The organism is Ruminococcus sp. 1001713B170207_170306_F1, from assembly GCF_015668065.1.
Taxonomy (GTDB): Bacteria; Bacillota; Clostridia; order Lachnospirales; family Lachnospiraceae; genus Blautia_A; species Blautia_A faecis.
The window spans coordinates 1-40,857 of record NZ_JADPEX010000037.1 but is presented as its reverse complement, the minus strand read 5'-3'; the positions used below and the strand labels follow the sequence as shown (position 1 = coordinate 40,857).

Annotated in this window: 48 protein-coding genes and 2 pseudogenes; 39 read left to right on the top strand and 11 right to left on the bottom strand. The window is 41.2% G+C overall.

Annotation, left to right across the window (positions count from 1 at the left end):
- Positions 1-75: 75 nt before the first annotated feature.
- From I4V84_RS18005 to I4V84_RS17995, 3 genes and pseudogenes are all read left to right on the top strand, one after another.
- Positions 76-1,353, top strand: a pseudogene (locus I4V84_RS18005) (MobA/MobL family protein); the annotation flags it as partial.
- On the top strand, positions 1,292-1,984 hold the full coding sequence (locus I4V84_RS18000; RefSeq protein ID WP_207748693.1) for a DUF6040 family protein: 693 nt from the start codon (positions 1,292-1,294) through the stop codon (positions 1,982-1,984). The pseudogene I4V84_RS18005 and the gene I4V84_RS18000, both read left to right, overlap by 62 nt.
- Positions 1,977-2,555 (top strand): ATP-binding cassette domain-containing protein, encoded by a 579-nt coding sequence (locus I4V84_RS17995; RefSeq protein ID WP_334286166.1) that lies wholly within the window; start codon positions 1,977-1,979, stop codon positions 2,553-2,555. Before I4V84_RS18000 ends, I4V84_RS17995 begins: the two co-directional genes overlap by 8 nt.
- 73 nt (positions 2,556-2,628) lie before the next feature.
- Here I4V84_RS17995 and I4V84_RS20935 read toward each other — a convergent pair.
- Both I4V84_RS20935 and I4V84_RS20930 read right to left on the bottom strand, forming a co-directional pair.
- A pseudogene (locus I4V84_RS20935) lies at positions 2,629-2,685 on the bottom strand (hypothetical protein); the annotation flags it as partial.
- Positions 2,682-2,921 carry a penicillin-binding transpeptidase domain-containing protein gene (locus tag I4V84_RS20930; protein ID WP_334285710.1) on the bottom strand — a complete coding sequence of 80 codons (240 nt, stop codon included), beginning with the start codon at positions 2,919-2,921 and terminating at the stop codon, positions 2,682-2,684. The gene I4V84_RS20930 and the pseudogene I4V84_RS20935, both read right to left, overlap by 4 nt.
- A 99-nt stretch (positions 2,922-3,020) precedes the next feature.
- On the opposite strand from I4V84_RS20930, the gene I4V84_RS17985 reads away from it, so the two are divergent.
- Positions 3,021-3,230 carry a DUF6219 family protein gene (locus tag I4V84_RS17985; RefSeq protein ID WP_005334849.1) on the top strand — a complete coding sequence of 70 codons (210 nt, stop codon included), beginning with the start codon at positions 3,021-3,023 and terminating at the stop codon, positions 3,228-3,230.
- Between the two features lie 102 nt (positions 3,231-3,332).
- Here the strand turns inward: I4V84_RS17985 and I4V84_RS17980 are convergent, their stop codons facing one another.
- The 3 genes from I4V84_RS17980 to I4V84_RS17970 form a co-directional block, all read right to left on the bottom strand.
- On the bottom strand, positions 3,333-3,986 hold the full coding sequence (locus tag I4V84_RS17980; protein ID WP_055057021.1) for a CpXC domain-containing protein: 654 nt from the start codon (positions 3,984-3,986) through the stop codon (positions 3,333-3,335).
- A gap of 65 nt (positions 3,987-4,051) precedes the next feature.
- A complete protein-coding gene (locus I4V84_RS17975; protein ID WP_005423556.1) occupies positions 4,052-4,492 on the bottom strand; it encodes an ImmA/IrrE family metallo-endopeptidase in 441 nt (146 codons plus the stop codon).
- A gap of 166 nt (positions 4,493-4,658) precedes the next feature.
- Positions 4,659-5,078 (bottom strand): helix-turn-helix transcriptional regulator, encoded by a 420-nt coding sequence (locus tag I4V84_RS17970; RefSeq protein ID WP_033126080.1) that lies wholly within the window; start codon positions 5,076-5,078, stop codon positions 4,659-4,661.
- Positions 5,079-5,331: 253 nt separating this feature from the next.
- Here I4V84_RS17970 and I4V84_RS17965 point away from each other — a divergent pair, with 253 nt between their 5' ends.
- The 29 genes from I4V84_RS17965 (at position 5,332) to I4V84_RS17825 (ending at position 34,490) form a co-directional block, all read left to right on the top strand.
- On the top strand, positions 5,332-6,654 hold the full coding sequence (locus tag I4V84_RS17965) for a DNA repair protein (RefSeq protein ID WP_195993072.1): 1,323 nt from the start codon (positions 5,332-5,334) through the stop codon (positions 6,652-6,654).
- A 14-nt stretch (positions 6,655-6,668) separates the two neighbouring features.
- Positions 6,669-7,085, top strand: a complete 417-nt coding sequence (locus I4V84_RS17960; protein ID WP_272113634.1) for a hypothetical protein — start codon at positions 6,669-6,671, stop codon at positions 7,083-7,085.
- A 234-nt stretch (positions 7,086-7,319) separates the two neighbouring features.
- Complete coding sequence (locus I4V84_RS17955; protein WP_005334838.1) at positions 7,320-7,547, top strand: hypothetical protein; 228 nt, start codon at positions 7,320-7,322, stop codon at positions 7,545-7,547.
- Positions 7,548-8,205: 658 nt separating this feature from the next.
- Complete coding sequence (locus I4V84_RS17950) at positions 8,206-8,826, top strand: sigma-70 family RNA polymerase sigma factor (protein WP_242999658.1); 621 nt, start codon at positions 8,206-8,208, stop codon at positions 8,824-8,826.
- A 473-nt stretch (positions 8,827-9,299) separates the two neighbouring features.
- The gene (locus tag I4V84_RS17945) at positions 9,300-14,561 is read left to right on the top strand and encodes a SpaA isopeptide-forming pilin-related protein (RefSeq protein ID WP_195993070.1); all 5,262 of its coding nucleotides are present in this window, start codon (positions 9,300-9,302) and stop codon (positions 14,559-14,561) included.
- Between the two features lie 68 nt (positions 14,562-14,629).
- On the top strand, positions 14,630-14,776 hold the full coding sequence (locus tag I4V84_RS17940) for a hypothetical protein (protein WP_182370853.1): 147 nt from the start codon (positions 14,630-14,632) through the stop codon (positions 14,774-14,776).
- Positions 14,763-15,041 (top strand): hypothetical protein, encoded by a 279-nt coding sequence (locus I4V84_RS17935; protein WP_117639995.1) that lies wholly within the window; start codon positions 14,763-14,765, stop codon positions 15,039-15,041. The genes I4V84_RS17940 and I4V84_RS17935 overlap by 14 nt, the downstream gene beginning before the upstream one ends.
- Complete coding sequence (locus I4V84_RS17930) at positions 15,042-15,605, top strand: PcfB family protein (protein WP_117639997.1); 564 nt, start codon at positions 15,042-15,044, stop codon at positions 15,603-15,605.
- On the top strand, positions 15,602-17,425 hold the full coding sequence (locus I4V84_RS17925) for a VirD4-like conjugal transfer protein, CD1115 family (RefSeq protein ID WP_117639999.1): 1,824 nt from the start codon (positions 15,602-15,604) through the stop codon (positions 17,423-17,425). Before I4V84_RS17930 ends, I4V84_RS17925 begins: the two co-directional genes overlap by 4 nt.
- 127 nt (positions 17,426-17,552) lie before the next feature.
- Complete coding sequence (locus I4V84_RS17920; protein ID WP_005334815.1) at positions 17,553-17,768, top strand: Maff2 family mobile element protein; 216 nt, start codon at positions 17,553-17,555, stop codon at positions 17,766-17,768.
- Between the two features lie 19 nt (positions 17,769-17,787).
- Positions 17,788-18,660: a VirB6/TrbL-like conjugal transfer protein, CD1112 family gene (locus I4V84_RS17915; protein WP_055055578.1), complete on the top strand. Its 873-nt coding sequence runs from the start codon at positions 17,788-17,790 to the stop codon at positions 18,658-18,660.
- Positions 18,661-18,682: 22 nt separating this feature from the next.
- On the top strand, positions 18,683-19,072 hold the full coding sequence (locus I4V84_RS17910; protein WP_118565751.1) for a PrgI family protein: 390 nt from the start codon (positions 18,683-18,685) through the stop codon (positions 19,070-19,072).
- Positions 18,987-21,494: a VirB4-like conjugal transfer ATPase, CD1110 family gene (locus I4V84_RS17905; protein ID WP_347709069.1), complete on the top strand. Its 2,508-nt coding sequence runs from the start codon at positions 18,987-18,989 to the stop codon at positions 21,492-21,494. Before I4V84_RS17910 ends, I4V84_RS17905 begins: the two co-directional genes overlap by 86 nt.
- The gene (locus I4V84_RS17900; RefSeq protein ID WP_003864573.1) at positions 21,478-21,936 is read left to right on the top strand and encodes a hypothetical protein; all 459 of its coding nucleotides are present in this window, start codon (positions 21,478-21,480) and stop codon (positions 21,934-21,936) included. The genes I4V84_RS17905 and I4V84_RS17900 overlap by 17 nt, the downstream gene beginning before the upstream one ends.
- Before the next feature lie 51 nt (positions 21,937-21,987).
- Positions 21,988-24,231, top strand: coding sequence for a CD1108 family mobile element protein (locus I4V84_RS17895; protein WP_118565753.1), 2,244 nt, complete (start codon positions 21,988-21,990; stop codon positions 24,229-24,231).
- 26 nt (positions 24,232-24,257) lie between these two features.
- Positions 24,258-24,566: a DUF4315 family protein gene (locus I4V84_RS17890; protein WP_117499802.1), complete on the top strand. Its 309-nt coding sequence runs from the start codon at positions 24,258-24,260 to the stop codon at positions 24,564-24,566.
- A complete protein-coding gene (locus tag I4V84_RS17885) occupies positions 24,541-25,272 on the top strand; it encodes a CD1107 family mobile element protein (protein ID WP_118565754.1) in 732 nt (243 codons plus the stop codon). Before I4V84_RS17890 ends, I4V84_RS17885 begins: the two co-directional genes overlap by 26 nt.
- A gap of 75 nt (positions 25,273-25,347) precedes the next feature.
- Complete coding sequence (locus tag I4V84_RS17880) at positions 25,348-27,459, top strand: DNA topoisomerase 3 (RefSeq protein ID WP_118565755.1); 2,112 nt, start codon at positions 25,348-25,350, stop codon at positions 27,457-27,459.
- Positions 27,460-27,487: 28 nt separating this feature from the next.
- Entirely contained in the window at positions 27,488-28,537 is a 1,050-nt protein-coding gene (locus tag I4V84_RS17875; RefSeq protein ID WP_118565756.1) for a DUF5688 family protein, read from the top strand.
- Between the two features lie 81 nt (positions 28,538-28,618).
- Positions 28,619-30,640 (top strand): YodL domain-containing protein, encoded by a 2,022-nt coding sequence (locus I4V84_RS17870; RefSeq protein WP_118565757.1) that lies wholly within the window; start codon positions 28,619-28,621, stop codon positions 30,638-30,640.
- Positions 30,637-30,897, top strand: coding sequence for a transposon-transfer assisting family protein (locus I4V84_RS17865; protein ID WP_005423594.1), 261 nt, complete (start codon positions 30,637-30,639; stop codon positions 30,895-30,897). The genes I4V84_RS17870 and I4V84_RS17865 overlap by 4 nt, the downstream gene beginning before the upstream one ends.
- Positions 30,887-31,771: a DUF4316 domain-containing protein gene (locus I4V84_RS17860; protein ID WP_118565758.1), complete on the top strand. Its 885-nt coding sequence runs from the start codon at positions 30,887-30,889 to the stop codon at positions 31,769-31,771. The genes I4V84_RS17865 and I4V84_RS17860 overlap by 11 nt, the downstream gene beginning before the upstream one ends.
- A 3-nt stretch (positions 31,772-31,774) precedes the next feature.
- Positions 31,775-32,065 (top strand): molecular chaperone, encoded by a 291-nt coding sequence (locus tag I4V84_RS17855; RefSeq protein ID WP_118004269.1) that lies wholly within the window; start codon positions 31,775-31,777, stop codon positions 32,063-32,065.
- A gap of 199 nt (positions 32,066-32,264) precedes the next feature.
- The gene (locus I4V84_RS20925; RefSeq protein WP_330420003.1) at positions 32,265-32,345 is read left to right on the top strand and encodes a TnpV protein; all 81 of its coding nucleotides are present in this window, start codon (positions 32,265-32,267) and stop codon (positions 32,343-32,345) included.
- Positions 32,346-32,558: 213 nt separating this feature from the next.
- Positions 32,559-32,888, top strand: a complete 330-nt coding sequence (locus tag I4V84_RS17845) for a DUF6442 family protein (RefSeq protein WP_005349825.1) — start codon at positions 32,559-32,561, stop codon at positions 32,886-32,888.
- Positions 32,885-33,091, top strand: coding sequence for a helix-turn-helix transcriptional regulator (locus tag I4V84_RS17840; protein WP_003865061.1), 207 nt, complete (start codon positions 32,885-32,887; stop codon positions 33,089-33,091). Before I4V84_RS17845 ends, I4V84_RS17840 begins: the two co-directional genes overlap by 4 nt.
- A 9-nt stretch (positions 33,092-33,100) precedes the next feature.
- Positions 33,101-33,403, top strand: coding sequence for a hypothetical protein (locus I4V84_RS17835; RefSeq protein ID WP_008121271.1), 303 nt, complete (start codon positions 33,101-33,103; stop codon positions 33,401-33,403).
- A 19-nt stretch (positions 33,404-33,422) separates the two neighbouring features.
- Complete coding sequence (locus tag I4V84_RS17830; RefSeq protein WP_243053256.1) at positions 33,423-34,220, top strand: YhfC family glutamic-type intramembrane protease; 798 nt, start codon at positions 33,423-33,425, stop codon at positions 34,218-34,220.
- 78 nt (positions 34,221-34,298) lie between these two features.
- On the top strand, positions 34,299-34,490 hold the full coding sequence (locus I4V84_RS17825; protein ID WP_055249572.1) for a PC4/YdbC family ssDNA-binding protein: 192 nt from the start codon (positions 34,299-34,301) through the stop codon (positions 34,488-34,490).
- Between the two features lie 77 nt (positions 34,491-34,567).
- Here I4V84_RS17825 and I4V84_RS17820 read toward each other — a convergent pair whose 3' ends face one another.
- From I4V84_RS17820 to mobC, 6 genes are read right to left on the bottom strand one after another with little or no spacing between them, the layout of a single operon-like run.
- A complete protein-coding gene (locus tag I4V84_RS17820; RefSeq protein WP_118143298.1) occupies positions 34,568-34,846 on the bottom strand; it encodes a helix-turn-helix transcriptional regulator in 279 nt (92 codons plus the stop codon).
- Between the two features lie 4 nt (positions 34,847-34,850).
- On the bottom strand, positions 34,851-35,264 hold the full coding sequence (locus tag I4V84_RS17815) for a deoxyuridine 5'-triphosphate nucleotidohydrolase (protein ID WP_040015613.1): 414 nt from the start codon (positions 35,262-35,264) through the stop codon (positions 34,851-34,853).
- Positions 35,254-36,033, bottom strand: coding sequence for an FAD-dependent thymidylate synthase (locus I4V84_RS17810; protein WP_118565760.1), 780 nt, complete (start codon positions 36,031-36,033; stop codon positions 35,254-35,256). The genes I4V84_RS17815 and I4V84_RS17810 overlap by 11 nt, the downstream gene beginning before the upstream one ends.
- Positions 36,020-36,346: a hypothetical protein gene (locus I4V84_RS17805; RefSeq protein WP_003864545.1), complete on the bottom strand. Its 327-nt coding sequence runs from the start codon at positions 36,344-36,346 to the stop codon at positions 36,020-36,022. The genes I4V84_RS17810 and I4V84_RS17805 overlap by 14 nt, the downstream gene beginning before the upstream one ends.
- 29 nt (positions 36,347-36,375) lie before the next feature.
- Positions 36,376-37,929, bottom strand: coding sequence for a relaxase/mobilization nuclease domain-containing protein (locus I4V84_RS17800; RefSeq protein WP_118565761.1), 1,554 nt, complete (start codon positions 37,927-37,929; stop codon positions 36,376-36,378).
- Positions 37,907-38,293, bottom strand: a complete 387-nt coding sequence (gene mobC / locus I4V84_RS17795; RefSeq protein WP_005334781.1) for a plasmid mobilization relaxosome protein MobC — start codon at positions 38,291-38,293, stop codon at positions 37,907-37,909. Before mobC ends, I4V84_RS17800 begins: the two co-directional genes overlap by 23 nt.
- Positions 38,294-38,675: 382 nt before the next feature.
- Here mobC and I4V84_RS17790 point away from each other — a divergent pair, with 382 nt between their 5' ends.
- From I4V84_RS17790 to I4V84_RS17765, 6 genes are all read left to right on the top strand, one after another.
- Entirely contained in the window at positions 38,676-39,101 is a 426-nt protein-coding gene (locus I4V84_RS17790) for a GNAT family N-acetyltransferase (RefSeq protein ID WP_117499790.1), read from the top strand.
- 25 nt (positions 39,102-39,126) lie between these two features.
- The gene (locus tag I4V84_RS17785) at positions 39,127-39,318 is read left to right on the top strand and encodes a DUF6019 family protein (protein ID WP_008373533.1); all 192 of its coding nucleotides are present in this window, start codon (positions 39,127-39,129) and stop codon (positions 39,316-39,318) included.
- A 51-nt stretch (positions 39,319-39,369) separates the two neighbouring features.
- Positions 39,370-39,705 carry a DUF3784 domain-containing protein gene (locus tag I4V84_RS17780; protein ID WP_023923463.1) on the top strand — a complete coding sequence of 112 codons (336 nt, stop codon included), beginning with the start codon at positions 39,370-39,372 and terminating at the stop codon, positions 39,703-39,705.
- A 27-nt stretch (positions 39,706-39,732) separates the two neighbouring features.
- Positions 39,733-39,921, top strand: a complete 189-nt coding sequence (locus tag I4V84_RS17775) for a hypothetical protein (RefSeq protein ID WP_005342828.1) — start codon at positions 39,733-39,735, stop codon at positions 39,919-39,921.
- 46 nt (positions 39,922-39,967) lie between these two features.
- Positions 39,968-40,363: a DUF6483 family protein gene (locus tag I4V84_RS17770; protein WP_117570147.1), complete on the top strand. Its 396-nt coding sequence runs from the start codon at positions 39,968-39,970 to the stop codon at positions 40,361-40,363.
- A gap of 69 nt (positions 40,364-40,432) precedes the next feature.
- Positions 40,433-40,747 (top strand): DUF3784 domain-containing protein, encoded by a 315-nt coding sequence (locus I4V84_RS17765; RefSeq protein ID WP_029471623.1) that lies wholly within the window; start codon positions 40,433-40,435, stop codon positions 40,745-40,747.
- Positions 40,748-40,857: the final 110 nt, after the last annotated feature.

Sequence of the window (40,857 nt, the reverse complement as noted above, 5' to 3'; positions counted from 1 at the left end):
GATTCGGCACCGTCAAATGGTTTCTTGCAATAAGGAATCCATTCCTTTGTATAGCAGGTATCTAACAATTCCTTGAAGGGAATGTGTGCGGATTGGAGTATCCACGATAAAGGAGATGGTAATCCCCATGTGCATTTATTGGTGACGTTGCGACCATTCAATTCAGACCACTCATGGGGTAACAAAGAAATCAAGGATTGGGAGTTTGTCAGAGATGAAAATGGAAATATTGTGGTGGATGAATCCCATCCGGACTGGTGGCAGGATAAAAAGAACCCTGACCGTCATGGAATCCGAATCCCCGTACTTGATGAAAATGGAGTCCAGAAAGTCGGGACAAGGAACCGCAAACAGTGGAAACGTGTATTAACCGATGCTACCGGGTGGAACAATCCGAAAAATTGTGAGCTATGGCGGAGCGAATGGGCAAACGTCTGTAATGCACATTTGAAAACGGAAAATCACATTGACCATCGTTCTTATGCAAGGCAGGGAAAATTAGAGATACCGACGATCCATGAGGGCGCAGATGCCAGAAAAATTGACGAGAAATTTCAAAACGGACAGACATCCTCTACTTCATGGAAAGTAGAGGAAAACCAGATCATAAAAAGACAAAATGCACTGCTGGATAAAATACAGATTTCTTTTGGAAAAGTATCCAGTGCATTAACACAATGGAAGGAGCGATTGCGTGACATTAGAAGAAAGCCGGGAAGTCATTCCCATGATGGAGACAATGATAAACCAGATCGAGGAACAGCAGAATCTTATGGCAGAGATGGTACAGGAATTGCAGGAACGGGACAGGCAGCTCCTGTCTTTTCAGGAGCAGAACCAGAGTTTAAAAAGCTTAAACAGCGAATTATCCAGGCTGCTAAATCTTTTGCCAGATACAGAAGAACTGCTCTCACAGATCGAGCAACAGAAAACCAGAATCGAACAGTTGGAAAACGAGAATCAGCAATGGCAGGAATTAACGCAGAAGCTGAACAACGAGAACAGCTTATTGCAGAAACAGAACAGCGAATTGCTGACCTTAAACAGCAGATAGAGAAAGCGAGGGAGATCGATGAGCGAATGCAGAAACTTAGAGAACGTCGGGCAGGTGGAAGAACTTCTGCTGATGACCGAACAGATGCAGGACGAACTGGATCAGAAAGACCAGACAATCCAGGAACTAAACAGGCAGCTAAGCGAATCGCTGACCTTGAACGAGAAATTGAACAGCGAAAACAGAGCCGAGAATATCGAAGCATTGCGGACAAGATTAAGGCAAACAGAGGAACGATTGACCAGCGAGACAGACAGCAGGAAAAGAGCCGACGCAGAAGCCGTGGCATGGAAATTTAAGTATGAAAAAGCAGAGCAGGAAAAACTTTATGCACAGACACACCAAAAGACGGTAGAGGTAGCTGTTGAGAAAAAAGTGCCTTATGAGAAATGTGAAAAATGTGACCGTACTGCTTACCGGAAAGCAAAAGAAAAATGCGATAGCCGTAAAAGCCAGTTAGAAAAGAAATATAAAAATATGACGATTGGTTATGAAAGTATCTTGTTTCTACTGGCATGGTACAGCATAACAACAACACTGTTTACTGCGATTCTTTCGCCGGTTTTCCTTAACGACTGTGTCGTCTTTTTCGGTGCGTTAGGAAAAGGAATGGGAAGTTTATTTCGGGAGTTTGTGACAGGTGCAGACTCTTTCGGACAGTTAAGCAGTGGAATACCTAACAGTATTCTTTCCGGGATTGTGTACTGGCTGATTGCCGGTACTGTCATGGCAATTTTATTCGTAATAACCGGGTGGCTGATAATCGGGATTGGTTATCAGGTAGGAAAAATCTACCGGAAATATTGTTGGGATATCATCAGTATCGTGGTAGCGATAACGAGTACAGCTGTTGTAATTTACTTTGGAGAATGGATTAAAAACGCTAATCCGATAAATCTTATTGTATTGCTATTACTGTCGCATGGGTGATTTGGCAGGTGTTCCAAAAGCAGAATGCAAGAAACGAATAGAATATTATTTGAAAAAGACCAGTCTTGCAGAACACCGGAAAAAGAAAATGAAACAGTTGTCAGGCGGGATGAAACGACGGGTAGGATTAGTGCAGGCGCTTTTAAATGAACCGGAATTTTTGATTGTGGATGAGCCGACTACCGGTTTAGATCCAGAGGAACGTATTCGCATCCGCAATTTGTTAGTAGATTTTTCTGAAAACAGAACGGTTTTGTTTTCAACTCATGTGGTGGAAGATTTGGCTGCTACCTGTAACCAACTTGCAATTATGCACAAAGGTAGTTTCTTATATGCGGGTTCTATGAAGAATTTGACAGAAGAAGCACAGGGGAAAATCTGGATTTGCAAAGTACCTGATGAGAGAAAAGCAAGAGAAGTGGAACAGAAGTATCGTATTACATCAAAACAGTATGTTGAGGGGGGATTGCAGTTAAGAGTGATTTCTGAAATACAGCCAGAATTGGAGTGTATGTCAATTCCTGCAACGTTGGAAGATGCTTATATTTATGTGACGAATCAATACGAGTAGATAAAGCACCATCTGATGCTTTACTACCAGTTGCACGTTGTTCGCTTTGAATATTTGTGGAGAAAAAGTATGTATTATTTTGGCTTTCTATAAAACCTATAAACCAGCCATTTATATCCTGCCCGTTCACTCGTCCGGTTCCGGTTTTTCCATAAATTCTCCATTTTCAGAGGCGGTAAGATGGATGGAATTTTTGACGGCATGAATATTAGCAGGAGTAAAGTTGAAGTTGTTTCGATATAAATTTTTCAAAAGTTCAACTTGTTCTACTGGTGAAATCTTTAAGGATGACTGCATCCAGTAGGAAGAGAAATCTCCGGATATATTTTCATTGCCATATCCTATTTGCTGAAGGTATGAATTTATAGTGGAAGCTCCGAGCTGCTTGTCGATTGATTCAAAATACCAGTTTGTATATATATTTTAAAAGGTATATGATTAAGAAAAACGGCAGGAGGTATCTGAATGAAAGCACATAAATATTGGTCTATCAGTGCACTGATTACAATGCTTGGAACTTTTTATACAGGTTATAAGGGATCAAAAGAAGGCCATAAGTACTTTGCAGCAAGTACTTTGCTTTGCATGATTATGGCTATTTATACAGGACACAAGATGATTTCTGGTAAAAGTAGGAAGAAAAAAGAAGTTTCAGTAGAGAGTGTTGAAGATTAAAAAACAAAATATTTTAATAAATAACGCCGGTGCGGGATTTTTGATATCCAGTACTGGCGTTATTTATTCTACAGGGGCTTGGGGGTGTAGCCACCAAATATACTATTCGTTTTCTGCTTCAGCAAGTTTGTTAAGAATCCACTCCCGATTGATAACAATATCCTCATCATCTCGGAGATCTTTGAAATCAGTGCAGTGTGAAGAAGCAAATTCATACATATCGTCAATGTCAACTGCACCAGTGGTCTCACCCTTATTAATGATTACAAGAATATTTGTTCCGTCATCGTCGACAGCAAAGCGCAGTTCATCAAATTCTTCATCAGGATTATTTTCGAGAAGAGAATCTGTCGCAAGTAATTTAACAAGTTCCATTATCCTGTCATCTTTACCTGCATCAAAAATCTGTATCTTTTCAACGAGCTGATTTGGTGACGTTACGATTCGGGATAAATATTTTTCAGTACGAAAATCAAACAAAGCATTTTCACCATAAAACATTTCATATGTCTTTTCTACTTCTGATTCAGAAACCAGATAAATCATGATAAGATCTTCCATCTGGTGATAGAGTGTAGGATAGTTTAAACGAAAGGTCTCTCCACAGCTCGGGCAAGTATAAAGGAAAATAGATTTATTAAGTACCTTCTCTTTCATTTCAGGATCCAGTGCAGTATTAATACTGTCCCAGAGCTCAAAATCCCCCTCATGATGGCAGGAAGGACAAGTTACTTTTTCAATATGATGTCTTGACATAAATGTTCCTCCTTTCAGTGAGATAAATCTATAGTTTTCTTATTGTAGAATGCGCTTATCCTTTATTATTTTGCCAGGAAATTACTCTGAATCTCCATCGGCATATGATAAGCCTGGCCTCGTTTTGTCAGGCTGTATAGTTTAAAGCTCATGAGTTCCGGAGTTGCATTCAGAGAACTGCAGAGTCCGAAGTAATCCAGGTCTTCGTTCTGAACCATATCTTCGATCTCCTCATCATCAATCAGAAGATCGGCAGCAAACAGATTGGCCTGGTATTCTGTATTATCCGTCATATTGTAGAGTGTATCATCTTGCATCGGAGCCATTTTCAGCTGGGAACGATGCAGGATGATATGCCCTAATTCATGGGCGGCAACGATCATCTTTTCTTCTTCTGAAAGGAAACTGCTGATCATGACATAGATCGTCTTGCAGCTCATAAAACAATATCCTTTCAGTGTCTTATATCTGGAAGTTTCCCCGACAACAATGTTCATCTGATCCATGATCTCAAATGGATCTCGGGTTCCATATTTCTTGATTAATTTCTTTGTTTCTGTATATATGTAAGTGTTTCTCAAATAAATCACCTCAAAAGTAAAAAATAAAAGGGCAGAAATATCCTTGTAACTATAAGGTAACAGATTAGGTGTACAATAATCCCGCCTTCTATTATTTTTCCTCTTGGTTTTTCAGATATTTTTTCGGTGTAAATTTCTTTGCACGTCTTTTGGAATCCAGATAAAGACTCTGGATCTCATCCATAAAAGCTATTTTATCTTCGTCGGTCAGTGATCCACCGGCAAACATAGCTGCAGCCTGTTCCAGAATCTGCTGAGCCTGTCTGGCACCACGGTTACCAAACTGTTCGGATGCTTCTGTGATAAAAGCTTCATTCTCACTCATGAGATAAGAAACGTCACACTGTAATGCATCTGCCAGTTTCTGATACAGAACATTTTGTTTTGGAAAACGTCCTTCTACTTCCCAGGATCGAATGGTCCTATATGAAACACCAACCATACTGGCCAGTTCCTGCTGACTCATCTTTTTTTCTTTTCTTAATGATCTTACTTTTTCACCGAATGTCATAAACATACCTCTTTCTAAGCCTTGTCTTATAAGTTTCATTAGCCGCTTCAAGGCAAAACGGGAAATGTGTCTCCTAAAAAATAAAAATTAATCTTGACAAAGGGAAATATCTCTCCTATAATGTGAATCACAGATAAGGGAAACATCTTTCCTATAAGATACACAATATTTCCTCTTTTGTCAATGAATATGTGAAATGAATTTCCTGTATTTTGAAGAAAACAGGAAAGATAGACAATCATTGATAGTTAAAATGGGATACATGTTACAAAAAGAGGAAAGACGTATGGGAGGTGGCAATGTGAGTCAAGATCAGACTTCTATTATCTGTATTGATCTGAAGTCCTTTTATGCTTCTGTAGAATGCGTAGAGCGTGGACTGGATCCATTTAAAGCAAACCTGGTGGTTGCAGATCCGACCAGATCAAAGTCAACAATCTGTCTGGCAATCACTCCGGCCATGAAGGCGCTTGGCATCAAGAACCGGTGCCGGATCCATGAGATACCGGATTGTGTGAAGTACATTACAGCCATGCCGAGGATGCAGCTGTACATGGATTATTCCGCAAAGATCTATGGAATCTATCTGCGGTATGTCTCAAAAGAAGATATTCATGTGTACAGTGTCGATGAATGTTTTATTGATGTGACAAACTATCTGCAGCTTTATCATCTCACTGCAAAAGAAATGGCGGTAAAGCTTATGCAGGCAGTCATGGAGGAAACTGGCATCACTGCAACTGCAGGTGTGGGAACCAATCTGTATCTTGCTAAGATCGCAATGGATATCGTAGCAAAGCATGTGGATGACCACATTGGAATCCTGGATGAATTCTCTTACAGAGAGAAGCTATGGGATCATAAACCATTAAGTGACTTCTGGAGGATTGGATCCCGGACTGAAAAAAAACTGGCCGGTTATGGAATCCATACGATGGGCGATATTGCAATGGCTTCTTTAAGATCCGAAGACTGGCTGTATAAGATGTTTGGGATTGATGCAGAGCTGTTGATCGATCATGCATGGGGCTATGAAACATGCCGGATGAGTGACATCAAGAACTATCATTCGGAGGAACACAGCCTTTCAAATGGTCAGGTGCTGATGCGAAATTATTCTTTTGACGAAGCACTTGTGATCGTAAGGGAAATGACAGATAATCTGGTCCTGGATCTGTTTGAAAAAGGACTGGTAACAAGCTCTCTCACCTTATGGATCGCCTATGACCACAGGTATGAGCATGAGGCATCCAAAGGAACCGTAAAACTCGAAAGAGAAAGTAACAGTTCCAAAAAGATCATAGATGCAGTGGAAGATTTATATCTCAGGATTGCAGACAGATATACCGGAATCCGAAGAATCGAGGTGTGTGCGAACAGGGTTGCTCCTGAAAGTTATGTGCAGTACAGCCTGTTTGATGATCCCAAACAGACTGATAAAGAACGGCATTTACAGGAAGCAGTATTGAATGTAAAGCAGCGTTATGGAAAGAATGCGATCATGCGTGGATCCAATCTGCTGGAGTGTTCCACCTATAGAGAACGCAATGAACAGGTTGGAGGACACCGTGCTTAGAGGAGGTGCGAATAGTGCTGGCAAGTGCATATCAACCGTATTTATATTTACCAAGACCGGTTTCCAGGAGACATCCCATGGATGTAGGACGCAGGGCAAAACAGTTTGCTCCATTTGCGGCACTTCGTGGACTGGATGAAACGATCCGGCAACAGGAAATCATTTACGAACCAAAAAGAGATTTATCTGAGGAAAAGAAAAATGAGCTGGATATGAAATTAAGGATCCTGGCATATGGAATGAAGATACAGGCAACTTATTTTCAAAAGTCATGGAAGAATCCATTAATTGGTCAGTACCATACATTATCTGGAACCGTAGAATTTTTTAATCCATCAGTCCACTTACGGATTGATGATACCGAGATCCAGATCCAGGACATCTGTGATCTGACTGGTGATGTATTTGAAACTATTGAAATATCATGTTAATTAATCACAGCGGAATTTTTTATACCGGAAAGAGTGTGTGGTAGCTGGTGGAAGGATAAAAAAGGATGCACAGATCGACAAAGCAGATCTGATCAGAATAGAAATCGTGCTGTTCGTGCAGCTTTGGCACTTACGGAATGGATGGCATGATGCTCATAAGGCGGATTTGATTTCCCTTTGGTCCGTTGAGTAATAAATGGAGAAATATCTTATTGCTTAAAGGAGGAAGCCTATATGGGATCAGGTGCTATTAAATGGCATGTACACTGCTCTGTATGCGGAGCATTTATTGAAAAGAGCGCACAAAGCGATTCAGAAGTGGAGTGCAAAAAATGTCGCAGTACATTGGAGATATTTGTAAAGGATGATATGGTGTCGGTTCGTCCGATCCACATCAGAGATGAACAATTAAAGTCCAGGATGCGGACGTATTCCCGAAAGATGATGAATCAGGGATCATAACAGAATAGAATGAGCTGTCTGTAGTAAGCGTTGGATTTGGCAGGAACCATCAAGAACGCACCAGACAGCAAGAGTTTGTCAAGGAGCTGAACCTGACTGGAATCACTAAGAGCCCGGCAAAACATTTACGGATACACTGCAAGATCAGAAGTATTTTCTGGTTTTGGAGATTGTTGAAGTATTTGTTTTGTCGGGCTTTTTTGACGTATTTCGAAAAATTTTTAAATTTTTTGTCGTACCCCACTGTAAAACAGGCTCTCAGCGTTTCGTTATATAGAGGTTGAATTCTTTTTTGCAAAAATAATTGTAAATAGAGATTTTGATAATATGACACAAAGGAGGAAGCAAAGATGACTGAAATCGAATACCAGGAATTTGTAAGGCGTTGTCCTTACGATGCTATGGGCGATTATTCCATGTTTCGCAAACAGCAAACAGAGAATAAATCAGAAGATGCACATAGCAACTGAATAAGCCCGGCAATCTGGCAAACTTAATCTAAACGCAGATACATGCGTTACAAAGGAGTCGCGGACTCCCGTTCAAAAAAAACGGGTGAGTTCGTGACCTCTTGTACTGCAGTTCTTTATGTCTGTGCAGGAATTTTATAAAAGATGGAATGGACCACCCGGAGCCGAAAGGCAGAAAGGTGGTCTTTATGTTGACATTAAAAGAACTGAAAAAAATCGTGAAAGTTGCTGATGTGGAGAAGAGAATCCCAAGCGTGAAATCCTTGAAGGAACACAAAGTTGTAGTAAAGGAAATGATCAATGCAGATACAACAATCTCTGTTTATGATCACGGATATGTACTTTATACAGCAGGAAATCAATCAACCGTATTTCCACTTCATAGTTGTGATGACTATGAATATGTGAGTGTAACTGGCGATAACAAGGAATTCAATAAAGAGTTCTTTGATAATGAAAACTGGTATATCCGTCTGCTGATAGAGGCTGAAGACCGTATGGCATACAGCCAGAGCAAAATCAGCACCAATCATGGTGTATTTTCTAACAGCGATGTTACAGATGATGCGGAGATTATGAGAGGATCTTCAAAAGATTTTGTTGACGATGTTATCGACAGAGAAATTCTGAATGCTTTGATCAAAGAGTTAACAGAGAGACAAAAGACGGTACTCAATCTGGTTTATTTCGAGGAAATGCGTCAGCAGGATGTTGCAGATTATCTGGGAATCAAACAGCAGAGTGTAAATGACCTCCTGAACAGGGCATTAAAAACGATGAAAAAAAAGGCGGAAAACGAAGAATTTTAAAAAAATTTCAAAAAAAATGAATTAGACCACTGTAAAACAGGCTCTGAGCGTTTCGTTATATGAAGGGTTTGCATAGAACACCTTCATGTACCTTGAAAAATGAATAGCCTGCCCGGAGTGATATTTGGTTTGAACATGCATAGAGCGAAAAGCTGCGTGTCTGCCAGAAGAAAACGTATCAGAGATGGAAACTGATATAGGAACGGATCCGGGAAAGAAAACAGGAAAACGCTTAAATCTTAAATCAAAATAAAATGTCTGAATCTAAAAAGAGGATGACAGTAGAAATCATGTGGCGGTATTTGTGACAAACAAGTACCGCCATATATTTGTGCTGTTATCTCAGCTTGTGCTGACTGTCCCAAATAGCGCAAATTTCAGGAAAGGAGGCGATCATCTTCGTATAAAAGATAATATGCAGACACGAACAGATAACCATACACAAAAGAATCAGAAAGGAAGGATTTAAGAGAATGAACGTGAAAAAGAAAGCACGCAGGGTGATGTCCGGTTTACTGACTGCAGTAACGGTTCTATCGACGGTACTCTCTCCCGCTGTTGCCTATGCTTCTGATGATGCTGGATCTGTAAAAAAAATTCCGTATTATGAGGAGATCAAGGATCAGCTGGATGAAGATGAAGTGGTAACTGCAAAAGATTATGAGATCAAGGTTGGAGACAATTTCGATGTAAAGAGTGATTATACCGGTCTTACGATCCAGGATGACAGCAAAGTAAAAGTTACATTTCAGGAAGCAAAAGATACGGACGGGAATGATTTTTCTACCGATTATGCCAATTCCTATAAGGCAGTCTATTATGTAGAACCACAGACAACGGATCACCCAACCTACCAGATCAATCGAAAGATCGTGGTAAAAGAAGCGGATCAACAGAAAGATTCGCAGTCAGAAAGTTCTTCTGATCAGGATGCTGGTTCTTCCGATAAGACAGAAACAGAGGATTCTGAGGCTGACTCGTCTACAGAGGAAACTGATGCTGCTGACACGGAGAGCAAAACAGAACTGACAGAAAAAGAATTTGATGCAGAAATCGAAGCAACGGAGGATCAGGAGACCGTTGATCCGGAAACAGGGATCACACTCTCAGAGGTTATGCAGGAAGCGGTTGACCAGGAAGTTGCTCTTGCAGATCTTGAAGCAGGCGAAAGTATTACTTTTGATATGCCAATGATGCTTGCTTCCGGTGAAACAGGAACAAAATCAGTCACAGTTACAGCCGGCTCCTGGTACTATTACGCAGACTATGGATTAGGTTCTTACCTGACTTGTCCATATTATGTGAAATGGGGAAGCATCAATGCGACAGCATACTGTGTTGAACCATCGAAAAAAGGACCGGGAAATGGAACTTATACGATCCAGAAACTTGCCGATGGAAAGACACTTGCAAAGGTCTGCTATTACGGAACAAAAGCAAGTGATGAGAATGGTTTCTTCGATGAGAAACATCCGGATTTTCCGGCAGGAAAGAGATTCATCATTACCCATCTTGCAGCAGCTTATGCAAATGGATCCAGTGACTGGGCATCCGGAACTAATGCAACAGGAAAGAACCTGGCAATGGAGCTTTACAATTATTGTGTAAATATGCCGGACATTCCGTCTGTAGATATGAGCTTTTCCGAATCTAATGTAAAGGCTTATGTGGAAGGAAACAGCCAGCGAACAAGTGTGATCACATTCAAAGCGGATAAACTGCAGACGATAACTTTCAAGCTGCCGAAAGGTGTAAAACTTGTAAATGTGACAACCGGAAAAACAAGTGCTGCAGGGGCTAATGTGGAGATTTCCGGTGGTACAAAGTTCTATCTGACAGCACCACTTAATCAGGCAGAAAATGTCAGTGCTACTTTCTCTTCTAAGATGAAAGGAAGTATTGATAAGGAATATTCAGCCTATAAGATCACAACAGGATCTGGAACACAGGACCTGGCTCTTGTTTTTGGTGAAGGTGTCGGAAATGAGAAATATGTGGATTTTAAAGTAACCTGGACAAAAGAATGCAAAGTATCCATTGTAAAGAAAGATCAGGATACAGGAAATGCACTGGCTGGTGCAGTGTACGGGATCTATTCCGATACTGCATGTACAAAGCTGATCGCAGAGATGCCTGCAACAGATCAGAATGGTGCTTCACAGCTCACAATGGAGAAGACACAGGAAGTTGTTTATCTGAAAGAAATCTCTGTTCCGACAGGATATCAGATCGATACAAAGTCTTATAATGTAACTCTTGCTATCGGAAAGACAACGACTAAAAACGTAACAGACAAACGTGTAAATGCAAAGATCAACATTGCAAAACAGGATGCTGAGACAGGCAATGAAGCCCAGGGTGATGCAACACTGGAAGGTGCGGTATATGGTCTTTATGCAAGGGAAGATATTGTTCATCCGGATGGAAGAACCGGAACAATCCATAAGAAAGACAGCCTGATCACATCCCTGACAACGGATAAGAATGGCGAAGCCTCTGTATCGGATCTGTATCTTGGAAAGTATTATCTGAAAGAGCTTAGTGCTCCGGTGGGATATGTACTGGATCCGACAGAACATGATGTGGACTGTACTTACGAAGGTGCTACTGTTCCGACAGTAGAAAGAACTTCTGTATGTAAAGAAACTGTCATCAAACAGCCATTTCAGATCATCAAGGCCGCAAACAACGGAAAGACCGATGCAGATCTTCTGCAGGGAGTTGGTTTTTCAGCATGGCTTGTCAGTGATCTGAAAGTAAAAGCAGATGGAAGTTATGATTTTGATTCAGCCAGATCAGTTGTACTGACTGCAGATGGTCAGACAGAAATGTTTACCGATGAAAAAGGATATGCAAGATCGATTCCGCTTCCATATGGAACTTATGTGGTAAGAGAAACCACAAGCAAACACAACTATGCACCGGTTGATGATTTTGTAGTGAAGATCACAGAGAATCATCCGGATACACCGCAGACATGGCGAGTGCTGCTGGATAAAGAATTCAAAGCAAAATTAAAGATCATCAAAAAGGATGCAGAAACACAGAAATCTGTACTCCTGGCTAATACTGAGTTCAAGGTATACGACCTGGATAATCAGAAATATGTGGAACAGACAACATCTTATCCGAAGCCAACGGTACACAAATCCTATTTCACAAATGAGGAAGGATACCTGGTACTGCCAAAGAATCTGAAACCTGGTAACTACCGGATTGAGGAAGTGACGGCACCCGATGGGTACACAATATCCAAAAACTATGTGACAGTTGCAGTTGATACAGATACTGCTTATCTGACCGATCCTGTCACAGGAGATGCAGTCATTGATGTGGAATATACCAATGCCCCGGTCAAAGGTCAGTTAAAGATCTATAAACAGGGTGAAGTGTTAAAGGGATTTGATAAGGACTTCCAGTATGAAATGGCTGGACTTGCAGGTGCTGAATTTGAAGTCTATGCGGCAGAGGATATCTATACTGCCGATCATCAGGTAGATGCAGATGGACAGAGAACTCTGTATTTTGCAAAGGATGCACTGGTAGCAACCGTCACAACGGATGCAGATGGCTATGCAACCGTAAAGAATCTTCCACTTGGCAGGTACTATGTTAAAGAGAAGAATGCACCGGACACTTATGTGTTAAATACCGTGCCGGAAAATGTCGAATTTGCTTATGCGGATCAGGATACTGCAGTGATCGAGAAAGAAATCTCTGTCACAGATGAACGACAGAAAGTGTCGATTACTGTCGAAAAACAGGATGCTGAGACAGGCAATACAGTAGCCGGAGCAGTGTTCGGTATTTACAATGCAAAAGACATTCAGACGAAAGATGGAAAAGTGATCGTCAAAGCAGATACTCTTTTACAGGAAATGACTTCTGATGAAAAAGGTCAGGCAGCATGTACACTGGATCTTCCACTTGGAAGCTATTATGTAAAAGAACTGAAAGCACCAGATGGATTCGTATCTTCGGATGAAGTACTGAGATTTGATGCTTCTTATCAGGGGCAGGATGTACAGACAGTAACATTAAAATCCGTAAAGAAGAACCAGCCGACAACTGTTGAGATCACAAAATCAGATGCAACAACCGGTGTAGAACTGGATGGAGCTTATCTGAAAGTAACGGATAAAGATGGAAATGTAGTAGATAGCTGGACATCTTCCAAAGATGCACCGCATGTGATCAAATATCTGAAAGTGGGTGAGACTTATACCCTCCATGAAGAATTTGCACCACATGGCTATCTGGTAGCTAATGATGTGACATTCACAGTCAAAGATACCGGAGAGGTTCAGAAAGTGGAAATGAAGGACGAGGTACCGGTTGGTGAACTGATCATCAACAAAAAAGGAGAATTTCTGGATTCTGTTACACTGGCCGATAAGGTCAAAGGTGTGGTGGAACACATTTTCAACTATGTAACCGGAAAGCTGACAGATGTTACATTTGAAGTCTATGCTGAGGAAGACATTAAGGCTGCCGATGGCGTCAGTGACGATTACTATAAAAAGGATGAACTGATTGCAACAATCAAGACAGATGAAACCGGTATTGCAAAACTGGAAAATCTTCCACTTGGGAAATACTACGTGAAGGAAACAGGAACTGCTTACGGTCATGTGCTGGATGGTGAGATCCGTCATGTAGATCTGACTTACGTGGATCAGAATACACCGGTTGTAGTCTATGACAAAGACTGGCAGAACAACCGTCAGAGAGTAGAAGTCAGTGTACTTAAGAAAGAAAAAGATTCTGACCGTACACTGGAAGGTGCTATCTTTGGATTATTTGCCAAAGAAGACATTAAGTCTGAGACAACAGGTAAAGTCCTGATTGAAGCCGATGAGATCATTGAACTGAAATCTACGGATGAAGAAGGAAAGATCACATTTGTTGCAGATCTTCCAATAGGAGCAACTTACTATGTAAAAGAGCTCTATGCACCGGACGGATTCGTAACCAACGATGAAGGAAAGGAATTTACCTTTGAGTATGCAGGTGAGGATCAGCCGACAGTCACTTATGATTTTACCTTTGATAATCAGCCAACCGTCGTTGAATTTACCAAATCCAGTCTGACAACCGGAAAAGAACTTCCAGGATGTAAGCTGAAAGTGGTAGATGCTGATGGAAATATCGTGGATGAATGGACTTCCGGTAAAGAAGCACATGTGATCCGTGAGCTGACTGTCGGAAAAGAATACACACTGGTTGAAACAAAACCTGCTGATGGTTACGTGACAGCTGAAAGCGTGAAGTTCACGATCAAAGATACTGCCGATGTGCAGAAAGTTGAGATGAAGGATGATGTAACGAAGGTGAAAATCTCCAAACAGGATATCGCCGGAAAAGAACTTCCGGGAGCAAAACTCACGATCCTTGATCAGGATGGAAAAGTTGTGGAAAGCTGGACCAGTACAGAGAAAGCACATTACATCGAAATGCTTCCGATCGGAAAATACACTCTCCGTGAAGAAACAGCACCGGATGGCTATCTGGTTGCAAAAGATGTGGAATTCGAAGTAAAGGATACCAGTGTAGTACAGCATGTAACCATGGTGGATGAGGAAAAACCGGCAGAAAAGACACCGGAAGGTGGAAAACCTGTCAGTGATTCACCAAAGACTGGGGATAACACCAATCTGTGGCTGTGGTTTATGCTTCTCGGCATTGGTGCGACTGGTACAGGAGCCCTTGCATTTATGAGAAAAAAGAAACACTAATTAAATAAGAATGAGCGTTCATGGAAACCGAAAGGAATCTGTGGACGCTTTTTTAGATGGGAGAAACCATGAGAAATATCATTATTTTTGTTGCTCTTCTGGGAGTAGCGGCAATATTTACAGTTTTGTATTGTCTCATTGCTGCCGGAAGTCAGGCAGAGAAAAAACTGACAGAAATCATGAAAAAAGAGGAAGAACGGAATGAAGACAAATAAAGATCTGATCATAGAACCAAATGCAGCTATTGAGGGAAGAAAGTACAGCGAAGAAAAGCCATGGTCCTGCAAGTACTGTTACTGGTGGGGAGGCAAAAAGAAAGGCTGTAGCTTGAAACAGTGCCACTATCTGCTTCCGGAAAAGAAAAAAGCAGTAAAAACGACACCATGTAGTGGCTGTCCGTATGGAAAACATGTTCCATGTATCGGATATTGTATTGCCCGTCTTTATTCTGAGATGAAAGGAAAGAAAGGACGTGGGTAATTGCAGGAAGAAGTAAATCAGAAAGTGATCAGCCTGAGCATCCAGGGAGTCAAGATCACTGCCAGTGTGCTAAAAGCAGCCCTTCGGAAGTTCCTGGAAATGGACAACCGTAGGAAACAGAAAGCAACGCAGGTGAAAATGGCTGAAAAGACCGGACGAGCTCAGGAGAAAGGAAGGGAAAAAGCCCGAAAAAAGATTGAAAAGAAAAAGCCACATGGAAAGCAGACCATCAAGCAGCTGAATGCACAGGGAGTACAGCTTTCCAACTTAAAGATCACAGATGAAAATATCAAATCTTTTGATCGTGTGGCAAGAAAATACGGCATTGATTACAGCCTGAAAAAAGAGGTTGGTGCGGATCCACCGAAATTTCTGGTCTTCTTTAAGGCCAAAGATGTGGATGTGATGACAGCGGCTTTCCGGGAATATGCCGGAGTAGAACTGAAAAAGAAACAGTCGAAGAAACCATCCGTCAGAAAGAAACTGCAGAAATCTGTAGAAAGAAAAGCAAAGCACCGCCAGCGTGTGAAGCAGAGACAAAAATCCAGAGGTCAGGAACGATGATCCGGGAAAAATTACAGAAGATCCAGGTCAAACGGCTGGTGATCTTAAATCTCCCATATTTCTTTATTTTCTATGTAGCAGATAAAGGATCCTGGCTGTACCGGCATTGCCTGGGAGAAAGCATGGTCCAGAGACTTGGCGTGATGTTAGTCAATTTCCGACTGGCATTTTTAAGCTGGCTGCCAAGTGTCGCTTTGCAGGACCTTGCAGTAGGTGTTCTGGTTGCAGGTGCATTAAAACTGGTGGTCTACTATCGTTCAAAAAATGCAAAGAAGTTCCGACAAGGTGTGGAGTATGGATCGGCCAGATGGGGAAATAGAAAAGATATCGAACCCTTCATGGATCCGGTCTTTGAAAACAATGTCATCCTCACAGAAACGGAACGTCTGACCATGAACAGCCGACCAAAAGCTCCGAAGTATGCCAGAAATAAGAATGTGATCGTTATCGGTGGTTCCGGATCTGGTAAGACAAGATTCTATGTGAAGCCCAACCTTATGCAGATGACGGATCACGTATCCTATGTGGTCACTGATCCGAAGGGTACGATCATCGTCGAATGCGGGAAGATGCTGGTAAATGGAGGATACCGGATCAAGGTATTAAATACGATCAACTTTAAAAAGTCCATGCATTACAATCCGTTCCATTATATCCGGAGTGAAAAAGACATCTTGAAGCTGGTCAATACCATTATCGCAAATACCAAGGGTGAAGGCGAAAAATCAACGGAAGATTTCTGGGTGAAGGCCGAACGTCTTTTGTATTCTGCACTGATCGGATACATCTGGTATGAGGCACCAGAGGAAGAACAGAACTTTTCTACTCTGTTGGAATTTATCAATGCCAGTGAGACCAGGGAGGATGATGAAGAATTTAAAAATGCAGTGGATGAATTGTTTGAAGAGCTGGAAGCAGAAAATCCAGAACACTTTGCAGTAAGGCAATATCGCAAGTACAAGCTTGCTGCCGGCAAAACTGCAAAATCGATTTTGATTTCCTGTGGTGCCAGACTTGCACCATTTGATATTCAGGAACTAAGAGAAATCATGTCCTATGACGAGATGGAACTGGATATGATCGGTGATCAGAGAACAGCTATGTTTGTCATCATCAGTGATACAGATGACACATTCAACTTTGTGGTAGCAATCATGTACACCCAGCTCTTTAACCTGCTTTGTGATAAAGCGGATGATGAGCATGGAGGCAGGCTTCCCTATCATGTACGACTGCTTCTTGATGAGTTCAGCAATATCGGACAGATCCCAAAATTCGACAAATTGATTGCTACGATCCGAAGCAGGGAAATCTCCGCTTCTATCATTCTGCAGTCACAATCTCAGCTGAAAACAATCTATAAGGATGCGGCTGAGACGATCACGGGTAACTGTGACACCGTTCTTTTCCTGGGTGGAAAGGAAAGTTCCACACTGAAAGAAATATCAGAAACCCTGGGAAAGGAAACCATAGATCTTTACAACACATCAGACACCAGAGGTAGCAACCGGTCCTATGGGCTGAATTATCAAAAGACTGGAAAAGAACTGATGAGTAGAGATGAGCTGGCGGTCATGGATGGAGAAAAATGTATCTTACAGCTTCGTGGAGTCCGGCCGTTTTTAAGCAACAAATATGACATCACAAAGCATAAACGGTACAAAGAGCTTGCCGATTTTAATAAGAATAATGCGTTTGATGTCGAAAAGTATCTGGCACACCGACTGGTGATGTCCGAAGATACAGAATTTGAAATGTATGAAGTAACTGTAACACAAGAAGACGTATCAGCGATTGAAGCTGAGGAAGGTGAGGACTGATATGAAAGAAAGAATTCGAGCACCCTGCTACTACTGATAAGGATACAAAAAGGTCTGAATAAAAGGGAAAGGAGTAGAGCCAAACGCTTACAGACCATAAGAAAAGCGTTTGTTCATACATTTGATTATGGCTTTTTTTAGCAGTGCAATCAATATCCTTCAGACACTGGTCGTTGCAATCGGTGCTGGTCTTGGTGTCTGGGGCGTAATCAACCTGATGGAAGGTTATGGAAACGACAACCCGGGTGCAAAATCCCAGGGAATTAAGCAGCTGATGAGCGGTGGTGGTGTTATCCTGATCGGAACACAGCTGATCCCGCTTCTGAGTGGATTATTTGGTTAAGAGAAAGGAGTAGAGATCCATGTTCAGTCAGATTTTTGATGCGATTGAGGAATGGATGAGGGAACTCTTAACCGGGATGATCACTTCCAACCTGGACACGATGTTTACTGATGTCAATCAAAAGACCGGTGAGATCGCTACCCAGGTTGGACAGACCCCGCAAGGGTGGAACGGCAGCATATTCAGTATGATCCGGAACCTATCGGATTCCGTGATCATGCCGATCGCAGGTATTATTATCACACTCGTACTCTGCTACGAATTGATTTCTATGCTGACCGAGCGTAACAACATGCATGATATTGATACCTGGATGTTTTTCAAGTACTTCGTAAAAATGTGGATCGCTGTGTATCTGGTGAGTAACACATTTACGATCACAATGGCGGTATTCGATGTGGGTCAGCACGTAGTTAATTCTGCGGCCGGTGTTATCACAGGAAGTACCGCCATTGATATTTCTTCGGCATTGACGGATCTTTCCACAACACTGGAAAGTATGGAAATCGGAGAACTTGTTGTATTGGCGCTGGAAACCCTTATCGTCGGCTTCTGTATGAAGATCCTGTCTGTACTGATCACAGTGATCATGTATGGACGTATGATAGAGATTTACCTATATACCTCAGTTGCGCCGATTCCATTCGCAACTATGAGTAACAGAGAATGGGGACAGATCGGCACGAATTATTTCAGAGGACTCTTTGCCCTGGCTTTCCAGGCATTTCTGATGATGGTATGCGTTGCAATCTATGCAGTGCTTGTTGCAGGTATCCAGTATTCAGATAATCTGAGTTCTTCATTATTTGGCGTTATGGCTTACACGGTGATCTTATGTTACAGCCTCTTTAAGACGGCATCCTTAAGTAAGTCGATATTTAACGCGCACTAAATTACAGGAAGGAGTGAAAATCATGGCATATGTCAGCGTACCGAAAGATTTAACGAAGGTAAAGAATAAAGTGGCATTTAACCTGACCAAAAGACAGCTGATCTGTATCGGGATAGGTGCTGCAATGGGAATTCCAAGCTATTTTCTCTTGCGTAATGTGATGGGAAACAGTAATGCAGCAACGGTCATGGTGCTTTTAATGTTACCGGCATTTTTATTTGCCATGTACGAAAAAGACGGGATGCATCTGGAAGATGTTCTGATGCATATGATCCGGGTGAAGTTTCTTCGTCCGCTCGTCAGAAAATATGAAACTGAAAACTATTATGAGACAGATCCGGAACAGATCAGACAGTCTCCGGATGCAGGAAAACCGAAAGGAGGAAAAACGGTTGCAAAAAAAGAAAAATAAGAAAACTGTCGCAGATACCGGATACAAAAAAGTAGACAGAAAAGAGAAAAAGAAAAAAGAAAAGCAGGAAGAGAAACGCAGGCAGAAAAAACTGTCCGTCCAGCAGTCGATCGCTTATAAGGAAATGGGAAGAGATGGAATCTGCAGGGTACAGGGAAAAACTTATTCTAAGTGTATCCGCTTTTATGACATCAACTACCAGCTGGCTCAGAATGAAGATAAAAATGCAATCTTTGAAAACTGGTGTGATTTCCTCAATTACTTTGATGCCAGTATCCATTTTCAGCTGAGCTTTATCAATCATAAAAGCAGCATGAAAGAATTTGAACAGGTCATCCGGATCCGGCCACAGGAGGATGCTTTTGATGATGTCCGTATGGAATACGCAAAGATGTTGAAACAGCAGCTGGCAAAAGGAAACAACGGTCTGGTGAAGTCAAAATATATCACCTTTTCCATCGAAGCGGATAATATCCGGGAAGCAAAGCCAAAGCTGGAACGTATTGAATCAGATATCCTGAACAACTTCAAGATCCTTGGAGTTCCGGCATATCCGCTGAATGGCGTGGAACGTCTGCAGATCCTGTATGAGACATTCAATCCGGATGTGATGACAGATTTCCAGTTTGACTATGGATCCATGATCCGGACAGGACTCAATACAAAGGATTATGTGGCACCGACCAGTTTTGTGTTCCGGGACAGAAATACATTCCAGATGGGAAATACCATCGGGGCTGTCTCCTATCTGCAGATCCTGGCGCCGGAGCTTACGGATAAGATGCTGGCAGAATTTCTGGATATTGATAAGAACCTGATCGTCAACCTGCATGTGCAGTCGGTGGATCAGATGAAGGCAATCAAGCTGGTAAAAAGCAAAGTGACGGATATCAATCGTATGAAAATCGAAGAACAGAAAAAAGCAGTCCGGGCCGGATATGATATGGATATTATCCCATCGGATCTGAACACGTATGGCGGAGAAGCGAAAAGGCTTCTGGAAGACCTGCAGTCACGAAATGAGCGTATGTTCCTTGTAACAGCGCTCTTTTTAAATACCGCAAAGACAAAGCAGGCACTGGATAATGCCATCTTCCAGACTGCCGGTATCGCCCAGAAATATAACTGTGTACTGAAACGTCTGGATTATCAGCAGGAAGAAGGACTTATGAGTAGTGTTCCGTTGGGAGTAAATCATATCCCGATCAAGCGGGCTCTTACGACTACCAGCACAGCAATCTTTGTTCCATTTACGACACAGGAACTATTTATGGCGGGAGAATCCTTATATTACGGATTGAATGCCCTTAGTAACAACATGATTATGGTGGATCGTAAAAAGCTGAAAAACCCGAATGGATTGATCCTTGGTACACCTGGATCCGGTAAATCCTTTGCAGCAAAAAGAGAGATCACCAATGCGTTCTTTGTTACGAAGGATGACATTATCATCGGAGATCCGGAGGGCGAGTATTACCCGCTGGTCCATGCACTTGGCGGACAGGTAGTACACATCTCACCAACCAGTAAGGATTATATCAATCCGATGGATATCAATATGGATTATTCCGATGATGACAATCCACTTGGTGTGAAATCTGATTTTGTCCTGTCCTTATGTGAGCTAATCATGGGAAGCAGGGATGGTATTGAAGCAGAGGAAAAATCAGTGATCGACCGTTGTCTTCCACTGGTGTATCAGAAGTACTTTGCAGATCCAAAACCGGAAAACATGCCGGTCCTTGGTGACCTGTATGACTGCCTCAGAAAGCAGAAAGAACCACAGGCCCAGAGAATTGCAACAGCACTGGAAATCTATGTAAATGGATCACTGAAAGTATTCAACCATAGAACCAATGTGGAACTGAATAATCGAATTGTCTGTTTTGATATCAAAGAGCTTGGAAAGCAGCTGAAGAAAATCGGAATGCTCATCGTCCAGGATCAGGTATGGAACAGAGTTACGATCAACCGTGGCATCAAATCCACCAGGTACTACATCGATGAGTTCCACCTTCTGCTCAAAGAAGAACAGACAGCAGCTTATTCCGTAGAAATCTGGAAGAGATTCCGTAAATGGGGAGGTGTACCGACTGGTATCACTCAGAACATTAAGGATCTTCTTGCCAGCAGGGAAATTGAAAATATCTTTGAGAACAGTGATTTTATCCTGATGCTGAACCAGGCGGCAGGTGACAGACAGATCCTCGCAAAACAGCTGAATATTTCCCCATATCAGTTGTCTTATGTGACGAATTCCGGGGAAGGAGAAGGACTTCTTTTCTATGGAACAACAATTATTCCATTTAAGGACAAGTTCGATAAGACCTTGAAGCTGTACAGTTTGATGACTACAAAACCGGAAGAAGTTGAAAAACGAGAGAAAGAAATGGAGGCGGAAAAACATGAAGGAAATCGATAAGATCCGAATCAGGCAGTGGAACCAGGATAATCCTTACATTCAGATGAAAAATCTGGAAAATGCACAGCCTGGATACCGTGTTCATACAGTCAATGATGATCATCATCTGTATGAACTTCCGCTGGAAACACAGAATATTATCCTTGACTGGGTATTCTGGAATTTTTATCCGGCACAGAAAATCTATCCGCATCTTACCAGTGATGATCTGAAAGAAGTTTTGTATAAACGTACCCAGATCCATCTGCACAACAATCAGTTCAAGGAGGCTATGCTGATCAATGGTTTCTGGCCGAGAGATCCGAGTGAATTGAACTGGGTATTTCATATTCAGGCGAGCTCTCCGGCAATCAGGACACAGGCAGATGGTTATCCTGGTATCCCGATTATAGGACGCCAGGAACTGAATGAGTACAGAAAGAAAAGTTGTGCCAGGAGGTGATGACCTATAGCTGGAAAAGAATTTAAAGGCAAAGATAAAAAGGTCGCAAAGATGACCAGAGATGGTCTGACAGAAGAAAATCTCCATGATGGTAGTGTAAAAGATATCAGTCACAGGAGCCGTGGGCGACCGGAAACTAAAGAAGAATTTGTTCCTGAACGGGAACGGAAAAAGGCTGAGAATGAAGATTCAAAATCGGGAAAAGGTAAACGACTGCAGATGGAAAAGATCCGGAAATCTTCTGTCCGGCAGGAAGCTGTTGAGAATACAGTTGAAGTTACACCGGAAGAAAAAGTATCCGGATATCGAAAGAAACTGCATCGCCATGAAAAAATCCCGGATGATGATAACACTCTGAACAGCCAAAAGAAATCCATTCGGAAGAAACAGCTGCAAAAACAGATGACCAAAGAACAGGCAAAAGCCGGAAGATTATCCTTTGATGATGAAGGAAATCAGATGGTGAAAGGTGCTGGCATGAAACCGGGAGGGACAGCCGGGAAATACATTGCCACACAAGCTGTTATATCTGGCATGAAAGCAGTCTCTTCCGAAGAGGAAGAAACAGATGAAAATGCAGGTGTGGAAAGTGCCAGACTTGTAGAGCGTGAAACAGAAGATGCGTTACGTGGTCTGCGTCATACTCAGATCCGCAGCAAACGGACGGATGTGAAAACCCATCGCAGAGGTTATCGTGAGGCTACCGTAGAAAAGAAACTGAAATTTGGTTCTGCAGAAAGTATGGAAGGAGTCAAACATGCAGAATCGGTAAAGAACGCTGAGCAAAAGAGACATTTCTATAACCGCTTCTTTCAGAAAAAACGATATAAGGATGCATACCGGGCAGCCAGAGCCGGAAAATCCGTTGGCAGTCTAGGTGGAGCAACAACCATTGCCGGTGTCGAGAACATGACGGTAAAAGCAAAGATTGCCTTGAAAGAGATTATAAAGCGTAATCGTGCCATGTTCGCAGGCATCGGTATTTTTGCGCTTCTTTTTCTAGTCATTTCAGTATCTCTGGGGAGCTGCAGTGCTTCTATCGAGGGAGCTGGATCTGTGATTGGTATTACAACGTATCCAAGTTCAGACGAGGATATCTATGCTGCCGAAAACAGATATGCTGCTTTGGAAAGTGCCTTGAACCAGCAGATTAATGAGATGGAACGAAGACATCCGAATTATGACGAGTATCAGTACAACATTGCTGAGATTGGTCATAATCCATACCATCTTATCTCGTATCTTACCGCAAAATATGGGGACTGGACGTACTCAGATGTTGAAAACGAGCTGCAATCTCTTTTTGAAGCACAATATCATCTGAATACAGAAGGTCGAACAGAAACGGTGACAGAAACCAGAAATGTTCGAGTCGGAGAATCATTAGGACAGGTAGTGACCAGCGGATATTGTAACTGTCGAATCTGTTGTGGCGTATGGTCCGGAGGCCCAACTGCCAGTGGGGCATATCCTACTGCAAACCATACCATTGCTGTAGATGCATCCAATCCATTTGTGCCGATCGGAACTAAGGTAGTAATGAATGGTGTGGAATACACGGTTGAGGATACCGGAGCCTTTGCACGATATGGTGTGCAGTTTGACGTTTACTATGATAACCATGCTGCCGCTTCTGCTCATGGACATCAGACCTGGGAAGCCTATATCGCAGATGACAATGGCAGTCAGGAAGTAACGGTTACCAGTACAAGCACTAAGAAGATTCTATATGTGACACTGACAAATGGAAGCTTTGATGCTGTGGCAAGAGCCAATCTGAATGCGGAGCAGCTGATCATCTACAATGCATTAAATACGACCTATGGAAACAGAAATTATCTGTGGGATGTAAACAATGTGACCAGTGGAGCAGGCGGTAATGGAATGAGTTATGAGATTCCACCGGAAGCACTGCAGGATGAAGAATTCGCTCGGATGATTCGAGAAGCAGAAAAATATCTGGGAGTACCTTATGTATGGGGCGGTTACTCTCCGTCCGGATTTGACTGCTCAGGTTTCGTATCTTATGTCATTAACCACTGTGGTAATGGCTGGAACTATGGACGATTGACCGCGGATGGATTAAGAGGCGTATGTACTTATGTATCACCGCAAGAAGCAAAACCAGGAGATTTGATCTTCTTCCAGGGAACGTATAACACATCTGGTGCAAGCCATGTGGGTATCTATGTCGGTAATAATATGATGATCCATTGCGGGGATCCGATCCATTACTCAAATATCAGCACATCCTACTGGCAGCAACACTTCATGTGCTTTGGAAGACTGCCATAAAGGGGTGAACGAAGGGAGGTGAAAGTTTGAATAAAAAGATTAAAAAATATCTGGATGAGATTGCCAAGACAGAGAAAAAGATTGCGGATCTGCAGCAATATCTCAGAGGTGTCCAGGCTGCATTAAAGCAGGAAGAGGACAATGAGATGATCAGGTGCATCCGTGGTATGAAGATGGAGAATGGTCAGTTATATGATCTTTTGGATGGTATCCAGAAGGGAACAGTTAAATTTCAGGTAAGCAGGGAGTCTGACGAAGAAGGTTCGGGCTCCTTTGTATTCACAGAAAAAAATAAGGAGGAAAATCAGAATGGTGAAATGGAAGAAAATGAATAAGAAAATGGCAGGAGTGTTGTTGGGAGTCATGATGCTTTTTACAGCATCAACCACAGCATTTGCCTATGTGGATGAATCAGCAGAGGCATCCAAAGCAGAGACAACTCAGACAGAGCAGTCAACAGACAAAGAAGACAAAAAGGACGAGGCGGCAAGTACAAGTGAGGTGTTGCCAGAAGATGGAACAGACAAGGGAACTGCATTTACGACACCTGGAAATGGTGAAGTTAAAGATGACATTACCGATGATTCCACAAAGGAGTTTCTTACAGTTACAACGAAGAATAATAATACTTTCTATATCGTGATCGACCGCAGTGCCACATCCCAGAATGTCTATATGTTATCCCAGATTGATGAAAATGATCTTTCAGAGTTTCTGGATAAAGACAGCACTGCTACTGTCGTAACACCACAGCCAGATACATCAAAGGTTGTGCTGGATGAAACAAATAATGAGGATGTAGACAAGGAAGCTACCGTTGATCCGGAGAAAACAGCATCTACCAAAACCAATATGGGTGCAATGGCAACAATCCTGATCCTGGCTCTCGGCGGTGTAGCAGCATACTACTACTTCAAGATCTATAAGCTAAAGAAAGAGGAAGACGAGGATGATCAGCCGGAAGGGTTGGAAACAGGTGGACTGGAAGAAATTCCGGATGAGGAAGAGTCTGAAGACGAAGATTTTGAAGAAAATGAATAATAAATAAACTTTTTTAGCGGAGGGGACTGTAAAACATGCTCTCTCCGTTTCGTTATATGAAGGAGGTTATACATCATGTATTTAGTAATTGCAGAAAAACCAAGTGTATCAAGAGCAATCGCAGAAGTGATTGGAGCACAGGAACGAGAAGACGGATATTTAAGAGGAACCGACTGTATGGTCAGCTGGTGCTTCGGACATCTGGTCGAGTATGTTTCACCGGATGTCTACGATGAGAAATTTAGCCAGTGGAGATATGAAGATCTCCCGATCATCCCGAAAGACTGGAAAGTTACAGTCTCAGAAGATAAGAAAGATCAGTTCTATATCTTAAAAAGACTGCTCAACAGTCCGGAAATTGAATACGTCGTAAATGCCTGTGATGCCGGACGTGAAGGAGAATTAATCTTCAAACATGTCTATGACTTATCCGGAAGTAAAAAGCCGGTGAAACGATTATGGATCAGTTCTCTGGAAGATTCAGCAATCCTTGATGGAATGCAGCATCTGAGATCCGCAGAGGAATACCGACATCTGGCCGAAGCTGCTGTATGCCGTTCTCAGGCTGACTGGCTGGTAGGAATGAATGCAACCAGAGCTTACACCACAAAGTACTTCAAAAAGCTGACCGTTGGAAGGGTTCAGACACCGACACTTGCCATGTTGGTGGAACGTGCCGGACAGATCAGCAATTTCCAGAAAGAAAAGTATTTCAATGTGGAACTCGATTGTGATGGAATTCCGGCTGTAAAGCCAAAAATCTTTGATCCGGATGAGGCGGAACAGTTAAGAAGCAGATGCCAAGGAAGTGAAGCTATTGTCACAGCAGTAAAAGAAACGGAAAAGAAAGTAAAAGCACCAAAGCTTTATGATCTGACCACACTGCAGAGAGAAGCAAACCGTATCTACGGAATGACAGCCAAACAGACACTGGATACCGCTCAGAGCCTGTATGAAAAGAAACTGATCACTTATCCAAGAACGGACAGCCAGTATCTGACCGAAGATATGGAGCAGACCGCAAGAAATGTGGTTCGTCAGATTTATGAGAAATATCAACTGACAGGTCCGTTTGATCAGCCGGAGCAGCCAGATGTGAAGAAAGTCATGAATAACAGCAAAGTGACAGATCACCATGCAATCATCCCAACGATGGAGCTTGCATCCAGCCATCTGGATGAACTGAAATCCTGGGAAGAAAAGATTCTCTTCCTGATCGCAGTCCATACGGTCATGGCAATGAGTAAGGATCACATTTACCAGGAAACAGAGATTGAAGTGGAATGCCAGGGAGAAATCTTCAAAGCAAAAGGAAAGATTGTTCTGCAGGATGGATGGAAACTCTTTGAAAACTGCTTCAAAAATAAGGATCGCATGGCAATCGTAGATCCGGATCAGGAAATGAAAGAGAGGATGCCGAAAGTAACCCAGGGACAGACTTTCTATGCTGTAGCTGCAGAAAAGACAGAACATTTTACATCGCCACCAAAACCATACAGCGAAGATACTCTCCTTGCGGCAATGGAAACAGCTGGAAATAAGGAATTCGATGAAGATACGGAAAAGAAAGGATTAGGAACTCCGGCAACAAGAGCCGGTATCATCGAGAAACTGATCTATTCCCAATATGCTACCCGAAAAGGAAAAAAGATTCTTCCAACAGATGATGGAAAAGTCCTTGTGGAGATCCTGCCAGACTTTCTGAAATCTGCAAGTATGACTGCAGAATGGGAAAATCAGCTGCTTTTGATGGAGCATGGAGAAATTGCACCGGAACAGTTTATGACCGGGATCAAAAACATGCTCACCATGATGCTGAATGGATGCGATGCAATCTCCGAAGAAGAAACAAGAAGATTTCAGACCAGAGAAAGTATTGGAACCTGTCCGGTATGTGGAAGCCTGGTATACGAAAGTAAAACCAACTTCTATTGCAGTAACCACGATTGCCATTTTGCTCTCTGGAAAGAAAATCGCTATCTGCAGAGCATGGAAAAAGCCATGGATAAGAAGATGGCTGCAGAACTTCTGAAAAGTGGAAGTGTGCATGTAAAAGACCTGTATTCCAAAAAGAAGAATATGTACTTTGAGGCAGATCTTCTTATGGATGCAGATGAAACCGGAAGGGTAAATTTTTCTTTATCCTTTCCACAAAAGAAACCAAAAAACAAAAGCAAAAAGAAATAAGAAAACAGATTAGAGGAGGAAACGAAGAATGAATTTTAATGAATTTGTAAATGAAGTAAAGGACAATATCAAACTCTTTTTACCAAAGGATTATGAGAATGCAGAAGTATCAACGATGGAGTGTCAGAAACTGAACCGTGCCTATACGGGATTGATGGTGAGAAAAGAAGGTGAGATGCTTACCCCGACGATTAATCTTAATCAGCTGTATGAAGCATATAAAGCACAGCCTGGCGTAACAATGGAAACTGTATGCAGAAAGATTGCAGATATAGTCATTGAGACACCGATACAGATTGATCTGAAGTCCATTTTAAATTATGAAGACGTGAAGGACAAGCTGTTTATCCGTGTATCATCAGCCGAAGCAAATAAAGAAGTCCTCGAAAATGCGCCGCATCAGCTGAAGGAAGACCTCGCAATTACCTATCATGTGGCAGTAGGCAAGGATCAGGATGGATTAAGTTCCATGTTTATCAAGAATGATCTGCTTGAACAGTATGGAATCTCGGCAGAACAGCTTCATGAAGATGCGATGAAAAGTTCACCGCGAGTTATGGTCCCGGAGGTATCAAGTATAGGTGCATTGATAGATGAAATGTATCAGAAAAATATTCTCATGCTGACACCGGATGAACGTGAAATGCTGCAGGAAACATTGCAGGAATCAAGTGAGATGCCGACATTCTTTTTTGTTACGAATACAGAAAGAATTGATGGAGCCGGTGTGATCTTTTATCCGGAATTCATGGATAACATGGGGGAACTTCTTGGAAATGATTTCTTCATTTTGCCATCATCCATCCATCAAATGCTGGTCTTTCCAGATGACGGGCAAGTGGATGCAGAAATGTTAAGAGATATGGTAAAAGAAGTAAATGCCACTCAGGTAGCCCCCGCAGAACGCCTTACCAATGATGTATATCACTTTGATACAAAGGATCATGTCTTTGAAAAAGCTGACAGATTCACAGAACGTCAGAAAGAAAAAGAAGCACAGGCTGCAAAAACGGAGAAAGCCGGAAAAGAACAGCCGGATAAGAAACCGAAAGCAAAGAAACATGATATGGAACTTTAATACCAAGCATGAAAAACGTTAAATGAGCAAACGCCCTGCGGCATAAAGAAATGTCGTAGGGCGTTTTTGGAAAGGAGTATTATGACAGAACAAAATAAAACTACTACTATTCCACTGCCTGTTCAGGGAAAAGATATGGACAGCATTATGCAGTCACTGGAATCCGGTGTGGAAGAACTTTTTACAAGTAACCGCTATCAGGAATTTCTTAAAACCATGGCAAAGTTTCACAATTATTCCTTTAACAATACAATGTTGATTGCTATGCAGCGACCGGATGCCACACTTGTTACCAGCTACAAAAACTGGCAGTCCATGGGTAGACAGGTCATGAAGGGCGAAAAAGGAATTACGATCATCGCACCAGCACCATATAAGAAAATGAAGGAAAAAGAGGTCCTGGATGAAAATCAGCGACCAATCATGGGAACCGATGGAAAACCTAAGACTGAAAAAGTGGAAGTTACGGTTCCACATTTTAAAGCAGTTACCGTCTTTGATATTGCTCAGACATCCGGGGAACCAATCCAGACACTAGCACCGGAATTATTGACTGCAGCTGTGCAGGATTTTGATTCTTTCATGCAGGCTATTCAGAAAATATCCCCAGTGCCGATACGATTCGATGAGATCAATGGCAATGCCAATGGATATTATCATAATGCAGACAAGGAAATCGTGATCAAAAAAGGGCTCAGTGAAAGTCAGACCTTAAAGACTGCTATTCATGAAACCGCCCATGCTAAACTGCATGACAAGGAAATCATGGAAAGCCTTGGTGTAGAAAAAGACCGTCTGACAAAAGAAGTTGAAGCAGAATCCGTTGCTTACTGTGTGTGTTCTTCCTTTGGTTTGGATACATCGGATTACAGTTTTCCTTATATTGCAGGTTGGAGCAGCAGCCGGGAAATGAAGGAAATGAAAGCATCTATGGATGTGATCCGCAAGACAGCCGGTGAAATGATCGATCAGCTTACAGAAGAACTGGAAATCATTCTTGAAGAAAAACAAAAAACAGAATTACATGAAAAATACGGCATTCTGGTAGATGCACTGGAAGCAGCCGGATACCGCTATGATTATCGGGAAAGCGAACCGGGACATATTGTACTGGCACCGGATGGGACACATGAAATTGCCGGGTATTTGCAGTTTGAATCATGGGGAGATATCAAAGATTGGCTGGAAGATACGATTGCAGAAGGAACGGATATTTCGGAAAGAGTTGATCGGGCTTTGTATCCATTTAAGTTTGATTATACCCTAGAGGAAGAAATGTTCAGAGGTAATGGTGACCGCTATGCGATTTACCATGTGGATGAAGGCACACCGGGAAAACAACATTTATTTATGAATATGGCAATGGTCAAAGAAGATGGCATTACAATCGATGCAGCAAATTATAAATGTGTCTATTCTGGCAGATTACATGAAAATGAAAAGCTGGATGATTTGTATGCCGTATTCAACGATAATCCACCGGCAGATTATAAATCACATTCTATGTCGGTCAGTGATGTTATCATTACAAACCGTGGTGGGGATATGCAGGCATATTACGTGGATCGATTTGGATTTGCAGAACTTCCAGACTTTGCAGCACAAAGAGAAAAAATACTCGATATTGTCCCGGAAATAGAAAATGTGGATTATGAAAATGATCTTACATGTATCAGTTTTTATGCGGCTGAATGTGCTGAATTTCCTGTAATGGGTGAAGTACATTATGACCTGACATTACCAGAAGCCTTGGAAGCTTATGAGAAAATCCCATCAGAACGTATGCATGGACTGAAATGTGTTGGCTTTGATCTGAAAGACGGAAGTGATTATGAAGGAATGCAGAGTCTGATGATCGAAGGAAAAATACAGAAAGAATTTTTGAATTCGATTCCTGGATTTAGAGAAAATTCTTATGTGCAAAATGCAATCAGTCGTGTGGAAAAGTACTTGGAAGAAAGACATCCAAATATGGAAAATCCTCTGGAATCCAATAAGAAAGTGGATAACGAAAAAAATATAAGCGAAGAAAAAAACGAGAAGGAGCTGAATATACAGATGAAACCAATACCGAAAAAGAAAAGGGGGGAAATGAGCCTATGAGAAATGTAAACCTGGAAGAAAACGAACTGACTATTACTGCTATCTTCCAGCAGCACACAAAGGAAGAAACAATCCAAACACTGAAAGAAGCTTTGGAAGTTTTGGAACAGGAAGAAAGTGATCCTGAGAATGATGAAATGATTGAGATCATCAATTCTACAGTTGGAAAATTACAGCAGATCGAAGACAAATACTACTATTCTCTGGATCTGAATTATTATCTGAATAACTTGGAGGACGATGCCTATGAAGCTTAATCAATTTGCAGTCTACCGAGTAGATCAGCAGACAGCAGGAAAAGCACTGTGGCATCTGCCATATCAAGAGGCAAGACAGCAGAATGTGTCGATTACTGTCGAAAATTACCGATTAATCTCGATTCATGAAATGCAGGAAAATGAAAAAGTCGCTGACATCTGGAAACGGACGAAAAAACAATGCGAAGTCAGTGACGTGCTCGTATTGAACAAGAATGGAGAAATCAGCTGCTACTATGTAGATGAGAACTATCCACAGTATCTGGCCGGATTTATTCGTATCAACACATCCGGTGCACTGATCACTATGGAAACTGAGAATTATCAGATTAATGGGAAAAAGGGGAACTGGATTGCAACAGACACCATCATTATTGATGGAAAACAGTTTTATTTGATGGAACATCAGGTATACCGAGATCAGGCCCAGGGTATTATCCTGGATGCCTATGGAAAAATGGTTGTCGAAGAATGTAAGAAATTCGACGAAAAAACAAAACAAAAGATCCATAATTACATTCAACAGCAGGCACCGCTAAATTCAGTCGAACAGTTAAAACAAGATGGTCAAATCCGTCTGGAACATTACCAGAAGTTCTACCAGAACGGCACTTATGAACGAAGCAGAGAATCCGGTACCGAAGCCAATTATGATATGGTGGATGGTTTGGTGAATAATCAGAAGAAGAATCCAGAAAAGATCTCTGATGCCCACAGCAACAAACAGACTTCCCGAAATGAACAGGATAATAAACCTAAGAAACGAAGATCTGTGATCAAGCGACTCCATCAGAAACAGATTGCTATTGCTCGCCGGTCCGGAAAGCCGATACCAAAATATCTGGATCAGGAAATGGAAAGAAAGCGGGGGTAGAATATGCGAAGGTTAAAGTGTGAAAAAGAAACGATTATTCTGACCAATGAAGATGACGGATTCTATGATGTGTATACCTTCAATCAGAGCTTGCAGAAACGGTTACGGACTTTTGCTGAGAAGTATCCAGATGATTGCTGGTTGAAAGGATTTTCTGAGGATGGAAGTGAAACGTATATGATCAGAAAAGGACGGTTGTCATTGAATTTAAGACCACCCTATTCTAAGGACAGAATTCATAAAGCAACAGAACGAATTATTGAAGAACAGAAAGAACAATCGAAGGATTCATAGAATGCGATTTAAGAAAAAAAAGCCTCATGACCATGAGGAAAAATGAAAGCAAAATACGTTAGCTAATAAAGTGTATAGGCTCAAAAGGGAAAGTGCCCTTTTGGGCCTTATTTTGTGCTTTGCTATAAGTAATACCACGATTAAAGGGCAAAAACTAGCGTTTAAGCAGGGTGTAACGGAAGAACTGAAAGCAACGGATATGATGAGATGGATAGGATTGATGAATAACATTCGAGCCTGTGCCGATGAGATTGTATTGAATGATATTGTGTATTCCTAACGGATACCAACCGAAGAAGAACTGCTGTCAAACCGATGGCAGTTTTTCTTTTTCGGCATGTATTCAAGAAGTCATTAAGTCGTGAGTATAATCGAAGTGGTAGAAAAGTTATCTCTTATATCGGTTGTAACTTTTTTATGACTCTATTGACAAGAAAACTTGGTATGTGTATAATTAAAATATGCAAAGAAAACTTGGCATGGAGGTGTTTTTATGAAAAAGGACGAAATCTTAAATGCAAGCAGAAAAGAACATCGCAATAAGGACTTGGCTGAAATGGAAGTGGTATATCAAGCCGGAAGTCACGCAAGCAGAGTTGGTGCTTTAGTGTGTTGTTTACTTTCGCTGTTATCTTCTGTGCTTGCTCATACTATGATTTATAGTCCGTGGGTTATATACTTCAGCATTATTGCAACACAATGGTTAGTTCGTTTTATCAAAATGAAGCGAAAGAGCGATTTGGTCTTGACTGTTCTGTTTTTTGTGTTTTCCATTTTGGCATTTGTTGGATTTGTTAGCCATCTTTTAGAGGTGAGAATATGAAAGAACAATTACAACTGAAAAATCACTTAAAGGAAGTTCGCACAGAAGCAAATCTTTCTCAAGCTCAGCTTGCAGAAATGGTAGGGGTATCAAGAAATACCATTAGTTCTATTGAAACAGGACAGTTTAATCCAACTGCAAAATTGGCTCTAATTCTTTGTATTGCATTGGACAAAAAATTTGAGGAACTATTTTATTTTTAGGAGGTCATTATGGAAAATATTATAATGTTGATTTTGGGAGTGTTCATATCTGTTGTGGGAATTGTAAATATCAAAGGCAATATCAGCACAATTCACTCTTATAACAGGCGAAAAGTAAAGGAAGAAGATATACCAAAGTATGGAAAAACAGTCGGCACAGGAACGCTGATTATAGGAATATCTCTTGTATTAGGTTTTATTGTTTCGTTTTGGAGTGAAATAATTATAGATTATATCATTCTTCCAGCAGTTATTGTCGGATTAGGCTTTATATTGTATGGACAGTTCAAATACAATAAAGGAATTTTTTAAGAATCAGGGAGGTATAAAGATGGAATTGAACACAATATCAGGACTGGCGATAGCGGGAGTTATCTGCTCCGTTGTCCTCTCGATGGGGGTACCGATTGCTTTGTTCATTGCAGGAAGGGTGAAGCTTAAGGCAAGGATTTCTTCGTTCTTTATCGGAGCAGGAACCTATCTGCTGTTTGCCATGCTGTTGGAGCAGCTGCTGCATGTTCTTGTCATTCAGTTCTGCGGACTGAACGCACAGAGCAGGCCATGGCTTTACTATGTGTACGCGGCTTTGGCTGCAGCGGTTTTTGAAGAGACTGGAAGACTGATTGCCATGAAGTTCTGGATGAAGAAATGGCTGGATTTTCCAAATGCACTGATGTATGGAATCGGGCATGGCGGTGTGGAGGCCATTCTGCTCGGAGGACTCTCCGGAATCAGCAATCTTGTGTCCATGCTGATGATCAACAGCGGAGCCATGCAGAATACGTTGGCGGCACTTCCTGCTGAGTCTGCAAACCAGACCGTGTCACAGCTGTCGGCCCTATGGACAACACCGGCACCACTCTTTTTTGTAAGCGGAATCGAAAGAATCAGTGCCATCATTCTGCATATCGGGTTGTCACTGCTGATCTACCGGGCGATAAAGGCAGGCAAATGTAGGACAGCGGCTTTTACAGCGGTTCTTGCATATGGGATTCATTTTATCGTGGACTTCTTTGCCGTGGCAGGTCCGGCGCTTCTTCCCATCTATGTGATTGAAATTGGTGTCTTTGTGATGGCAGCCGGAACTCTTGTTATGGCGCTGAAGATGGGAAGGATGGAAGAACTGTGAATTCCAGTTTTCTGCTATCATAAAACAGAATATATCTGACAGAACGCACCGTAGAAATACGGTGTTTTTTGTTACCCAATAGGAATACTTTCAGAAAGTGCCAAAGGTTGGAAAAAAGAATTAAATATGATTTCATGGAATGGAGCTGCAGAAAAATATGATATTCGTGACTGGGCACCAGAACATGAAAAAATGGGAAAAGGAATTACTTTATCTCAAGAAGAGGCAGAAGCTCTGTATGAGTTACTGGGTAAAACTCTAAAAAAATAGTTGTAATTAAATAAGCCAAAGACGTTTGATTGGGTGAACAGTTAAATGTCTTTGGCTTTCTTCGTAGAAATATAAATTTAATCCAACTCCGCCCCTAACTCATACCTCCAATATTCTGCCGCTTCATACTCTCTAGGTTCTGAGAGTACTGGTACGGTAAAGAGTTCAACCGGAACACCGAGTGTTGATGCGAAGAGTTTCATAAGATCCTCTTTTGGTGTTCGGACATCGCCTTCATATTGAGCAATCCGGACATCAGCACAGCTGTAGGGAAATCCAACAGCTATGCCAAGTTCTTTCTGGGTGAGATGATTTTTCTGTCTTAAGTGTTTTAATTTTCTTCCAAATGTAATCATAGTATTATTCTCCTGTACTTCCAAAAGCCCCGGTTCCTCGTTCATTACCAAGGTCCAGGACAAAATCTGCGATCACGACCGGTGTAATCACCAGCTGACCGACGCGTGTGTCTTTATGAATGGTCTGAGAAGATGTGCTCACATTGCTGATAATGGCATGAATCTCACCACGGTAACCGGAATCAATCGGTGGAAGTTCGCATACCAGTCCTTTTGCTGCCATGCTGCTTCGTGGAAAGACATATCCGGCAAATCCATCTGGGATGATGAGACCGAATCCAAGTGGAATTCTTGCAACCTCGCCTGGTTTTAATACGCAATCATAAGGCATGAATACATCCGCACCGGCATCATTTTCATGTGGTCGGAAGGGATGATGATCTGCTTTCAGACCAAAGTCAATCAGTTTAATCTTTATGGCTGCTCACCTCCTTCCTGATGAGCAATGGATAATCTTCTTTTAAGATATCAGCAGGAGTCCAAAGTTTTGAAATAGGATTCTGGCAGGACATCTGTTTTTCCATGCAGCTTCCTCTCTGACAGAATGGACCGGTCAGATCCGGTGCAAAAAGGATCGGGCTTAATTTGTACAATCTTTGCCAGATCTGTAGCATCACAATCCTTGTTTCATCCGTATTTCTTCGGCAGGTTCTTTGGCCAATCATATGCTTCCACTGGTAAGGTGTCGCGCTGATGATCAGTACGTTTCGAAGTCCCTGAGGTGTGGCATATCCGGCTGAATCATGATCAATGCCTAAGGCACAAAGCTCTGCATAATGATCCAGATCTGACTGACAGCTTTTCTTGTAAATATCCTGGATTTCTTTATCTGCTTTCATGATTCCATATGGAATAGCAAATGCAGCATGACCGGAATAATTGCTGTACTGCAGAGATGCACTCATGTACTTTACTTCGTTCTGATGTCTTGTGATCTGTGCCAGGAAGCGTCTGCTTGCACCAACAACAGCTACGGTAATGACCATGAATTTCTGCACGGTTGGATGCGGAAGCCCTGCAATGTTTTCTACAGTCTTCTGACTGTAGGATTGACGGTAAAGATCCATCAGATCTGCCATGTTCTGGATCGTATGACCGTGTTGTGTGAGTCTGGCAGCAAAGACCATATTCTGTTCTGCTTCCCGGATTCCATAGCAGTTTAAGATAGCTGTTTCAATGTGATCCATAGGCCTGTTCCTCCTTTACCAGAGCTTTTAAAAGGATCAGATAATTGATGCAGTCTGTGATTTTTTCATCCCACTGTTCCATGTCAAAATGTAACAGAGTGGAATAACACATATCGTAAAGGGATACGACATGTTTCGACATCATACCGGCCAGTGCTGCTTTTGGATCGCAGTTTTGTAAAGCGGCAGCAATCTTGAATGCACTGAGGCGGTCAATATTGTCACCGGTATATTCTTTCTTTTTATGTGCCAGAATATCGGCACACTTTCTCATCTGAAGTTCAAATACAATATTAAATTCTTCTTGTGTCATGTGATAGTTCCTCCTTTGTTTTGTGATGGTTATCTTTCGAGATCCTTGGTTTTTGATCTTACTGGTTCCGGAATCTGCATCTGAAGAATGAAATCAACATTCTGATCGGCAGTATCCAAATCTTTTAATTTTTCTTTCAAGCTGCTTATTGCTTCTTCTTCGGAAGCTATCTGCTGTTGCAGTTTTTCTTTTTGTAAAGTCAAGGTTTTTAGGCTTGTCATCTTTCCATCCTGATAAAAGGATCTCAGCCAATCTCTGGCTTCTTCATATTTCTGAATTTCCTTCGCATGTTCTTTCCGGTACTTTCCTTTGTACTTTGCTTTTGAAAACTGGGAATAAACTTCCTTATTTGCATAGTACTGTCCGGTATAACGGATCTGATTGTTGAGGATTCTTAGATCGGAATGATGCTGAGCAACCTGTGTCTGCATTTCTTTTAGTTCCTGCTTTGAGGCAAGCAGTGTGTTTTTCAGATCTGACTGCGTATCAAATCCATGTTCCTGCACATAGATAATGGTATTTGCCATTTGCTGCAGGTTAGAAAGTTTTACCCGATGAGCATAAGCCGGGCTCTGCATTGCTTTCACATTTGTCTGGAGATTTACAACCAGGCGCAGGTGAGATCTGATGTAGAGAATGGCCAATGGATCCTTGCGTAAGAAGGTCTGTTCCAGGTATTCTTTTCCATATCGTGTTCCCAGTGCACGTTCAGTAATCCGCTTCTGTCGATCAGGATGAAGATAGCTGTATCTGCCACGATGCTCAATCACAGAGATTTGAAATTGTTCCAGAAGTTTGGATTGGAATTCATCAAAACTATTGGATGTGGCAGCACATTCATCAATTGTATTTCGCAAATATTCTTTCTGTGTAAGGAACACGGTGGATGTTGGCTTGAGACCATCTTCGATGATTTTCTGATTGATCTCATCCAGTTTTTGTTGGCCATGTTTCTGTGCCATATACTCTTTCTGAGTGATTTTTTTCTCAGCCGGTGCAAGAAGATCTATTTGGTGAAGTCCTTCCTGTTGGCACCGATCCATGACGGTTTTCTTAAAAGTGTTCATGAATTTATCAGTGGATCGATGCTTGTAACCGGCGGCTTCCTCATGTGGTTTATCCATATAAGGCCGCCTTTCCACTGCAGTCTTTCGCACACTGTTGATGACGATATGAGTATGGATATTTCCGGATTCATTGTGACCATCAGTATGCGTAACCACCAGTGCCTGATATCCGGGAAACATCTGCTTTGCAAGGTCCAAACTGATTGCCTGTGCTCTCTCTCCGGTAAGACCGTTTTCTGTAACATCGGCTGGATCGTAGCTGATAATGTAGTGGTGACTTTTGATATCTTCACGTTTCTTATTTTTGTGAAAATGAGCATTTGTCAGTTCACATTCCTTGTCAAAAGACATCGGATCACAGTTCAGTCCATCCATATAAAACTCTTTTCGTAGGATGCTTCGTCCGGATTCATCTACAATCTTTTTCCCGGTTTTTTCATCATGTTCAAACAGAAGGTAATTGATAGCAGCCGAGTAATTTGCATTTCTGCTTTTAATGTGTTTTACGATTGCCATTCATACCACCTGCCAGTTTCAGTACCTCTTTTCTCAATAGGAATAAGTCCGTGATGCACTGATGGATTTCATTTTCTATAGCACGAGACTGACTGCCACCACTGTTAAAATGCTTGGCGATCTGATTGAGATTCGATCCGATTTTTCCATATTCACTGACCAGTTTTCTGAGATCATTCATGTCTGCAACAACTTCAATCTGATGATGGATTTGCTTTTCCAATAGAAGTTTCCTCAGATATTCTGATCGGCTAACAGATAAACAAGCAGCGCCTTGGTCTAATAAATCCAGTTCGACATCTGTAAGACGTAATCCTATAAAATGTCTGTGATTCAGTTCTTTATCTTTGTTTTTTGTTCTCATACTCCTCCTTTCGCTGAGACTATTCCTCCCGCCGGGAATCCACGTATTTCAATATCGGCTGTCCCTTCCGATATTAGAAATAGTGCTGTGAACACCTTTAGGTGGAACCAACAGACAAGTGAAACGTCTGTTATTGAGAGGGTATGGGGAGATCCCCATCAAGATAAATCCCATAGGAGAACAGGATGCCAAATGGCAATACTGTTAAACATGGGTGGATCTTGCTCTGTATGTGTACCCCTCTATATAACGAAACGCTCAGAGACTGTTTTACAGTGGGGGAAAAGAAAAAATATCAAAAAAATGATGATTAATGGTGAGCTTGTGATAGAATGAAAAAAAGAGAAAAGCATAAAGGATGTAGTTGTGGAGAAAATTTGTTATGATTAGAAAGTTGCTGAACGGAGATATCGATAGAATTGCTGACATATGGTTAAAGACAAATCTGAAAGCCCATTATTTTATTTCCAATCAATACTGGAAAAGTAATTATGAATTAGTAAAAGAAATGATGTCACAATACGAAGTTTATGTGTTTGAAGCAGATAAAATGATACAAGGATTTGTAGGACTAAATGATAAATATATAGAAGGTATTTTTGTCTCCGATGAAATGCAGTCATGTGGCATAGGTAAGCTTTTATTAGATTATGTTAAGGATAAAAAAGTTAGCTTACGATTAAATGTATACCAGAAGAATGCCAGAGCAATTTCTTTTTACCAAAGAGAAGCGTTCATTATTCAATGTGAAGGCTTGGATGAAGCTACTGGTGAAAAAGAGTACACTATGCTATGGAAACGAAAATAGAAATCGAAATTTGGAGGATTGAATTATGTGGAATGAATTAGGTATAAGTGGAGGAACCGCAATTGTTATTTTGATTGCGCTGTATTTCGTTATCAAATGGGCAGTGAAAAATGGCATCAAAGAAGCCTACAGTGCTATCACTGGAAAGAAAACTGTTGAAGATATCCAAAACGAAAAAGAGCTGAAAGAACTTGGATTGGATTCAGAAGATCAATAACTTCCAGCTTTTGAAACTGAGAAATTGGTATTTTAAGAGGAGGTATGTATTATGAATATAGGATTTTGGTCATGTATAATTTTGGTTATACCATTTGTAATTATAGGTGTGTTATTTGCGATTTTTAAGGAAAAAGCAACTAAATTTGTTTCAGGATTTAATTCATTTTCTAAAGAAGAACAAGCAATGTATGATAAAGCTCAGATCTCTCGTGATATAAGAAATCAGTGCTTCATATGGACTGTTATAATGTTAGCAGGAGCGACATTATCCTGCCTTTTAACCCCATATATGGCTATACCAACCTATATTATTTGGTTAGTTCTGTTTTTTAGAGAAGTCCACTTTGATAATCATAAAGCGTTTAAAAAATATTTATTAAAATAAATTATTGTTTGCAGGAGATGCTTATTTATGAAAAAAGGGATAAACAAATCAATCTTATTTTACATTGCATCAGTTCTGTTTTTCATAGCGTCAGCTATTGGCTTTACGAGTGGAAATGAAAGTTCTATGGCTATAGTATGGTTATGTCTTGGTTCTTCATTTCTTTGCTTGGGTTCGACTCATAAGAAAAAGGAAAACAATACAGATGATAAATAATTTCCTGCTTGTATTGTTGGAAAATCGGTAGTTATGGAGGTGAAAAATGTATTTCACAGACGAAAAAGACTATATTATGCGAATGATAAAAGAAATGGTAAGAGTATTATTTTCTTTAATGTTTGGGAAAAAGTATGTTTCTGTTGAACTTGAAAAAGAAAATAAATATGAAGTATCAGGGAAAAATTTGAAAGATTTTCTTGATATGATTGATTCTGGGAAAATTAACGAAGCAGAGAATATACTTTTAGATAGCATTGATTATACAGACAGAAATGAGGTAATGGCAGCAGCTCTTTTCTACCAATACCTTAGTGAGAAGGATAGTGAGTTTTTGAAAAATAACAATTATACAAAAGAAGAAGTGCTTTCTGGTTTTAAGCAATTACTTATGCAGTCAGGATATACTGATTTGCTATGTTTGGTCAAAGATGAGGAGTAATGTAGAAAATTCAAAGAGATAAGAGTGATTGGCTGAAAGGAGAAATTGTATTATATGTTCTATGATTATATGATCTATATTGTTTTTGACTTTATGATGGCAGTGATTATGTTTTTGTTTGGAATGTGGTTTTATAAATCAGAAGGAAAAGCTGCTAATTTCTTGTCGGGTTATAATATGAAATCAGCGGATGAACGAAAGAAATACGATGAGAATGCTATGTGTAAGGCATATGGAAAAAGAATGATGTTTATGTCAGTTCCTTTTATTATTGGAATAATCATAGATATCCAATATCTAGGAATTGGTTGTTTGATTGCATGGGGGATATGGTTTATTATGTTTGTTTTGTTGCTTATTGATAGGCATAAAAGAGAACGTTAAATTCCCATTTATTGGGAAGTCGCTGAGAACGAAAAATCGTTAAGGAAAGAATCGAAGGTGGTGCAAACGAAAAAGCAGTATTGAGACTTTTCATTAACTGCCCTTTCGTT

What these genes read in the sequence shown, in the direction of transcription:
- I4V84_RS17820 (WP_118143298.1), bottom strand. Translation starts at nt 34,846, where the DNA reads ATGATTACATTTGGAAGAAAATTAAAACACTTAAGACAGAAAAATCAT.
- I4V84_RS17790 (WP_117499790.1), top strand. Translation starts at nt 38,676, where the DNA reads ATGATTAGAAAGTTGCTGAACGGAGATATCGATAGAATTGCTGACATA.
- I4V84_RS17950 (WP_242999658.1), top strand. Translation starts at nt 8,206, where the DNA reads ATGTTGACATTAAAAGAACTGAAAAAAATCGTGAAAGTTGCTGATGTG.
- I4V84_RS17830 (WP_243053256.1), top strand. Translation starts at nt 33,423, where the DNA reads ATGGAATTGAACACAATATCAGGACTGGCGATAGCGGGAGTTATCTGC.
- I4V84_RS17845 (WP_005349825.1), top strand. Translation starts at nt 32,559, where the DNA reads ATGAAAAAGGACGAAATCTTAAATGCAAGCAGAAAAGAACATCGCAAT.
- I4V84_RS17940 (WP_182370853.1), top strand. Translation starts at nt 14,630, where the DNA reads ATGAGAAATATCATTATTTTTGTTGCTCTTCTGGGAGTAGCGGCAATA.
- I4V84_RS17780 (WP_023923463.1), top strand. Translation starts at nt 39,370, where the DNA reads ATGAATATAGGATTTTGGTCATGTATAATTTTGGTTATACCATTTGTA.
- I4V84_RS17985 (WP_005334849.1), top strand. Translation starts at nt 3,021, where the DNA reads ATGAAAGCACATAAATATTGGTCTATCAGTGCACTGATTACAATGCTT.
- I4V84_RS17975 (WP_005423556.1), bottom strand. Translation starts at nt 4,492, where the DNA reads ATGGATCAGATGAACATTGTTGTCGGGGAAACTTCCAGATATAAGACA.
- I4V84_RS17785 (WP_008373533.1), top strand. Translation starts at nt 39,127, where the DNA reads ATGTGGAATGAATTAGGTATAAGTGGAGGAACCGCAATTGTTATTTTG.
- I4V84_RS17855 (WP_118004269.1), top strand. Translation starts at nt 31,775, where the DNA reads ATGCGAAGGTTAAAGTGTGAAAAAGAAACGATTATTCTGACCAATGAA.
- I4V84_RS17765 (WP_029471623.1), top strand. Translation starts at nt 40,433, where the DNA reads ATGATCTATATTGTTTTTGACTTTATGATGGCAGTGATTATGTTTTTG.
- mobC (WP_005334781.1), bottom strand. Translation starts at nt 38,293, where the DNA reads ATGAGAACAAAAAACAAAGATAAAGAACTGAATCACAGACATTTTATA.
- I4V84_RS17910 (WP_118565751.1), top strand. Translation starts at nt 18,683, where the DNA reads ATGGCATATGTCAGCGTACCGAAAGATTTAACGAAGGTAAAGAATAAA.
- I4V84_RS17995 (WP_334286166.1), top strand. Translation starts at nt 1,977, where the DNA reads ATGGGTGATTTGGCAGGTGTTCCAAAAGCAGAATGCAAGAAACGAATA.
- I4V84_RS17885 (WP_118565754.1), top strand. Translation starts at nt 24,541, where the DNA reads ATGGTGAAATGGAAGAAAATGAATAAGAAAATGGCAGGAGTGTTGTTG.
- I4V84_RS17860 (WP_118565758.1), top strand. Translation starts at nt 30,887, where the DNA reads ATGAAGCTTAATCAATTTGCAGTCTACCGAGTAGATCAGCAGACAGCA.
- I4V84_RS17840 (WP_003865061.1), top strand. Translation starts at nt 32,885, where the DNA reads ATGAAAGAACAATTACAACTGAAAAATCACTTAAAGGAAGTTCGCACA.
- I4V84_RS17970 (WP_033126080.1), bottom strand. Translation starts at nt 5,078, where the DNA reads ATGACATTCGGTGAAAAAGTAAGATCATTAAGAAAAGAAAAAAAGATG.
- I4V84_RS17775 (WP_005342828.1), top strand. Translation starts at nt 39,733, where the DNA reads ATGAAAAAAGGGATAAACAAATCAATCTTATTTTACATTGCATCAGTT.
- I4V84_RS17770 (WP_117570147.1), top strand. Translation starts at nt 39,968, where the DNA reads ATGTATTTCACAGACGAAAAAGACTATATTATGCGAATGATAAAAGAA.
- I4V84_RS17895 (WP_118565753.1), top strand. Translation starts at nt 21,988, where the DNA reads ATGACCAGAGATGGTCTGACAGAAGAAAATCTCCATGATGGTAGTGTA.
- I4V84_RS17945 (WP_195993070.1), top strand. Translation starts at nt 9,300, where the DNA reads ATGAACGTGAAAAAGAAAGCACGCAGGGTGATGTCCGGTTTACTGACT.
- I4V84_RS17805 (WP_003864545.1), bottom strand. Translation starts at nt 36,346, where the DNA reads ATGACACAAGAAGAATTTAATATTGTATTTGAACTTCAGATGAGAAAG.
- I4V84_RS17965 (WP_195993072.1), top strand. Translation starts at nt 5,332, where the DNA reads ATGGGATACATGTTACAAAAAGAGGAAAGACGTATGGGAGGTGGCAAT.
- I4V84_RS17870 (WP_118565757.1), top strand. Translation starts at nt 28,619, where the DNA reads ATGACAGAACAAAATAAAACTACTACTATTCCACTGCCTGTTCAGGGA.
- I4V84_RS17880 (WP_118565755.1), top strand. Translation starts at nt 25,348, where the DNA reads ATGTATTTAGTAATTGCAGAAAAACCAAGTGTATCAAGAGCAATCGCA.
- I4V84_RS17955 (WP_005334838.1), top strand. Translation starts at nt 7,320, where the DNA reads ATGGGATCAGGTGCTATTAAATGGCATGTACACTGCTCTGTATGCGGA.
- I4V84_RS17935 (WP_117639995.1), top strand. Translation starts at nt 14,763, where the DNA reads ATGAAGACAAATAAAGATCTGATCATAGAACCAAATGCAGCTATTGAG.
- I4V84_RS20925 (WP_330420003.1), top strand. Translation starts at nt 32,265, where the DNA reads ATGATGAGATGGATAGGATTGATGAATAACATTCGAGCCTGTGCCGAT.
- I4V84_RS17925 (WP_117639999.1), top strand. Translation starts at nt 15,602, where the DNA reads ATGATCCGGGAAAAATTACAGAAGATCCAGGTCAAACGGCTGGTGATC.
- I4V84_RS17915 (WP_055055578.1), top strand. Translation starts at nt 17,788, where the DNA reads ATGTTCAGTCAGATTTTTGATGCGATTGAGGAATGGATGAGGGAACTC.
- I4V84_RS17810 (WP_118565760.1), bottom strand. Translation starts at nt 36,033, where the DNA reads ATGGATCACATTGAAACAGCTATCTTAAACTGCTATGGAATCCGGGAA.
- I4V84_RS17900 (WP_003864573.1), top strand. Translation starts at nt 21,478, where the DNA reads ATGAAGGAAATCGATAAGATCCGAATCAGGCAGTGGAACCAGGATAAT.
- I4V84_RS17980 (WP_055057021.1), bottom strand. Translation starts at nt 3,986, where the DNA reads ATGTCAAGACATCATATTGAAAAAGTAACTTGTCCTTCCTGCCATCAT.
- I4V84_RS17920 (WP_005334815.1), top strand. Translation starts at nt 17,553, where the DNA reads ATGGCTTTTTTTAGCAGTGCAATCAATATCCTTCAGACACTGGTCGTT.
- I4V84_RS17835 (WP_008121271.1), top strand. Translation starts at nt 33,101, where the DNA reads ATGGAAAATATTATAATGTTGATTTTGGGAGTGTTCATATCTGTTGTG.
- I4V84_RS17865 (WP_005423594.1), top strand. Translation starts at nt 30,637, where the DNA reads ATGAGAAATGTAAACCTGGAAGAAAACGAACTGACTATTACTGCTATC.
- I4V84_RS17800 (WP_118565761.1), bottom strand. Translation starts at nt 37,929, where the DNA reads ATGGCAATCGTAAAACACATTAAAAGCAGAAATGCAAATTACTCGGCT.
- I4V84_RS17875 (WP_118565756.1), top strand. Translation starts at nt 27,488, where the DNA reads ATGAATTTTAATGAATTTGTAAATGAAGTAAAGGACAATATCAAACTC.
- I4V84_RS17905 (WP_347709069.1), top strand. Translation starts at nt 18,987, where the DNA reads ATGAGACAGATCCGGAACAGATCAGACAGTCTCCGGATGCAGGAAAAC.